Origin of the sequence: Paenarthrobacter sp. CC6, assembly GCF_040560085.1 — a bacterium.
GTDB classification, from domain to species: Bacteria; Actinomycetota; Actinomycetes; order Actinomycetales; family Micrococcaceae; genus Arthrobacter; species Arthrobacter nicotinovorans.
Window position 1 is genome coordinate 345,457 of record NZ_JARDAN010000006.1, and the last position, 56,957, is coordinate 402,413.

Here is a 56,957-nt window from a genome sequence, read left to right on the forward strand (position 1 = left end):
TCCTGCGACCAGCACAAGGAGGAGGATCCCCAGCCACATCCACTGGGCTTGGTATTGAAGTGGTGCGTAGAACGTGGTTTCAGCCGGCACCCTGACCCCTTTTCGGCCCGCCCCGGGAAGCGAGCGCTCCCTGGCGGTGCTTTTCCAGGAGGGCGAAGACCGTCGTTACGACGTCATCGCTGCCGGTGGTTTGTTGTTCGGCGATACCCAAGCGGCGGAAAAGGTCCCTGCGCTGGTCCGCACGCTGGGTCATCGCCCGCTTGTAAGCGGCCCGTACTGCCCGGTCTGCGGCAAGCGGGAGCGGTATGCCGGAGCCGGTACCGATGTCCATACTGTCCTCTTGACCCGGTGCGTCCGGCCCTGGTGCGAGGTCGGCGTCGCGGACCGTGAGCCAAAGAAGTTCATGCCGTGCCCGTAGCCTGCGCATCAGGTCCGCGGTACGGGCATCAGGCAGAACCTCGTCGGCAACAACCACCACCAGCATCCGTCCTTTGATGAACCGCAGGACGTAGTCCAACTGCTCTGCTATGTCACTGGGACGGGCGTCCGGACTGATGCTTGAGTCGATCTCCCGCAGCAGCCTCTCCAGATGTTCCTCGCCGCTTTTGGGAGGCCTGTACCGGGAGCCGCCCGCATTTCCGTGCACGAGGCCTACGTCGTCGCCGTGACGGCAGGCGAGGTACCCAATGACTCCCGCCGCATGAACAGCGATGTCCTTTTTGTTTTCCCCGGAAAGAGCTTCTGCTGCCATGTTCCTGCCGGTGTCCACCAGCAACAGCACTGAGTGGCGTCGAATGGCCACGTAGCGCTTGACGAGGGGCGAGCCATGCCGTGCTGTGGCTTTCCAGTCAATGTCCCTGACTTCGTCGCCGGGGACGTAGGTGCGCAGCTCATCGAAATCCAGGCTTCGGCCTTTGAAAACCGAACCGTACTCGCCGTCGAGCAGGGTGAGGGTCCTGCGGTGGGCGAAGATGAACATCTTCGACTTAACGCGTCTGAGGAGGCTGGGCACCTGCCGCCCCGTTACGGCGTCTGGACGGACGCCAGGACGGCATCGATGACGGTCTCCACGGCAACGCCCTCCACGACGGCATCGAAGCCGAGGATGATGCGGTGGCGCAGGACGCGGTGGGCCAGGTTCTTCACGTCCTCGGGGATGACGTGGTCGCGCCCGTTGAGCAGGGCCAAGGCCCGTGCCGCCTGGCTGAAGGCGATACTGGCCCGCGGGCTGGCCCCGAACTCCACGAGGTTGGCAAAGTGGGGTTCCAGGTACTGTGACGCGTTGCGGGTGACATAGGCCAGACCAACGATGTACCGGACGATGGCCGGGTCGATGTAGACCCGACGCACGAGTTCCTGGACCTGAACCACCGCATCGAGGGACGCGGCCGCCGGCGGTTTCTGCCCGGCACTGAACACGCCGGCGTCGATCCGGCGGATGACCTCGGCTTCTTCGGCAGGGCTGGGATAGTCCAGGACATCCTTGAGCATGAACCTGTCCATCTGCGCTTCGGGAAGGCGGTAGGTACCCTCCTGCTCAATCGGGTTTTGCGTAGCGAGCACCAGGAACGGCTGCGGCAGCGGATAGGATTCCCCGCCGATCGAGGTCTGCCGTTCCTGCATGGCCTCGAGCATGGCACTTTGGGTTTTCGCGCTGGATCGGTTGATCTCATCCAGCAGGACGATGTTGGCGTGGACCGGCCCCAGCTGCGTGACGAAGGTGCCCTTGGCGGCGTCGAAGATCTGGGTTCCCGCGATGTCGCTGGGAAGCAGGTCCGGGGTGCACTGGATCCGGCGGAAGTCGGCACTGACCGATTCCGCGATGGCCTGGGCTGCCGTGGTCTTGGCCAGTCCGGGAACGCTCTCCAACAGCACATGCCCTCCGGTGAGCAAGCCGATCACCAGGGTCTCCCGCAGCCGGGTTTGGCCCACTACCTTGTTTTCGAAGCTCCGGACTATGCTGCCCACTAGTTGCTGGGCGCGTGCCATGTCCGGTGCATCGATTCCGGCCGTGGCTGTGGTCTGGTGCACTGGGGTCCCCTCGCTGGCGTTATGAGTCGTGCCGCAAGCGGTGGGCTTTGTGTTTCCGCCTGCATCGGCCACTCTATCCAAACGGCCCCCGGTCAAGGCCGCAATGGGTACCCCTCCCCATGGGGGCGCCGGAGGTCTATTCTTTTGCCATGCATCAGCTACCAGCCGCCTATCAGAATTATCTGGCATCGCAGGACCAGCACGTCATCGATGCCGTACGTCCCGTTCTCCTCCAGTCAGCAGCCGACCAGCGGCACGGTGTCCGCATCACCTTCAACCGGGGACCTACTGGGCACCAGGCTCACGTGGACGAGTCAATTCCCTTCGGCGAGATCATCGAAGACATCGACTGAACCGTCGCAGTTACCCGCGGGTCAGCCCTTCATGGCCCCGGACATCGCAAACGAGTTCCCCATGCCCCGTGATACCACCGCGTAAAGAACCAACACCGGGACGGAATAGAGGATGGAGAACGCAGCCAGCTGGCCGTAGGCGATGGCGCCATGCTGGCCGAAGAAGCTGAAGATGGACACGGCCGCCGGTTGCTTTCCCGTGGACAGCAGCAGGATGAAGGGGACGAAGAAGTTCCCCCACGCCTGGATGAACACAAAGATGAACACCACTCCAAGCCCCTGTCCCATGAGCGGCAGAACGATGGTCCGTAACGTCGTCAGGTTCGATGCCCCGTCCATCCACGCCGCCTCTTCCAATTCCAGGGGAACCGAGTCCATGAAGTTCTTGGCCATCCAGATCGCCATGGGCAACGTGGTGGTGGCCATGAAGAAGATGGTCGCAGCCATGGAGTCCAGGAGCTGCAATTGAACGAACAAGCCGTAGACCGGGACCATGATGGCGGTCACTGGCAGTGAAGTGCCGAACAGCACCGTATACATGAAGGGCTTGTTGAACCGGGACTGGTATCTGGACAGCGGGTAGGCGGCCAGGACGGCTGCAAGTACGTTCACCAGGGCAGTACCGGCCGATAAGACGAAGCTGTTGAGCAGCGGACGGCCCAAGAGCTCCGGTGTCAGGACGGCGCTGAAGTTAATCATCGACGGCGCCGACGGCACCTTGGTCTGGTACCCCGCTTGAGGGTCGACGGCGGCCAGCACCAGCCACAGCAGCGGCGCCGCAAAGCACAGGCCGATCACCAGCAAAGCGACGTCGGCACCAAGCCTGGCCCTGGAGCCCTTCATGCGCGCCGCTCCCGCAGCAGCCACACGTACACCGCACCAAAGACCATTCCCAGCAGGATGAGGACCGATGCTACCGCTGTGCCATAACCGATGTCCCCGAACTTGAATGCTTCCTGGTAGGCGAGAACAGGCAAGGTTGTGCTGGCGTTGGCGGGTCCCCCCGCTGTCATTACCCAGATGAGGGTAAACACGGCCAGTGTCTGCAGGGTGATCAACATCAGATTGGTGGCGATGCTGTTCCTGATCAGCGGAAGGGTGATGAACGTGAGCCGCTGCCACCCCCGGGCACCATCCATGAGCGCGGCCTCGGAGACATCCCGGGGAACATTCCCCAGCGCTGCACGGTACACGAGCATGGAGAAGGCCGTACCGCGCCAGGTGTTGGCCAGGATGATGGCCACCAGCGGGAACGAATACAGCCAATCCAAGCCGTGGGTTCCCAGTGCAGCCAGTATCTGGTTCAAAGTGCCGTCGCGGTTGAAGTACGCGTATGCCGCGAACGCAGCCACGATTTCAGGGAGAACCCAGGCAGCCACCACGGCTGTGCCCACCCAGTCCGACACGGTTTTGCGTGAGCGTGTCATGAGCAGGGCGATCAGCAGGCCGAGGAGATTCTGGCCCAGCACGGCCGAAGCAGCAACGAAAACGACGGTGAGCCACGTAGCCATGGGAAAGGCGTCGTCGGTAAACATCCGGACGTAGTTCTCCGCGCCCACCCATTGCGGCTCCCTTGCCGCTTTTCCGGTCAGGGCCGCGTCCGTGAAGGAGGCGTAGAACGACCAGGCCACGGGAGCGAGCAGGAAAACCAGGAGGAGCAGAATGGCCGGGGCTACTGGCAGGAGCCGCGAGAGGCGGCGAATCTTCATCGCTGCAGGACCTTGTCCTCACCTACCAGTTTGCGGACAGTGGCATCGTACTCCGCGGCGGCCTCCTGGGGGCTCTGCCTGCCTGTGATGACCGATTCCGTGGCGACCTGGACAGCGGTGGAAATCCGCGGATAGTCAGCAGTTGCCGGCCTGTAGCGCGTCACGTCCACCAAGGCGGACACGTCCTTGACGAAAGGATTCGCTGCAAGATAACCCGCCTCAGCGGCCACGTCCGTTCGAACGGCGATCTGCGAGTTATTGATGTCGTACGCCAAGGCGTTTTTCTTGTTCAGCGCGGTGGCGAGGAACTGGAAGGAAAGATCGGGGCTCTTGGTCCCAGCACCCACAGCCAAGGTCCAACCTCCCGACATGCTGACGCTGCCTGGTTCCTGGCCCTTCTGGGTGGGGAAGGCGGCCACAGCCATGTCCTGTTCATAGCCGGCCCACTCGTATGCGCCGCCTTTTTTCCAGAACGACGGCGCGTAGGAACCTTCCACGGTGGCCGCCAGTTTGCCCTGCGGGAACCACTCTCCGAAGACTTTCTTCCAGACATTGGCATCCAGTGCTTCCGCAGGACTGACGGCGAGTTTCTCGTCATAGAGGGTCTTCAGGAACGCCAGGGAGTCAGTGAAACCCTGGGAACCGACCACCCACTTCCTTTGGTCCTCGTCGTAGAGGGTGCTGCCGGTCCCGTAGAGGAGCTCATAGAAGCTCTGCATCACTGTGCCTTCGCCCGTACCCTTGCCGGCGTACATGGTGAAGGGAATCACTGTGGAATCGGCGGCTTTGACCTTCCGGGCCATCGCCAGAATGTCGTCCCAGCTTTCCGGTTGCCACGGAACAGCAATCCCGGCCTTCTGCAGCACGGCTTTGTTGTACCAGATCGCACGCGTATCCGTGCCCAGCGGCACTGCGTAGATTCCCCCGTCGTCTGCACGGCCGGCCGCCTTCGCGGCTTCGCTGAATTTCGCCCAGTCTTCCCATTTCCCAAGGTAACTGTCCAACTTGAGCAAGTAGCCGGCGTCGACGTCGGAGCGTACTTTGAACGTGTCTTCGTAGAAGACATCCGGTGCTGTGTCCGGGGACCGCTGCGCCAAGGCGAGTTTCGTCCCGTAGTCGTCATCGTTGGCCTGGATGGGCTGGAGGTCAACCGTCACGCCGGAATTGGCCGCCTCGAATTCCTTCTTGGCATCCTGCATCACGGCATCGAGCGCTGTGAAGGCATCGGTTTTTTGGTACACGATCTTCAGGGTCGTTTTCCCGGCTGCGTCCGGCGTGGACGAACACGACGTCACCCCGGCAAGAATGGCAGCTACGGCAATTGCGGCCACTATCTTCATGGATCGCATGGTCTTCACTGGGCGCATGGTGCTCCAATCAGTCAAACGTGCGCTGCTGGGTCAGCCCTCCAGCAGAAGCCGTTGGGCGCGGGGGGCAAGCATGTGCTCCAGGACCAGGCAAGCAGCACCGATGGCACCAACGTCTTCGCCTACGCCGGTCCCCACGACTTCGAGCCCGTGGATCATGCGGGCGGCGTTGTTTTTGTCCAGGAGGCTGGGAACGCGATCCAGGAAATAAGGTGACATGCGGCCCCAGAACGGTCCCCCGAAGACCACACGCTCCACGTCCAGGGTGTTGGTCACCACGGAGACCGCCCGCGCCACGAGCGTTGCCGACTTATCCAAAATCGCTATGGCGCGTTCATCACCGGCGTCGGCCTTGTCGCACAACTCCGCGTAACGTTCCTGCACTTCAGGACCGTCCGCCCCGTGGCGGTTCCCGTCCAGGACGCCTGCCGCTTCGGCTTCGGCCACCAACACCTGCGGAATACAGGATGACTTGACGCAACCCTGAAGCCCGCAATCACATTGCGGCCCTCCCGGGTCAACCACGATGTGGCCTATTTCGCCGGCGTTGCCGGAGGTCCCGCGCACTACCTCATCGTTGAGGACGATGCCGCAACCGATGCCGGTTCCCATGTACATGAAAACGAAGCTTCCCGCGCCGCTCGCGCCGCCGGCCCAGGTCTCGGCCACCGCCGCACTGGTGACGTCCTTGTCCACCAGCGTTTCCAGGCCCGTGGCATCTGCCAGTGCCTCCCGGATCCGCACCCTGTTCCAACGCGTCAGCAGTGGCGGCTCCACCACGGAACCTTCGTCGAGGTCGATCGGACCCGGAACTGCAACACCCAGCCCGGCAATCTTTGACGCGTCGACACCCGACTCCTCGATGAGTGACTGGATCTGTTCGGCGATGCTGGTGATCACCCCTGCGGGGTCGCCACCGGGAGTGGCCATCCGGGAGTGCTTGACGACATCGCCCAGCAGGTCCAGTACGACGAAAGTGATGACTGCAGGGTCCAGGTGCACTCCCACGGCGTACATTCCCGCAGGGTTGAGGCGGAGGATAGTGCGCGGCTTTCCCGGACCGGACCCTTCTTTGCCTGCCTCGACGATGAGCTGCTGGTCAAGGAGTCGTCGGGAGATATTCGAAATCGTTTGCGGCGACAGCCCCACGATCTGCGCCAGTTCCACACGGCTGAGTCCGCCCGAAGACCGCCGGATCGCCTCCAGAATGACGGTCAGGTTGAAGTCCCCCATGCGGGGTAGGTTGGTTCCGCGCCTCGGTGTCGGCTGCCGGATCTCAGTCACTGATGCCCCTAGTCATTCGGAAAATCTTCGTCGAATTTGGTCTCTGTGTGCATCGTACGACACCACTGCTCCCACGGATACGAGCACACGCTGGCTCGGAAGTCAGGGGTTGGTAACGATGACACTGCATTGTATGCGAGCACAGTTCATTGACACGTCACGAACAGCCCTCAAGGCTTCCTGCTGCGCGTCACCGTGAACTTTGGATTACGGCCTTCTTCCACGGTGGGGCCGATCAGCCGTTCAAGCGTCGGCCGGTAGCGCAGGTGACTGTTGTACACCGTCCACAACTCCCCGCCCGGCGCCAGGACGCGGGCGGCTGCTTCAAACATCCGCATCGCGGCACCGGCATGCACGCTGGCGCCCAAGTGGAAGGGAGGATTCAGCAAGATGAGATCGGCGCTGGCCGGTGGGAGCGACGACATGGCGTCGTCGTGGAGTACGGTGATCCGCTCCCCCAGTCCGTTTGCCATAGCGGTGCCCCTTGCCGAGGCAGCGGCCGCGGCAGATTGGTCGGTGGCGATAACCCGTGCTTTCTTTTGCCGCGAGGCAACCATGGTGGCGAGGATACCCGTCCCGCACCCCAGGTCCACCACACACCGCGCCTGGGGCATGCGGTCAAGGAATGTCAGCAGATAGCGCGTCCCAATATCAAGGCGTGCCCCCGCAAAGACTGCACCTTGGGCACTGACGGTGATTCCCAGTTCGGGCAAGGGCTCAACCACAGGAAAGGGCGGGGCAGCATTGACCGGCCTGGCGTCCCGCGCCACCAGGACCCGGGACTTTTGGCGGGCCAACTGTGGCTGGACGGAGCCAAAATACTTTTCCAGCACACTGTTCATGCCGATTGTCATGTGCTTTACGCGACCACCGGCGAGCAAAACAGCACCCGGGGCAGCAAACCGTGCAACGGCGTCGGCGATCTCCTCCAACTCCGCCAGGGCTTTAGGCAACTGCAGCAGCACCAGCTCCGCATCCTCAAGCAGTTCCCTGCCGAGCTCCAGCGGGCTGAATTTCCCCTCGGCACCGGCCCCCTGCGCATTGCGCATTAAGGCCAGCCTCCCGGAGAAAAGGTCCTGGTGGACGCGGACATGTTCGACGCCGAGCCCCGCCAAAGCGCCGAGGGTCAACGCACCGTACCGGTCGCCGATGACGGCAATCCTGGTATCGGGAGAGCTGTATTCGACGGCGGTTTCCAAGAGCAGCTTGTCCGTGGCGTCGTAGGCCTGCAAGTTGTCGGCCTCTACGTCCGGCAACCTGCTCAATGAGTCAAAGAGCGCCCCAAGATCCAATACCGCCACTAGGAGGTTCCCGCTTTCTTTGCTTCAATAACCGGCCGCTGCCGGCGTCTCGACTTTATGGGTGCTTCGGAGGAAGCTTAAGCTGGCACTACGCAAACACCTGTCCTCCTCCGCGCGGTGAGAAGACCCCGAAGGTGGCCGGCATTCGTCACGGCGACCCCAGGAGCCAGGCGCCGGGACCACCCGTCACTGGGCTCCCCTTTCCCTTGCGAGAAGCCATGAGTGTCAATGTTGTCACGAACCTGGACGCAAAGTCCCACAACTCTCCCGACGAAACCCGGCGTGCGGACAAAACCGTAGTGGACCTGGTCACTGTGGGAGATTACACCATCGCCCGTATGACGTTTGAACCAGGCTGGACGTGGGCAGACTGCATCAAGCCTGCCGCCGGCACCGATTCGTGCCAGTTAAGCCACGTCGGGTTCTGCGTTTCCGGTTCCTTGGAAGTCGAAACAAACGACGGCGGCAAGATCAGCATTTCCCCGGGGTCCTCCTACTCCATCCCTCCTGGACACAACGCCCGGGTGGTAGGAGATCAGCCATTCCAGGGCATCGAGTTCGTCAGCGGAGCCGAATTTGCCGAAGCCCTCAAGTAGGCGTCCGGGCTGGAGCTGCGGTTCAGACCGAAAGCAAAAGACCCCGCTCGATTGAGCGGGGTCTTTCTACCGGAGTGGAGCTGAGGGGACTCGAACCCCTGACCCCCTGCATGCCATGCAGGTGCGCTACCAGCTGCGCCACAGCCCCGGATTTGCTGACTTCATCAGGAAGTATTTCTCTTCCCGTCGAAGCAACTCGTCAATACTAACCACAATCCCAGCGGAAGAGAAATCGCCGGAAGGTGAGGTGCATCACGCCGGGCGCCCGTCCTTCGGGAGACCCGCGCGACCGAGGTGCGTGGAACGAACCACTGCACCTCCCCCCAAAAACGGGCCGCGCGGAGTCTCCCAAAATGACGTGCTCCAAGGAGTCTAGGATCCCGGCGCCGGAAAACAAAACCGTCCAGTCGGTTTCCCTGCCTTTCCGCACTTGCGCGGTGATAGCGTTGTGAAATCCCGACGGCGGCTACTTCCGCCGCCAGCCCACCATGAGAGGTCCTCACAACGGATGCAGCAACGCGCGCAGGAAACCCGGCTGGCCGTCATTGAAGGGGCGGCATCGGTCTTCGCCGGGATCGGTTATGCGAAGGCGAGCCTGGCTGACATCATCGCGCACGCCGAGGTGACAAAGGGGGCACTGTACTTTCACTTCACGTCCAAGCGGGACCTGGCGCTTGCAGTGATCGAAGAACAACATTCCAAGGTCCTGGCTGCAGGTTCCGACATCCTGGGCACCAGCGCACCTGCGTTGGACAAGATCATCGCGCTCTGCAGGATGTTTGGCCGGCAACTCCTGGACGAACCGATCGTCCGGGCCGGTATACGCCTTACCTTTGAAGCTTCAGCGTTCGAGGCAGACGTGTCCGGGCCTTACGAGGACTGGATCGCCACGGTAGAGGGCCTTCTGGGGCAGGCCAAGGTTGAGGGCGCGGTCCGCGCGGACCTGGATGCCGCCGCCTTCGGCCGGTACCTGGTGGCCTCCTTCACCGGCGTCCAATTGGTTTCCGACGTACTGACCGGACGCGACGACGTGCTGCAGCGCATAGAGCAAATGTGGGAATTCATGCTGCCGGCCCTGTCTCCCGTCCGACCGGGCTCACCGGACTAGCCCGGCACCGGGCGGGTCTTTTAGCCCACCCCAGGGTCGGCAGCTTCGTGCCGGGAATCCGGACACGAAAAAGGCCCCGCCTCCCTCACCGGATGATCCAGGAAGAGAAGCGGAGCCTCATAGGGTGGAGCTGAGGGGACTCGAACCCCTGACCCCCTGCATGCCATGCAGGTGCGCTACCAGCTGCGCCACAGCCCCATATTCTTGCTGCTTCACGCTTGGCTTTGGAAGCCATCCGCGCCGAAGCAACTCAAATATCTTAGAACAGCATTTCCGATAATTCCAAATCGGGCATATTCGCTTGCCGCAGCGTCCTAGGCCTCGGAATCCTCCGAGGTTGCAGCCTTGGCGGAAGCGTCATCACCGAGTTCAAGATCTACCACGGGGCAGTCCTTCCAGAGGCGCTCCAATGCATAGAAGACGCGGTCTTCCGCGTGCTGGACGTGGATGACAATGTCGGCGTAATCCAGGAGGACCCAGCGGCCTTCGGAGCGGCCTTCGCGGCGCACGGGCCGAAGGTCCTGCTTCAGCAGTTCCTCTTCGATCCCGTCCACGATTGCGTTGACCTGGCGCTCAGTGGGAGCTGATGCGATCAGGAAGACGTCGGTCAGCGCCAAACGCTCGCTGACATCCAGCGCGACGATGTCTTCTGCGAGCTTGTCCGCCGCGGCACGGGCAGCGTGACGGGCGAGGGTGATGGATTGTTCATGTGCAGACAAAGGGAACTCCTAGTTATGGCGCGTGGCCGGGAAATGGCGTGAGCCGTTGGGGCGGAACTATCCGCTGGTAATCATGATGATGCCGACGATCAGGGCAACCAGGCCCAATGCCAGGACGCCGTATTGCAGCAAGCGGCTCCGTTGGGCCCTGGCCAGGCCGGCAGTACTGGCATCCAGCGGATCCAGTCCATAGGCGGTACTGGCGGGCACAGGAGGCCGCTGTGTTTCTTCGCTTGTTTCTGCCGTGGAGGTGGCTTTGTTCCTGGATGACCGGGCAACCGCCTCGGCGCGGGCAAGAACCCCCGCACGCCCACGCGGAGCACGTTCCTTCGCCGGTGCCTGTACCGGATCAAGCTTGGGGCCGGACGAGGTGACCAACGGGACAAAGGTAGTGCTGGGACGCTTCATCACCGGGCGTTCGACGCCGGGAACCTTGACGAACTCCAACGGAGTCACCATGGCGAGGTTGTTCGCCGTCGAAGGACCGGCCGATGTAGAAGGCTCCTTGCCCTGCCCGGGATGGTTCAGCCCGGGCTGGTTCTGGCCAGGCCCGCTCTGCCCGGGTTGGTTCCGTTCGGCCTGATTCTGCTCTGCCAGCTTTTGCTTGGCAGCGGCACGTTTGTTCAGCACGGCCGCGCGCTCGGCCAGGGCGATCTGCTGGGCCAGGACCTCGGGATCAACGGCAAGCGGATCCTGCTCGGCAATGTGTTCGAGCTTGGAAGTCTGGTTTTGGACCTGCGCGGCAATCAGTTCGCGAACAGCAAGGGCCTGTTCCACGGACATCTCTGATTCGGCCGCTGGTACACCGCCAGACCCGGCGGGTGCCGGTGTTTTCGACTGAGGGGACGCTTGTGGCTCATCCCGCGTCGGCGGATTTTCCCCGTCTTTGTCCGCAGCCTTCGGCTTGGCGCCGGGCATGGGAACAACCGGGTTCATGGACGTGGCAACTTCTGCCTGAAGCTGCTGAAGCCGAAGCTGGCGCCGGGTGGGCGGACCGCCACCTGAGAGTTGCTCTTCCTTATCGGCGAGCTCCTTGATGGTGCGCAGTGCGGCGCGGTCACGCGCCCGGATCTGGGACGAGCGTTCCTGGGCCGCAGCACCCACCGCATCCACAGGCGCATCCGCCGCGCGACGGTTGCGTCCGTTGGAGCGCTCTGCACCGTCAGCAGGCTCTGTCTCCTGCGGGGCCGTAGGCTCCGCCTGGACTTCCGGGTTCTGTTCCCGGGCACGGCGAAGCTCACGCCTGCTGCGGATGGGTCGCTGTTCCTGGCTGCTCATTTTACAAACTCATTCAGTACGTGCTTGGTCGTCTGATCCGGACAGTGCCGGCGACAGTTCTCCTGGTACAGCGTCAGGTGCATACAGTCCATACTTTGCGATGTACTGCACCACACCGTCAGGGACCAGGTACCACACCGGGTTGCCTGCACCCACGCGGATACGGCAATCCGTGGAGGATATGGCCATGGCCGGGACTTCGAGCAAGCTTACGTCGTCAGTCCGGCCGAGGTCGTTCAGCTCGTGTCCGGGGCGGGTAACCCCCACAAAGTGGGCCAAGGACCAGAGCTCGTCCACGTCTTTCCAGGACAGGATCTGGGCCAGGGCATCCGCGCCGGTGATGAAGAAGAGGTCGGCGTCGGGGCGCTGGGCCCGAAGATCCCGAAGGGTATCGATGGTGAAAGTCGGGCCGGGCCGGTCCACGTCAACGCGGCTGACAGTAAACCGTGGGTTTGATGCCGTCGCGATAACGGTCATCAGGTACCTGTGTTCGGGTTCACTGACCAGCTTGTGCGACTTCTGCCACGGTTGACCGGTGGGCACGAAAACAACTTCGTCGAGGTCGAACTTGGCTGCGACTTCGCTTGCAGCCACAAGGTGGCCGTGATGGATGGGGTCGAAGGTTCCACCCATCACGCCCAGCCGAAGCCTGCGCTCCGACTCCCCGCGAGGTGTTGCGGCAATAATGTTAGTGGCCCTGGCCGTGGGTGTGCTTGTTCGGGTGCTGGCGGTGCGGGTCAGCGTGCTCCTCCACTGCCTCGTGGCGGTTACCCAGGTTGGTGTAGGACAGGGTTACGAACATGAGAACCAGCAGCAGGGCAAACATCGAGACGCCGAAGACCCACGGCTCGGCCCACAGCGGGGCGAGTTCCTCGTGGCCGCCTTCTGTCTCGGCGGCAATGGACGTGGCGATCTGCTGAAACAGCATCTTCTCCCCTAGTTGGTTCTCAAAGGATTTCGACGGCGGGACTCCCCGCCGTTCCGGACTTCTGTTCTATGTTACCGCGTTGCTAGCTGCGGACTTGGCCTTCACCCTGCACGATCCACTTTGTAGTGGTCAGTTCGGTGAGGCCCATGGGACCTCGGGCGTGGAGCTTCTGGGTGGAGATACCAACCTCGGCACCAAGCCCAAGCTCACCGCCGTCGGTGAACCGTGTTGAAGCGTTGACAATCACAGCCGCAGAGTCTATCTCGGCGATGAACCTCTCCGCGTTGGCGAGGTTGTTCGTCAGGATGGCTTCTGTGTGCCCGGTGGTCCACTTGCGGATGTGCTTCACCGCGTCATCCAGGCTGTCCACCATGGCCACAGCCAGGTCGAGGTCCATGTACTCAGTGGCCCAGTCGTCGTCGTCCGCGGGAACAGTCTCGACTGCGCTGCCGAGGGCAGCCGCGATCCTGTCATCGACGTGAAGTGTCACGCCCGCCTTGCGCAGTGCGGCCGCTACTGCGGGCAGGGCCGTCGACCCTGAATGCACCAGGAGTGTCTCCACGGTGTTGCAGACACTCGGACGTTGGGTCTTGGCATTGAGGAGGATCTCCACGGCCATCTCTTCACCCGCCGACTCATCAATGAAGATGTGGACATTGCCCTCACCTGTTTCGATAACCGGCACCGAGGAGTTGGTCACGACAGTCTGGATAAGCTCGCGTCCGCCCCGGGGAATGAGCACGTCCACCCGCCCGCGGGCACGCATCAGGACATTGGCACCTTCGCGGCCATACTGGTCAACTGTCTGCACGGCATCAGCAGGAAGTCCCACCGAGTCCAAGGCGTCGCGCAGGATCCGGACCAAGGCCTCGTTGGTGTTCGCGGCAGCGGAACCGCCGCGGAGGATCACGGCGTTCCCACTCTTGAGGGCGAGGCCGGCAATATCCACAGTGACGTTGGGGCGGGCTTCGTAGATGGCGGCAACAACACCCATCGGCACATTGACCTGGCGCAGGCGCAGACCGTTAGGCAGTGTCTGCCCACGGACCACGTTGCCCACGGGGTCCGGCAAGCCGGCCAGATTCTCCAATGCCGCCACCAGGCCGTCGATGCGCTCCGGAGTAAGGGTGAGCCGGTCCAGGAGAGCTGCAGACGTGCCGTTGGCGCGTCCTACGGCAACATCCTTGGCATTGGCTTCAAGGACATGCTTCCGGTTCTCAAGCAAAGCTGCCCCGATTGCACGAAGCGCACGGTCTTTCCACGCACGGTTGGCCTGTCCCAGGCGGCGTGCTGCTTTCCGGGAACGATCGGCAATGGCGTGGACAGCAGCTTCGAGTTCCTCCGGAGTCAATGGAACGCGTCCTGCCGCAGGGTTCTCCGGCGCGGTGCCGGCAGTGCCGGTAGCGTCGGAAATCACAGGGGCGTCAGGGGTCAGCGCTTCAGTCATGCACCCAGTTTAGATGAGCGCGGCCCGCGCAGAAGCACCAGATCGTCAACATGAACAACTTCGCGGTCATAGCCCCGTCCCAGCGACTGACCAAGCTCCTGGGTAGTGCGGCCCAGCATGCGGGGAAGTTCCTCCGACGAGTAGTTCACCAAGCCACGGGCCACGATGCTTCCGTCCAATGCCACCATCTCCACCGGATCACCGGCTTCGAATTCGCCCCCGACCTCCGAGATGCCGGCGGGAAGCAATGAGCGGTGCCTGTCGCGCACAGCCTTGACGGCGCCGTCGTCGAGCACCAAACGTCCCTGCACCGTCGCCAGGTGCGCGAGCCACAAGAGGCGGACGGGTTTGCGGTTGCCGTTCACGGCGAACCAGGTTCCCACGTCCTCCCCCGCCAGTGCTGCTGCGGCATTGGCCGTGGAGGTTACCAAAGCATGGATCCCGGAACTTGCGGCAATCGACGCGGCCTCGACCTTGGTCATCATGCCGCCCGTTCCCACACCGGCCTTGCCGGCCTTGCCGATGGTGACGTCCTCCAGGTCCTGGGGTCCGCGCACCAGCGGGATGCGCCGGGCGCCTTGGGACGGCGGACCGTCATAAACGGCGTCGACGTCGGACAGCAGCACCAGCGCATCGGCGCGGACCAAGTGCGCCACCAAGGCAGCCAAGCGGTCGTTGTCGCCAAAACGGATTTCATGGGTTGCCACGGTGTCGTTCTCATTGACCACCGGCACCACGCCAAGATTCAGCAGCCGATCCAAGGCCCGGAAGGCATTGGTGTGCTGGGTCCGGCGCATGAGGTCATCGGCGGTCAGCAGGACCTGGCTCACAGTTACCCCGTGTGCGTTGAACGCCTGCGTGTAGCGGGCCATCAGGAGACCCTGGCCAACACTTGCTGCCGCCTGCTGGGTGGCAAGATCCTTGGGCCGCTTTGCCAGGCCCAACGGTGCCAGCCCGGCCGCAATGGCGCCCGAAGAAACGAGGATAATCTCGGTTCCGGCGTTTCGCTTTCCGGCGAGTGCGTTGACGAGTTGCGTCAAGGACTTCTCGGAGATGCCACCCTTGATGCTGGTCAAGGAGGATGAACCCACCTTGACCACGATCCGTTTGGCGGTGGCTATCCCCTGGCGCTCCAGCCCGGCAGCGTCCTCGGAAACGTCAATGGTCCTAGTCGTCATCACCGGAATCCAGGGTGCTTTCCCTCACCGTCTGGGCACGGCGCCCGCTGACGGACTCTGTCCAGATGCCCGCCTTGCGCTCGGCTTCGAGTTCGGCGCGCGCAGCAGCCTTGGCCTCGCGGCGCTCGATCTGCTCCTCGCGCTTCTGCGAACGCGTGGGACGGTCACCGATGTCAGCAACACGGATATCGGTGCCTCGCGGAGTTGCCAAAAGTTCGGCACCGGCCATCATGGTGGGCTCCCAGTCGAAGACGACGCCGTCATCCTCGCCAATGACGACGGTATCGCCGGGCTTGGCGCCAACCTTGAACAGCTCCGTCTCAACACCAAGCTTGGCGAGGCGGTCTGCAAGGTAGCCGATGGCTTCCTCGTTCGTGAAGTCGGTCTGCTTGACCCAGCGCACGGGCTTTTCGCCCAGTACGCGGAACAGCGGCTCGAGGTTCTTCTCTTCACGACGGATCTTGAAACCGGACTCGTTGACGGCGCGCGGGCGAAGGACCGGCGGAGCCACCTTGGGGGGTGCAGCCTGGACGGCGTCGCGTGCAGCCTTGACGATTTCTGCCATGGCAAAGCCGAGCTGGCGCAAGCCTTCGTGGCTGGTTGCCGACACTTCGAAGACACGGTAGCCCCGCGCCTCCAGGTCGGGACGCACGAACTCGGCCATATCCTTGCCGTCGGGGAGGTCGACCTTGTTCAGGACTACCAGCTTGGGTCGCTCGTTCAACGGGACAACTTCACCGTCAACGCCGGCGTAGCTCATATCGACGGCGTACTTCTCCAGTTCGGCCTCAATGATGGCGAGGTCGGAGAGCGGATCGCGGTCCGATTCCAGGGTTCCGCAGTCAAGCACGTGGACCAGGGCAGCACAGCGCTCCACGTGGCGGAGGAAGTTATGACCAAGGCCCTTGCCCTCGCTGGCGCCTTCGATGAGGCCCGGAACGTCGGCAATGGTGAAGCGGACGTCTCCGGCCTGGACCACACCCAGGTTGGGGATGAGGGTGGTGAACGGGTAGTCGGCGATCTTCGGCCGGGCAGCGGACATGGCAGCAATCAAGCTGGACTTGCCCGCGGAGGGGAAGCCGACCAAGGCAATATCGGCAATGGACTTCAGTTCCAGGACGATGTCACTGGATTCGCCTTCGATGCCGAGGAGCGCAAAGCCCGGGGCGCGTCGCTTTTGCGAAGAAAGGGAAGCGTTGCCGAGGCCGCCCTGGCCGCCGGCGGCCGCAATGTATTCAGTACCCTCGCCCACCAGGTCTGCCAGGACTTCGCCGTCCTTGGTCTTGACCACGGTGCCGTCAGGGACCGGAAGAATCAGGGTCTCGCCGTTCTTGCCTCCACGCCAGTCGCCCATGCCGGGGCCACCATTGGTGGCGTGCCTGTGGGGTGCGTGGTGGTAATCAAGCAAAGTGGTGGTCTGGGCTGACACGCGGAGGATGACGTCGCCGCCGTTGCCGCCGTTGCCGCCGTCGGGACCGCCGAGCGGCTTGAACTTTTCCCGCTTAACGGAGACACAGCCGTGGCCGCCGGTTCCGCCGGATACGTGCAGGACTACCCGGTCTACAAAGCTCGCCACGTGGATCTCCTCTATTGCTGTTGCCAGCGCTGTTGCAAAAACCAGCGCGCCTGAGGGCGCCCTAGTCGATTGTAATGCGGTTAAAAGAACGGTGGAGCGGGCCGCTTGGCCCGCTCCACCGGTTCAGAACTTGTTGTTACTCTGCAGCTGCAGCAGCAACGATGTTCACTACGCGACGGCCGCGGCGAGTACCAAACTCAACCGCACCGGCCTGCAGGGCGAACAGGGTGTCGTCGCCACCGCGACCGACGCCTGCACCCGGGTGGAAGTGGGTGCCGCGCTGGCGAACGATGATTTCGCCGGCGGAGACTACCTGACCACCGAAGCGCTTGACGCCCAGGTACTGTGCGTTGGAGTCACGACCGTTGCGAGTGGAACTCGCGCCTTTTTTGTGTGCCATGTGAAATGCCTGCCTCTAAATTTCTGGGGAAACTGAAAAACCTGAACAGCGGGTAACGAAAGTTACGCGATGCTGGTGATCTTGATCTTGGTCAGTTCCTGACGGTGACCCTGACGCTTCCGGTAGCCGGTCTTGTTCTTGAACTTCTGGATGACGATCTTCGGACCACGGAGGTCTTCGAGGATCTCAGCAGTAACCTTGACGTTGGCCAGTTCCGCTGCTGCGGAGGTGACCTTGTCGCCGTCAACCAGGAGCAAGGCGGGCAGCTCAAGCGTGCTACCGGCTCCACCGGGGACGCGGTTAAGCGTTACGTAGTCTCCAACGGAAACTTTTTCTTGGCGGCCGCCTGCGCGGACAATCGCGTACACCACTTGGGTACTCACTTCTCTCGACGTTTATAACTAAATTTGCGTGCGGAACCTGTCACCGGAATCAGGCTTGGTTCGCGCTGTGCCTCAACGCCGTGGACTTCTGTTCGAAGTCCGCGAGTCATCCCATGAACAATTCCAAGGGGCATAACCCAAGTGTTGGCGTAAGCACCGAAGATCAAGATTACGCTAGTTTGACCCTCAGCTGCAAATGAGGCCGGGACCGGAGGCTACCCCGTGACTTGCATCACGAGGTGTAACGGACTCTCCCGGCACCGTGCCCATACAGCCTACAGGGTTTGGCGGCGATTAACGTGATCACGCCCGCGACGCGCGGGACAAGCCATGCTTTTCATCCCGGTTCAGTCCCGATTCAACAGGCCGGGCCACCCTGGGTGTAGAGCCGCGGAGCATCAAAGAACGCCGTCTCGTAGCGGCAGGACTGCCTGAAAGCCTCAAGCATCTCCGCACGTTCACGCCCGGAAGCGGCAACGGCCGCCGCGTCTGTGAAGTTGATCGCCATCCTTGTGGCGGAGGCAAAGTCCTCGTCGGCGTACGTCCGCAGCCAGTCCGCATAGGGATGCCCGCCGGAGGCCCCGGCCTCGACGAACGCGGCGTGGAGCTTTTGACCCACTTCCGCATACAACCAGTAGCAGGGCAGGATCGCCGCGAGGACCACCGCATAGCTGCCTGACGCCGTCGTTGCCAGCAGATGGTCCACATAGGCTTTGGTGACCGGTCCGGTGACGCCCGAAGCCTCACGGGAGCTCAACCAGTTCCTGTGCAGTTCCGATTCAACTTCCAGGCACTGCCGTGAGCTCCTGGCCCAGAACAGCTGTTCTTCCTCGGTGGGCGCCAACGCACCTGCACGGGCAAGGACCCTGGAATAGCCATTGAGATAGATGGCGTCCTGCGCAAGGTAGTAGCTGAACGCCGGCTCCGGCAAATGCCCCGACTGCAGTTCCTGGATGAAGTTGAGGCCGTGGATTTTTTCAAGCTCCGGGATGGCTTCCTTCCACAAAGTGGCAGCAAATCCGCCAGGCTGGAGGACGCGCTGGTGGTGGAAGTGGTCCACAGGCCCGTTGCCCCGGCCCACTTCCAGCTCCCCTGCGCTCCTCAGGGCCTGGAGCAGCCACGGTTTCGCTTCGCGCAGTGAGGCCTCCCAGTCGCCCGTGCGCGCCTGGACGGTAGCCAAGGCGGACGACAACGAGCATCCAGTGCCATGGCTGTTCCGGGTCGCAATCCTTGGACCTGCCACTTCGATGACGTCCTGCCGCAACAGCCCGCTGGTGTTGATCAAGGCATCGGGGCATTCCGAGCCGGCCAGATGACCGCCCTTGACCAAGACCGTGTTTCCGCACTCAGCTGCCAGTCGCTTGCCCTGCTCCAATGCCGATGCCCAATCAGCAGCCTCGGTTTCCCCCAGCAAAATGGCAAGCTCGGGCAGGTTCGGCGTGATCAGGTCCGCCAATGGAAGCAGGGAACGAAGGGCCTCCCCTGCGGATTCGGTCAGCAGGCGGTCACCGCTGGTGGCCACCATCACGGGATCAAGAACCACGACGGCGGGGCGCACCGATTCGAGCCAACTGCGCACCTCGTCAATAACAGCCGCGTCGCCGAGCATCCCGATCTTCACGGCGTCGATGACGATATCGGTACTGACGGCGTCCAGTTGCTGGCGCAGGAACTCCACGGGTGGTACGTGCACACCGCTGACACCCAGGGTGTTCTGGGCCGTCAAAGCCGTAATGGCAGCCATGCCATATCCACCGTGGGCGGCGATGCTCTTCAAATCAGCCTGGATTCCGGCTCCTCCGGACGGGTCGGAGCCCGCGATGCTAAGTACCCGGGGGGTTCGTCTGCGGTCCTCCGCCAGCGGATAAACAGCGGAAGATGACAATGCGGCCATGAGGACATCCCTTCGCCGGTGCTAACCGGACAGGTTCAACGGGTTTGGATCTCAGCCTGGCCCATCGCCTGGCACCCCGTGTCAGTCCCCCAGCCTAGCGCACCGGCAGACAGCAAAAGGCCCCGCAATTCCCGCTGGTAGCGGAACTGCGGGGCCTTGGTGCGGTCACAAACGGTTAGAGTTCGGAGGCCGGTACGCCGACGCCCAGGATGATGGGTTCGTCCGGGGCCGCTTTCCTGACCGGCTCCGCAGGCGCCTTGGACTCGTGCGCCGATCCCTTCGCGGCCGTAGCGGTCACGTCGTGGTGCTCAACAGTGGTCTCGTTGGCCGCGCCTTGGGCCCTGCTTGCACTGCGGTTCCGGCGGCTACGACGACCCCGCGATGCTGAGGGGGCTTCGTCTGCGGCCGGAGCCGGAGCTTCAGTCGTCGGGGTGTCCGCAGCCTTCGGGGCTTCGACAGCTTCCTTGGCTTTCCGGTCCTCAGGCGACGGTGCCGCGCCAAGGTGCGAGAAAGCTTCGGCCAGACGGTCCAGGCTCATGGCCGGCTGGGCTGCCTGCGGCTCATCGTGGTGTTCAACGAAAGGCAAGGCAACCTCTTCGCCGCCAAAACGCAGCACTGGAGTAGCCCGGCCTTCGCGGACAGCGGCGTCGTGTGCCGCGGCTTCCTGAGCCGTCGGGGCAGCGGAGACCGAACCGGCGTCGGGACCATGCTCCCCGGCCGCCCGGGTTTGCTCCTCTGCCTTGTGGAGCTCGTCATCGTGAAGGTGGGCGGCATGCGCGGCCGCTGCAATCGTCGCCAGTGCAGCCCGGGTTGCTTCGGCTTTTGCCTGACGGGCAGGGTCCTGGGCTTCCGGGTGTGCTGCCGGTGCCGCAACAGGGGCGGACGGCGTCGAATGGACCTGGGCCGGCGCTTCGACCGTTCCCTGGGCGCCGCCCTTGCCGCGGCGACGCTTGCGCTCGGTGCGGGCTGTGGACTGCTGTGCTTCGGTGTGCGGACGGTGCTGCTCGGCTGCCACGGTGTTGGCGCGGCGGTGCTCCACGGGCTCGTCATGCGTCACGACACCGCGGCCTGCGCAGTGCTCGCACTGCTCACCGAAGACTTCAAGGAGACCGGTGCCCATGCGCTTGCGGGTCATCTGGACAAGGCCCAGTGACGTTACTTCAGCAACCTGGTGCTTGGTACGGTCGCGGCCCAGGCACTCCACCATGCGGCGGAGAACGAGGTCGCGGTTGGATTCCAGGACCATGTCGATGAAGTCGATGACGATGATGCCGCCGATGTCACGCAGGCGAAGCTGGCGAACGACTTCCTCGGCAGCTTCAAGGTTGTTCTTGGTAACTGTCTCTTCCAGATTTCCACCACTGCCGGTGAACTTCCCCGTGTTGACGTCCACCACCGTCATGGCTTCGGTGCGGTCAATGACCAGCGAGCCACCGGATGGCAGGAAGACCTTGCGTTCCAGGGCCTTGTGGATCTGCTCGTCGATGCGCCAGGCAGCGAAGATGTCTTGATCCTTGGTCCATTTTTCAAGGCGGCCCACGAGGTCGGGGGCAACATAGGTTACATAGGCCTCGATGGTGTCCCAGGCGTCGTCACCGGAGACGATCAGCTTGGAGAAGTCCTCATTGAAGACGTCACGGACAACCTTGATGGTGAGGTCCGGTTCGCCGTAAAGCAGTTCCGGTGCCAGCACCTTGGTGGAGGAAGCTTGCCCTTCGATACCTTCCCACTGCGCGCGCAGACGGTTGATGTCGTGGGTCAGTTCTTCTTCCGAGGCACCTTCAGCGGCCGTACGGACGATGACTCCGGCGTTTTCCGGCAGGCGGTCCTTCAGGATCCGCTTGAGGCGGTTGCGTTCGACGTCGGGCAGCTTGCGGGAGATGCCGGTCATGGATCCACCCGGCACGTACACGAGGTAGCGGCCCGGAAGTGAGATCTGGCTTGTGAGGCGGGCACCCTTGTGACCCACCGGATCCTTGGTCACCTGGACCAGGACGGAGTCGCCGGACTTCAGCGCATTCTCGATCCGGCGCGGCTGGCCCTCCAGGTTCACTGCATCCCAGTTGACTTCACCGGCGTACAGCACCGCATTGCGGCCGCGTCCGATATCAACGAATGCAGCTTCCATGGATGGCAGGACGTTCTGGACCTTGCCGAGGTAGACGTTGCCGATCAGGGAGTCCTGCTGGGTCTTGGACACGAAGTGCTCGGCCAGGACGCCATCTTCAAGGACTGCGATCTGGATTCTGTCGTCGCGCTGGCGGACGATCATTTGCCGGTCCACGGATTCGCGGCGTGCCAGGAACTCGGCTTCGGTAATCACCTGGCGGCGACGTCCGGTCTCGCGGGACTCGCGGCGACGCTGCTTCTTAGCCTCGAGCCGGGTGGAGCCCTTGACGCTTGCGACCCGGTTGGAAGGAGCCGTTTCCGTGATGGGCCGGGGGGCGCGAACGCGGGTTACCGTGTTGGGCGGGTCGTCATCCGAGCCGCCCGTCAGTTCAAGGTCCTGGTCTCCACGACGCCGACGACGACGGCGACGCGACGTGACGCCTTCCTCGAGGGCTTCAGCTGCGGGAGTTTCTTCGTCGCCGGAGTCATTGCTGTCTTCGGTGTCGTTCTCGTCGCGTTCAGTGCCACGGCGCCCGCGGCGGCCGCGGCTCCGGCGACGGCGACGACTGCCACCCTCGTCCAGCTCACCGTCTGCGGCTGCTTCAGCGTCGTCTTCCGGCTCGTCGTCCGTCTCTTCCACGGCCGCAACGCGCGGGACAGTGGTGAGGTCAGGGGCCTGGAAGATCATCGACGTGATGGAAACCGGCTCCATAAACAGCGAGGTGGCAGCGGCAGGAGCAGCTTCCTCGGCCGGAGCCTCTTCCTCAGCAGCAGGTTCTTCCGGCTGGGCGCCGGCTTCCGGCGTCGTGGTTTCTTCAACAACTTCAGCAACTGCGGGCGTCTCTTCTGCCTCCACCTTGGGCTTGGCAGCACGACGACGGCGGACCGGCTTTTCGGGGGCAGCTTCAGGGACGGCTTCGGGCTGGGTTTCGGCAGAAGGCTCCTGGCCTGCGGCGGTTTCATCGCCGAGGCCGGGCAAGGGCTCGGTTGGCTCAACCTTCTTGCGGGACCGGGTGCGGCGTACGGGCTTGGCGTCAGCCTCGGGAGTTTCCGCAACTGCGGGCGTCCCAGTGGCAGGGGCCTCAGTTGCCTCTACCTCAGCAACTGCCTTGGGCGCAGCCTTGCGCCGGGTCCGGGTGGTTTTCTTGGGCGCTTCCGCAGTGTCCGCGGGAGCTGCCTCATCATTAACGGCTACAACCTGGTCATTATCCATATGTGGCAACACTCCTGCCCCAGCGACACCGCCACATCCGGCGCCCAGAGGGGCAAATATTGTCAAAACCCGCAGGCGTTGACAGAAGTCGGTAGTATGCCTTCCGGTTCGCACCATCATTGGGGTGCGGCAGCCCTGGAAGGCCGGCGGCTTAGTTCTGAAACCCGTTGTTCTGCTGCCACAACCAGGTGCCGTCCATTGTTATGGCGGGCCTACCGAGGATCGACGTGATCCGGGCATGCCCAGCTCATACTGGCGGTCTTGGGAACAAGTCACCGGACCGGAATCCGAATGTGGGTCGGCTTCCAGCCATGTTCATTCTCTCACACCCGCGCGACATCGCCCGTTAGGACGCTGTGTCGTCCGGATCGGCACAAGCTGGGCGCAGCCCACAGCCAGCGGCGTTAGAATCCTCCCAAGAACCCTTCCCGGCCCGCCGGGGCACAACGTCGAAAAGGATCCGATCCGCGATGCCGAGCACCGCCAGGGAAAACCTGGCCATCAATACCTCCACCACTGCGGGAGAGTCGTCCGCACAACAGGAGAAGTTGCCGAGGACTGTCCGCGACAAGCCCTTCGCCTGGCTCCTCCTGGTCACCGGCGTCATCGGTTGGCTGGCGTCCGGGGCGTTGGTCCTGGAGAAACTGGAAGTCCTCAAGGACCCCAACCATGTAACGGTCTGCGATGTGAACCCGTGGATTTCGTGCGGAGCCGTGATGCAAACACCACAGAGCTCCGTGTTCGGATTCCCCAACATGTTCATCGGCATTGTGGCCTTTGCCGTCATCATCACCACGGCCATGGGCCTTCTCGCCGGCGCCAGGTTCTCGCGCGGCTACTGGCTTGGACTGCAGGCGGGCGTGACCCTCGGTTTCGTGTTCGTTGTCTGGCTGTGGTCGCAGGCCCTGTACGTCATCAATGTACTGTGCCCGTTCTGCATGGTGGTGTGGGCCGTCATGATCCCCCTCTTTGTCTGGGTGACCATCCGGAACATCTCCCACGGCGTCATCAAGGCACCGCCGGGCTTGACCAAGTTGCTGGGCGATTCCGGGTGGATCATTGTGGCCCTGCTGTATGTCGCGGTCATCGCCACGATCTTCTTCGCCTTCATCCACGTTTTCGCTGGGACGTCCGGCTACTAAACCCCTCCGCGGGGTGACAGCTAAGGCCAATGTTCGACTCGAACATTGGCCTTAACTGTCAGGTCGGTGCGGCGTGGTTAGCCGGCGAACCAGATCTTGATCTCGCGCTCGGCCGATTCAACGGAGTCGGAGCCGTGGACGAGGTTCTGCTGTACCGCCAGGCCCCAGTCGCGGCCGAAGTCGCCACGGATGGTGCCCGGAGCCGCCGTCGTCGGATCCGTCGTTCCGGCCAGTGAGCGGAAGCCTTCGATGACGCGGTGGCCCTCGAAGACGGCAGCGATGACCGGTCCGCTCAGCATGAACTCAACCAGCGGCTCGTAGAAGGGCTTGCCCACGTGTTCCTCGTAGTGCTGCTCCAGCAGCTCACGGGTGGCGTTGACCTTCTTCAGTTCGGCCAGGGTGTAGCCCTTGGCCTCGATGCGGGCGAGGATGCTCCCGCCCAGGTTGCGGGCGACGCCGTCGGGCTTGACCAGGACGAGGGTCCGTTCAATGCTCACAGTTGCTCCAATGTGATGTGTTCAGTGACTTACGTTCGGTGGTTTTCCCAGCCAGTTTACGGGGTTTGCGGGCCGGCTTCTTCACCGTGGGCAGCGTCCCATTCCGCCTGTTCACGGTCGCGCTGGGCCACCTCACGGTCGATCCTCATGCCGGCACGGATCCCGTACCACCAGCAGATGGCAAAGAGGATGCCGACAATGAACATCATGGGCTCGGCCAATCCCGTCAGGATCAGCACTACCTGCAGCACCCATCCCAGTCCGATGCCCCACGGCCTGGACAGCACGGCACAGGCAAGGACCAGCACCACGCTCAGGGCAATTCCGACGCCCAGGATGATGCCCGGATCGACTTCGCCGCGCTTCAGGCCGAAAACAGCCAAGGTGCCGAAGAAAGCCACGAAGGCTTCGAGCAGCAACACCGTGGACGCAAACATCACTTTGGTGGACCGGCGCTTCTTCGGCATGCCGGGACGCCATTCGCGCTGCGCTTTGGTCATTTTCGCCATGCTAGGCACTCGCCTTTCCCAGCAGGATCCGAGCCTCGGCCACCACCGTGATGGAACCCGTCACCAGGACACCGCCCGCCAGGTCATCGTTGGATTCGGCACGTTCGACAGCCCACTCAATGGCGTCGTCGAGCTTCTCGGCGATATGCACGTTGTCCTCGCCAAAGCCAAGATCGATGGCGAGTTCAGCCAGTTCCGCTGCCGGGACGGCGCGCGCCGAGTTGGACTGCGTGAAACAGAACTCCTCGGCGAGTCCGCCGAGGGATTCCTTGAGGGTCTTCAGGATTTCCTCCGCGTCCTTCTCGCGCAGGACCCCAACCACCACCACCAGTTTGCTGAAGGTGAATGCCTCCTGGATTGCTTCTGCCGTGACACGAATGCCGTCCGGGTTGTGGGCTGCGTCAACCACTACCGTGGGTGCGGTCCTCACGACTTCCAACCGGCCGGGAGATGTCACGGTGCCGAATGCTTCCTTCAGCACCTCGGCGTCCAGTTCCTTCTCTCCCCCGCCGAAGAATGCCTCAAGGGCGGCCACGGCAACAGCGGCGTTCTCGGCCTGGTGGGCACCGTGCAACGGCAGCAGAAGATCCTCGTAGCGCCCGGCGAGTCCCTGGATGGTCAGGACCTGGCCACCCACGGCCACACTGCGGGACTCGACGCCGAACTCGACGCCCTCGAAGCGGAAAGGCACGTCCACTTCACGGGCCTTTTCCAGCAGGACCTGGGCCGCGTCCACCGGCTGGGCCGCACTTACCAGGAAGCCGCCGGCTTTGATGATTCCGGCCTTCTCGTAGGCAATGTCCTCGGTAGTGTCGCCCAGGAGGTCCGTGTGGTCCAGCGAGATCGGCGTGATGACCGAGACCTGGCCGTCTCCGACGTTGGTGGCATCGGTGATGCCTCCCAGGCCGACTTCAATCACTGCGACATCCACCGGCTGGTCCGCGAACACCGCGAAGCCAAGAATGGTCAGGCATTCGAAGTACGTCAGGCGCGGCTGGTTCTCCGCAACGAGCTCGTTGTCAACGATTTCCAGGTACGGGCGGATCTCATCCCAGATGCGTACGAACGTCGCGTCCGGTACCGGCTCGCCATCAATACTGATGCGCTCAGTGACCTTTGACAGGTGCGGGCTGGTGTAGCGGCCCGTGCTGAGTCCGTGGGCGCGCAAACCGGCTTCGATCATGCGTGCAGTGGAAGTCTTGCCGTTGGTGCCCGTGATGTGGATGATCGGGAAAGCCTTGTTCGGCTCCCCCAGCACGTCCATGGCACGGAAAAGCGGCGCAAGGCGCGGTTCCATCTTGTTTTCCGGCGCCCTGCCAAGGAGTTCGGCGTAGACGCTCTCAACGGAAAATTCGTCAGTCATGGTTCAGGCCCCTGCCTTTGCAACGGTAACCTGCGGTTCATCGACGCTGGCCGGAAGAACCTCCAGTTCCAGGGTGAGTGTTTCGGTCTTCACCAATTCAGCGTTGGCTTCCAGCGCGTCCACGACATCCTGGGCAGCTGACACAGTGGTCCGGATGCGGTCACTGACGTTGAACCCGGCTTCCTTGCGGGCCTGCTGGATGGCGCGGACCATGTCGCGGGCCAGTCCTTCGGCGGCCAGCTCGGGAGTCACTTCGGTGTTCAGGACCACGAATCCGCCGCCCGGCAGCACCGCAACCGATGCTGAACCGCCGTCGGCCGACTCCGAAACCACGGTTTCCAGCGTGTATTCCTGCGGCTCAAGTTCCAAGCCACCGGCCACAACGACGCCGTCGTTGACCGACCAATCCCCCGACTTGGAGCCCTTGATGGCCTGCTGGACATTCTTGCCGAGCCGCGGGCCGGCGGCCCGGGCGTTGACCACGAGCTTCTGCTCGATGCCGAACTCCTCGGGCGAGGCCGTGGCGGCATCCAGCAGCCGCACCGACCGCAGGTTCAGTTCATCAGCGACGACGGCGGCAAATCCTTCCAGCGCGTCCGCGCCGGGTGCCACGACAGTCAGCTCCTGCAAGGGCAGGCGGACACGCAGGTTCGCTGCCTTGCGGAGGCTGGAACCGGTCGAGCAGATCTGCTGCACGCGGTCCATGGACTCGACCAGGCCGGGGTTGGACGGGAACAGCGAAGCCTCAGGCCAGTCGGCCAGGTGCACGGAACGGCCACCGGTCAGGCCGCGCCAGATCTCTTCGGTCACCAGCGGCAGCAACGATGCCGACACGCGGCACACGGCTTCGAGGGCGGTGTACAAGGCATCGAAGGCGTCGACGTTCTCGTCAAAGAAGCGCTGGCGGCTGCGCCTGACATACCAGTTGGTGAGCATGTCCAGGTAGCTGCGCAGCTCGTCGCAGGCACCGGAGATGTCGTAGCTGTCCAGGCTGGCGGTGACCTTGCGGACCAGGTCACCCGTGTTCGCCATCAGGTACTGGTCAAGGGTGTCGGCGTAACCGTCATAGCGCAGCTTGGCCTCGTATCCCTCCCCTCCGTTGGCGGCATTGGTGTACAGCGTGAAGAAGCTGTACACATTCCACAGCGGCAGGATGACCTGGCGGACGCCGTCGCGGATGCCCTGTTCGGTGACGATCAGGTTCCCGCCACGGAGGATGGGGCTGGACATGAGGAACCAGCGCATGGCGTCAGAACCGTCGCGGTCCAGGACTTCGGAGACGTCCGGGTAATTGCGCAGGCTCTTGGACATCTTCTGTCCGTCGGAGCCCAGGACGATGCCGTGGCTGATGACATTGCGGAACGCCGGGCGGTCGAACAGGGCCGTGGACAAGATGTGGAGCATGTAGAACCAGCCACGCGTCTGGCCGATGTACTCCACGATGAAGTCGGCGGGGTTGTGGGTGTCGAACCATTCCTGGTTTTGGAACGGATAGTGCACCTGCCCGTACGGCATGGAACCGGAGTCGAACCAGACATCCAACACGTCTTCGACGCGGCGCATGGTGGACTTGCCCGTGGGATCGTCCGGGTTGGGACGGGTCAGTTCATCGATGAAGGGCCTGTGCAGGTCCACCTGTCCTTCGTTGTTGACAGGCAGGCGGCCGAAATCGGCTTCGAGGTCGGCCAGCGAACCGTAAACGTCGGTGCGCGGGTACTCGGGGTCGTCCGACTGCCACACCGGGATGGGTGAGCCCCAGTAACGGTTGCGGCTGATGGACCAGTCGCGGGCGTTGTCCAGCCACTTACCGAACTGGCCGTCCTTGACGTTGCCCGGGATCCAGTTGATCTCCTGGTTCAGCTCGGACATGCGGTCCTTGAACTTGGTGACCTCGACGTACCAGGAGGAGACCGCGCGGTAGATCAGCGGGTTACGGCAGCGCCAGCAGTGCGGGTAGCTGTGTTCGTAACTGGCTTGGCGGACAAGGCGGCCGTCGGCGCGCAGAACCTGCGTGATGGGCTTGTTGGCATCGAAGACCTGCAGGCCGACGATGGATGCCAGCTCGCCATGGGCGAACAGCGGCAGGAACTTGGCCCCCTCGTCCACGGACAGGACCACCGGGATGCCGGCCTCTTCACAGACCTTCTGGTCATCTTCACCGTAGGCAGGAGCCTGGTGGACGATGCCCGTGCCGTCGGTGGTGGTCACGTAATCGGCCACCAGGAAACGCCAGGCGTTCTGCGTCCCATACTTCTCAGCATCGGCAAAGTCGTTCCACAGAGGCTGGTACTCGAGGCCTTCCAGCTCGGCACCGCTGTGGGTGGACACCACCGCGGCAGTCGCGGCAGCGGCGTCGTCGTATCCCAGGTCCTTGGCGTACGAACCCAGAAGGTCTGCTGCCAGCAGGAAGCTGCCCGTCACCGGAGCTTCCGCGGAAGCGGCCTTCACGCCGTTGGGTCCAGCTGGCAGGACGGCGTAGGAGATCTCCGGCCCTACGGCGAGCGCCAGGTTGGTGGGCAGCGTCCAGGGTGTGGTGGTCCAGGCGAGCGCCTGGACGCCTTCGAGCTCCTTGGAGAGTTCGGAGGCGCCGGCCTTGATGGGGAAGGTGACTGTGACGGTCTGGTCCTGGCGGTTCTTGTAGACGTCGTCGTCCATGCGGAGTTCGTGGTTGGACAGCGGCGTCTCGTCCTTCCAGCAGTACGGGAGCACGCGGTAGCCGTTGTAGGTCAGGCCTTTTTCATGCAGCTGCTTGAAGGCCCAGAGGACCGACTCCATGTACTCGACGTTGAGCGTCTTGTAGTCGTTCTCGAAGTCCACCCAGCGGGCCTGGCGGGTGACGTAGGCCTTCCACTCGTTGGCGTACTTCATGACGGAGGCACGGCAGGCGTCGTTGAACTTGTCGATGCCCATGGCTTCGATCTGGGTTTTGTCGGTCATGCCCAGTTGCTTCATGGCTTCGAGTTCAGCCGGCAGGCCGTGCGTGTCCCAACCGAAGCGGCGCTCCACGCGCTTGCCGCGCTGGGTCTGGTAGCGGCCGACGAGGTCCTTGGCGTAGCCGGTCAGCAGGTGGCCGTAGTGCGGCAGTCCGTTGGCGAAAGGAGGGCCGTCGTAGAAGACGAACTCGTTGCTGCCGTCCGTGCCCGCATCCCGTTGGTCGATGCTGGCTTGGAAGGTGCCGTCTTCATCCCAGTATTTGAGGATGCGCTCTTCGATTTCCGGGAACTTCACGGAAGCGGACACGCCATGCGTGCCGGACGAAGACGCTGAGGCCTTGGGGTAGTGGGTCATCTCATATCCTGTGATAGCTGGTTGACTGTCAGGATGCGAGGACGGCTTCTGTGCTGCCTGTCGGCTGCGCAGGTACCGCGGTACCACCTCACTTACCGGAACGTGATGTTCCGGCCTCTCATTACTGCTGTGACGGGCTTACCCGCCCGGTTCTACTGGGCACTGTTTGCCGTTGAGGGCATTCGGTGCTTTTCTTCCGGAAGCTCACCGGTGATGGCCGGGTCAATGCTGGTCCATACAGTCTAGCGGCAGCCGGGGCTCCTGCTCCACTCGCAGAGTCATCCCTGGGGAGGACGGTCCCGGGCGGGAGGGCTGCATAGACTCGGGTCCATGTCCAACCCCGCTCCTGCCGTCCCGGCTGCCAGCAAAGCACATCGTCGGCCTTCCCTTGCATGGACCGTATTCGCACTTCTCTTCGCGGTGCCAACGGCAGGCATCTCACTGTTCCGCGCGATTCCTGTCGAGTGGCCCCTGCCGGTGGTCCAGCTGTTGTCGTTCACTCCATGGCTTGTCATCCCGGCTGCCGTGGCGCTGCTCTTCGCTGTGGTGGGGCGGCGGATTTGGGTCATCATCACGACGACGGCCCTGCTGGCGGTCCAGCTGTTCTGGCTTTTTCCGCTGGACGCCGGGAAGCCCATGGAACTGCCCGCGGGAACGGTCACAGTTCCGGTGAAGGTCATGAGCCTGAACACCGAGTATGGCGAGGCCGATGCGTCGACCATTGTGCAGTTGGTCCGTGAGAACGGCATCCAGATCCTGGCGTTGCAGGAACATACCCAGGGTTTGGAGGACCGCCTCCGCGCGGAAGGCTTGGAGGCGATCCTTCAACACCGTGTCAGCGAGCCCAGCGACGACGCGTCGGGCGGCGCCGTCTACTCCGTGTTCCCGCTTGAACCGGATGGTCTCCTGCCGGATACCCCGTTCCGCATGGCCGTCACGAGGGTCCTCGTGTCGGACCAGGCCTCCGGTGCCAGGTTGGCTTTGAACCTCACTAATGTCCATGCGCTGCCCCCGGTGGACGAAAGGATCGAACAATGGCGGAGCGATCTTGGGAAGATCGGCCGTCAGGCCTCGACTCCGGGAAACCATCTGCTGATGGGCGACTTCAATTCCTCCTACGACCACCCGGAGTTCCGGGCGATGCTGGATTCCGGAAGGGACGGAGCGAAGCTGGTGGACGTGGGAACGGCAGCGGCGGGGCGGTTATCCCCCACCTGGCCCATGGAAGGGCCGCAGCTCCCGGGAACGGTGTTGGACCATGTGGTCACATCACCACGGATCGGCAGCAGCGGCTACCTGGTTCGCAAAGTTCCCGGTTCGGACCACGCAGCTGTGCTCGCCACGTTGGAGGTCCCTGCGGGCTAGTCCTGCTTGCGGACCAGTTTGTGGTTGGCTGCCTGGGCCACCGGACGAACCACGATTTGGTCCAGGTTGATGTGGTGCGGCAGTGAGACTGCGTATTTGACGACGTCCGCAACGTCGTCGGCTGTCAGGGGCTTCTCCACGCCGGCGTAGACCTTGGCTGCCGCCTCCTTGTCTCCAAGCCTGTTCAGTGCGAATTCCTCTGTGTACACCAGGCCGGGAGCCACTTCGATGACCCGGACGTTATTGCCCACCTCTTCAAGGCGGAGCGCATTGGTCATGGCGTGCTGGGCGAACTTCGCCGCGTTGTACCCTCCGCCGCCTTCATAGGCGGACAGCCCGGCCGTCGAGGTGAGATTGAGGACCGTCCCTTGGCCGTTTTCGCGCAGCATCGGCAGGAAGGCACGGGTGATTTTCATGGTGCCCAGGACGTTCACCTGGTACATCCACTCCCAGTCTTCGGTATCGGCATTCGCAATGGTGTCAGCGCCCCGCGCACCGCCGGCGATATTGATGAGCGTGTCAGCACCCCCGGCTTTCGTGACAGCCGCAAGCAAGGCGGCGACGTCGTCGTCGTCGGTGATGTCTGCCGGGAACGGCACGGCGCCGGTTTCGGCACCCAGGGCACCAAGCCTGTCAGCCCTGCGCGCTACGGCGAAGACCTTCCATCCCGTGGCGGCCAGGGCCCTCACGGTGGCCTCGCCGATGCCGGTGCTGGCTCCGGTTACCACGGCCGTCTTGTTCTGTCCTGCGGGGATATTGTGCGCTGCCAAAGTCATGGCACTACCCTATCGGGGGTGCAAGGTTCCGGGGCGGCGGGTTGTAACGCCAGGCCATGAAACAATTGGTCCATGGCTGAATCAACGCAGGGTACAGACACGCCCGCCACCGCCCCCATTAACGTTCCCGACAAGCCGGCCCTTGAAGGCCTTGAGGCTGCCTTGACGCAGCGCTGGCTTGAAGAGGGAACCTACAAGTTCAATCCGGACACCACCCGGGAGCAGGTCTACTCGATCGACACTCCCCCGCCGACGGCTTCAGGCTCGCTCCACGTGGGCCACATGTTCTCCTTCACCCAGACCGACGTCCAGGCCCGTTACATGCGGATGACGGGCAAGAACGTCTTCTACCCCATGGGCTGGGATGACAACGGGCTGCCGACCGAGCGCCGCGTCCAGAACTACTACGGTGTGCGCTGCGATCCCGCCATCCCTTACAAGGCGGACTACACTCCCCCGGCACAGCCGGCCAAGAACCAGCGCGATTTCGACGTCGTTTCGCGCCAGAACTTCATCGAACTGTGCGAGGAACTCGCCGTTGAGGACGAGAAGGTCTTCGAGAACCTGTTCCAGACCCTCGGCCTGTCCGTGGACTGGGACCTGACCTACCGCACCATTGACGACACCTCCCGTGCCGTGTCCCAGCGCGCCTTCCTGGCCAACCTGGCTGCGGGCGACGCCTACATGGCCGAGGCACCCACCCTGTGGGACGTGACCTTCCGTACCGCTGTGGCGCAGGCCGAGCTCGAGGACCGCGAAGTCGCCGGCGCCTACTACCGCTACCCGTTCTTCACCGAAGACGGCGAAAAGATCTTCATCGAGACCACCCGTCCGGAACTGCTGGCTGCCTGCGCCGCGTTGGTGGCCAACCCCGACGACGAGCGCTACCAGCCGCTCTTCGGCAAGACCGTGAAGTCCCCGGTCTTCGACGTGGAACTTGAGGTCAAGGCCCACCCGCTCGCCAAGGCGGAGAAGGGTTCCGGCATCGCCATGGTGTGTACGTTCGGTGACCTGACCGACGTCACCTGGTGGCGCGAACTCCAGCTGCCCACACGCGCCATCATGGGCCGCGACGGCCGCATCATCGCCGACACCCCGGAATGGATCACTACCGACGCCGGCAAGGAAGCGTATGCCGCGATCGCGGGCAAGACGGCCTTCTCCGCCAAGGAAGCCGTAGTAGAACTGCTCAAGGCAGCAGACCTGCTCGATGGCGAACCGAAGAAGATCACCCACCCGGTGAACTTCTTCGAAAAGGGCGACAAGCCACTCGAAGTTGTCACCTCCCGCCAGTGGTACATCCGCAACGGTGGCCGCGACGAGGAACGCCGTGAGCGCCTGATCGCACGCGGCCAGGAAATCAACTTCCACCCGTCCTTCATGCGCTCCCGCTACGAAAACTGGATCGCCGGCCTGAACGGCGACTGGCTCGTATCGCGCCAGCGCTTCTTCGGTGTGCCCATCCCCGTCTGGTACCCGTTGGACGCGCAAGGCAACCCGGACTACGACCACCCGATCCTGCCCTCGGACGACATGCTCCCCGTGGATCCGGCAGCCGACGCCGCACCCGGTTTCGACGAGTCGCAGCGCGACCAGGCCAACGGCTTTACCGGCGATGCGGACGTCCTGGACACCTGGGCAACGTCATCGCTGACACCGCAGATCGTGGGCGGCTGGAGCCGTGACGAGGAACTGTTCTCCAAGGTCTACCCCTTCGACCTGCGCCCCCAGGGCCACGACATCATCCGTACCTGGCTGTTCTCCTCGGCAGTGCGTGCTGACGCCCTGCAGAAGAGCGCACCGTGGAAGCACGCAGCGATCTCCGGCTGGATCCTGGATCCGGACCGGAAGAAGATGTCCAAGTCCAAGGGCAACGTCGTTGTCCCCACGGACGTGCTGAACGAGTACGGTTCGGATGCTGTGCGTTACTGGGCCGCTTCGGCAAAGCTCGGCGCCGACACGGCATACGAGATTGCCCAGATGAAGATTGGTCGCCGTCTGGCCATCAAGCTGCTGAACGCCTCCAAGTTTGTGCTGAACCTCGGGGCCACCGAGAACTCTGTGGTGACCACCGATCTCGCGGTGCTGACGAACCCCCTGGACCGTGCGCTGCTGGCGCAGCTGTCCGACGTCGTCGCGCAGTCCACCAAGGCGTTCGACAACTACGACTACGCCCGGGCGCTCCAGATCACGGAATCGTTCTTCTGGCAGTTCACGGACGACTACGTCGAACTGATCAAGGACCGCGCCTACGGGGCGGCCGGCGAGTCCGAGCAGGCTTCCGTACTGGCCGCGCTGGCAACGGCCCTGGACTCACTGCTTCGTCTCTTCGCCCCCTTCCTGCCCTTCGCCACCGAAGAAGTGTGGGGTTGGTGGCGGACAGGTTCGGTCCACCGCGCCGAATGGCCCGCCGCCCTGGAAATCACCGACGGCGACACCACCATGCTGGGCACGGTCGGGATCGCTTTGAGCGGCATCCGCAAGGCAAAGTCCGAGGCCAAGGTCAAGCAGCGCACCGAGGTTCTCTCAGCATCCATTACAGCTTCGGAGATTCTGGTCTCGCAGCTGAAGGCGGGTCTGGGCGACTTGAAGGCGGCCGCTAACGCGCAGGAAATCACGCTGCAGTCCGGCGAAGGTGAACTGACGGTCAGCGACGTTGTCCTGGCACCTGCCGAGGAGACTCCAGCCTCTTAAGGCCGAGGTGAGCCCGGCAGTATCCGGGCAAAGGGGAAGCCCCATCAGCGTTTTGCCGTTGGTGGGGCTTCGACTTTTCGGCTGTCTGTTGACGACTTGACAGTCTGGCGGAATCCTTGGAATTTCAGGTCTTCCTACCTCGTCACTGGTAGCTTGCTTCCAACTGTGCCAAAGGCTGCGTTGGTTGCATATCACTGAATCTTTGGTTTCCGTGTCCCTCTTCTTTCGAAGTGGGTAAGAACCATTGTTGTACCGCAAAAGACAACACGCAAGGGCTCCGGGATAACTACAATCCTGTAGTTATCCTGCCGATCCGGAACCACCTGTGGCAAAGTAATGTCCATGCCGGAACTGCCCGAAGTGCACGGCCTGTGCATGTACCTGGACACCCAACTCCACGGAGCCACGCTGACTGAGGTCCGCATCAACTCCTTCTCGGCACTCAAGACCGCCGACCCGCCCTACACCGCCCTCGAAGGCAGGACAGTCCAGGGGGTGCAACGGATCGGAAAGTTCGTTTACGTTGACCTGGGCGGACTCTTTTTCGTGTTCCACCTGGCCAAGGCGGGCTGGGTCCGCTACACGGAGCACCCGTCTTCGGCAGGGTTGCGGATGGGCAAGAGCAACATTTCGGCAAGGTTGCTGTTCCACCGCGCCAGCGACGACGCCCACATCGGAATGGACCTCACCGAAGCCGGGACGAAGAAAAGCCTGGCCATCTATGTGGTCAGGGACCCACAGGAAGTTCAAGGCATCGCAACACTCGGTCCCGAGCCGCTGAGCCCGGACTTCGATGAGGCTGCATTCGCCGCGATTCTGAAGTCCAGTCCACAGCAGATCAAAGGTCTGTTGCGCAGCCAAAGTGTCATAGCCGGAATCGGCAACGCCTACAGTGACGAGATCCTCCACGCCGCCAGGATCTCCCCTTTCGCCATAGCGAAGTCGCTGGACCAAGAGACCGTGGCGCGGCTGTATCAGTCACTGCAGGAGGTCCTGGTCGGCGCCGTCAACGCGGCAGCCGGGAAGCCATCCAGCGAACTCAAAGACACCAAGCGCAGCAACTTCCGCGTACACGCCCGGACGGGCCTGCCGTGTCCTGTGTGCGGAGAAACAGTAAGGGAGGTGTCCTTCGCGGACACCTCCCTCCAATACTGCCCCCACTGCCAGACCAACGGTAAGATCCTGGCCGACCGCCGGACCTCACGATTCCTCAAGTAGCCCGGCCGTGTCCTCTGGAGGGCAACAAGCGGTTAGTTGAATTCAGAGCTTTCGGTGCGGCTGCGCTTCAACTCGAAGAAGTGCGGGTAGCCGGCCAGGGTCACGGTTGCATCCCAGATCTTCCCGGCTTCCTCGCCACGCGGAATGCGGGTGAGTACGGGGCCGAAGAACGCAGTGCCGTTGACAGCGACCACGGGGGTTCCGACGTCCTGCCCTACCAACGAGATTCCGGACTCGTGGCTGGCCCGCAGCTTGGAATCGTATTCATCGGAAGTGGCAAAACGTGCCAGGTCCGCGGGAAGCCCGGTGTCGGCCAGGGCTTTCTGGATCACGGATGCGCGGTCCTTATTGCCCTCATGGTGGATCTGCTCCCCCATGGCGTCGTAGAGGGGCTTGACGTAGCTGCTGCCATGAAGCTCCTGCGCAGCAACGATCACGCGGACCGGTCCCCAGCTGTCGTCCATCATGGCCCTGTAGTCGGCAGGTAGATCGCGGCCTTCGTTCAGGACGGAAAGGCTCATTACGTGCCATTCGGTCTCGATACCGCGCACCTGTTCGACTTCCCCGATCCAACGCGACGTAATCCACGCGAACGGGCAGACCGGGTCGAACCAGAAATCTGCCTTGTTGACGGTGTTGTCGGACGCGGTCACTTCAGACACAAGCTGTTCGGACACAGGGGAACTCCTCGGAAGAGTGGAAACGTGGCTTTTTCAAGGCGGCTCGCAACCAAGCCGCTCCTTTTTGCCAACGGCAGTTTAGGCAGACTTATTCCGCCGCTTTGCCACCACGTCATGGGCGATCATGGTGGGCTGGGCTTTCTTGGATACTGCATCGGCTGTGATGACCACCGTCGCGATGTCGTCCCGGCTGGGCAGATCGAACATGACCGGGAGAAGCACTTCTTCCATGATGGCCCGCAAACCACGGGCGCCGGTGCCCCGTTCGAGCGCCTGGTCCGCTATGGCATCCAGGGCGTCCTGGTCGAACTGCAACTCCACGCCGTCCAGCTGGAACATCTTCTGGTATTGCTTCACGAGCGCGTTTTTGGGCGTGGAAAGGATCTGGATCAGCGCCGGACGATCAAGGCTCGACACGGTGGTGATGACAGGCAACCGGCCAATGAATTCCGGAATAAGTCCAAACTTCAGCAAGTCCTCGGGCATGACTTCCCCGTAGGTATCCACATTGTCCCTGGCTTCGTTCAGTGGTGCACCGAAGCCAATGCCCTTCCGGCCGGACCGGGAGCCGATAATGTCCTCCAGGCCGGCAAAGGCGCCCGCCACAATGAAGAGAACATTGGTTGTGTCGATCTGGATGAACTCCTGATGCGGGTGTTTTCGGCCGCCCTGGGGAGGTACAGAGGCCACAGTGCCTTCCAGGATTTTCAGGAGGGCCTGCTGCACACCCTCACCGGACACATCCCGGGTGATCGAAGGGTTCTCGCTCTTTCGCGAGATCTTGTCGATCTCGTCGATGTAAATAATGCCCTGCTCGGCCTTCTTGACGTCGTAGTCAGCGGCCTGGATGAGCTTGAGCAGGATGTTTTCAACGTCCTCTCCGACGTAGCCTGCTTCGGTCAAGGCCGTGGCGTCTGCGACAGCGAACGGGACATTCAGCCGGCGGGCCAGGGTTTGGGCCAAATAGGTCTTACCGCAGCCGGTGGGGCCGATCAGCAGAATGTTGGATTTGGCGATCTCCACATCCTCGTGATGGGGCCCTTCGCCCAAACTGCCGGTCTTGGGTGCATGCCCGGCCTGGATGCGCTTGTAGTGGTTGTATACCGCTACCGCGAGCGACCGTTTGGCGGGTTCCTGGCCGATGACATATTCCTGCAGGAAATCAAAGATTTCGCGGGGCTTGGGCAACTCGAAGCTTCCGAGATCGGAGACCTCGGCCAGTTCCTCTTCGATGATTTCGTTGCACAGCTCGATGCATTCGTCGCAGATGTACACACCGGGCCCGGCAATCAGCTTCCGCACCTGCTTCTGGCTCTTTCCGCAGAAAGAACACTTCAGCAGATCCGTGCTCTCACCAATCCGAGCCATGTGGGAATCCCTTCGTTGCATGCGGGTGATGCGGCTCCGCGCCGTACTCAAGTGTGCGGCCAAGCCGCGGTTGGCACCACCGTGACACCATCCACTCTAGGTCACAATGGGCTGCTTGCGTGGAAACAGAACGCCGGTGCGGTCCATATTTCGCGAACCGCACCGGCGTCGTATTCCGTGTGCTACCGGGCGATTGCCTGCGGCTTGATCTTCCTGGAGTCAAGAACCTGGTCGATCAGGCCGTAGTTCATGGCTTCGGCCGCCGTCAGGATCTTGTCACGCTCGATGTCGTTATTGACCTGCTCGGAGGTGCGGCCCGAGTGGTGGGCCAGCGTGTCTTCAAGCCAGGTCCTCATGCGCATGACCTCCGCAGCCTGGATCTCGAGGTCCGAGGCCTGGCCGCCCTGGCCGCCGGAGAGGGCAGGCTGGTGGATCAGGACCCGGGCGTTCGGCAGTGCAAGACGCTTGCCGGGAGTTCCGGCCGCGAGCAGGACCGCGGCGGCGCTGGCTGCCTGGCCCAGGCAGACCGTCTGGATCTCCGGACGGATGTACTGCATGGTGTCGTAGATGGCCGTCATGGCCGTGAAGGAGCCGCCCGGCGAGTTGATGTACAAGGTGATATCGCGGTCCGGATCCGTCGACTCAAGGACCAGCAGCTGGGCCATGATGTCGTCGGCAGATGCGTCGTCAACCTGCACGCCGAGGAAGATGATGCGGTCCTCGAACAGCTTGGTGTACGGATCCTGGCGCTTGAAGCCGTAGGGCGTGCGCTCTTCGAACTGGGGCAGGACGTAGCGGCTGGACGGGAGGTTACCGGCAGACCATCCGAAGTTGTAGTTCATGTTCTTACTCCTGGGGTTTCAGTGGTTCTTTGGTGCCGGATTAGTTTTCGGAGTTCGACTGGTTGGCCGTACCGCCGCCACCGGCCACAGAACCGGCGTGCGCCGAGATCTTGTCGAAGAAGCCGTATTCCAATGCCTCTGCGGCCGTAAACCACTTGTCGCGGTCGTTGTCCTTGAGGATGGTCTCCACGGTCTGTCCGGTCTGCTCGGCCGTAAGCTCCGCCATGACCTTCTTCATGTGCAGGATCAGTTCCGCCTGGATCTTGATGTCCGAGGCCGTTCCGCCGATGCCGCCGGAAGGCTGGTGCATCAGGATGCGGGCGTTGGGGGTTGCGTAACGCTTGCCCTTGGTTCCGGAGGAAAGGAGGAACTGGCCCATGGAAGCTGCCAGGCCGGTGGCCACGGTGACAACATCGTTAGGAATGAACTGCATGGTGTCGTAGATGGCCATACCGGCCGTCACGGAACCACCCGGCGAGTTGATGTACAGGTAGATGTCCTTCTCCGGGTCTTCGGCCGAGAGAAGGAGGAGCTGGGAGCAAATGGCGTTGGCGTTCTCGTCACGCACTTCAGAGCCGAGCCAGATAATGCGCTCTTTCAGCAGGCGGTTGTAGATGTAGTTGTCCTGGGCTGCGGGATCGACAGTTGCCATCCGGGGAGCCTCTGATTGCTGTGACATAAGTACTTACCTCTCGCTGGTGCCAGTGACCTCACTGAACTTCACTACTTGGACACTAACCGTTTTCCGGGGTGATTTGTTCGCCGGAATCGCGCTGTTCGCTGACGGCGCACGTTTGCCTTCAGCGCCACTGTTCGGCCTTAAAGAAAACCGACCCCGGATCAACTGATCCGGGGTCGGCCTGCGTCGCGAATTAGAACTTCACTGCTGCGGGGTCGTCGCTGGCAGGAGCGTCTGCTTCTTCCGAAGCTTCAACAGCTGCAGCTTCTTCGGCTGCGGCTTCTCCGGCGGGGCGGACGAAGTCCGTCAGGTCAACCTTGTTGCCCTCGGTGTCGACTACCTCGGCCTGGCCCAGTACAACGGCCAGGGCCTTGCGGCGGCGAACCTCGGAAACCATCATGGGAACCTGGCCGCTCTGATCAATGATCTGGGCGAACTGGTTGGGGTCCATGCCGTACTGGCTTGCCGTGGTGACGATGTAGTCGATCAGCTCGTTCTGGCTGACTTCTACTTCTTCCTTGTCGGCAATGGCGTCAAGGATGATTTCGTTCTGGAAGGCGCGCTCGGTGTTGGCCTTGACCTCGGCGCGGTGCTCCTCGGTGTCGTGGTCACCTTCGCCGTGGGCGTTCTCCGGGTTGAAGTGGGCCTCGATCTGCTCTTCGACGACAGAGTCCGGAACCGGAACCTCAACGAGCTCAACGAGCTTGTCCAGGACCTTGTCGCGGGCCTCGACGCCCTGCTCCACAACCTTGGAGTCGGCCGCCTGCTTGGCGAGGTCCTCGCGGAGCTCTGCAAGGGTGTCGAACTCGGAAGCGAGCTGGGCAAAGTCGTCGTCGGCCTCGGGAAGCTCGCGCTCCTTGACGGCCTTGACAACGACCTTCACCTGGGCAGCTTCGCCGGCGTGGTCGCCGCCAACAAGCGTGGTGTCGAAGATGGCTTCTTCGTCGGCGGACAGACCGGTAACGGCTTCGTCCAGGCCTTCGAGCATGGTGCCTGCGCCTACCTGGTAGGACAGGCCGGCAGCGGAATCGATCTCTTCGCCGTCAATGGTGGCGGTGATGTCGATGGTGAGGAAGTCATCGTTCTTGGCAGGGCGCTCAACGGTCTTCAGCGTGCCGAAGCGGCCGCGCAGTTCGTCGAGGGACTTGTCAACGTCGGCGTCGGAGGACTCAGCAGCAGCAACCTCAACCTTGATGCCGGCGTAGTCCGGCAGTTCGATCTCGGGGCGGACATCGATCTCCACCTGGAACTTGAGCTCGCCGTCGGTTGCGGACGGATCCGGAACCTCGGTGATTTCAACCTCAGGACGGCTCAGCGGGCGGACGCCGGTTTCCTGGACTGCAGCCTGGTACCAGCCGTTGAGGCCATCGTTGATGGCCGTCTCCAGGACGTAGCCTCGGCCGACACGCTGGTCGATGAGCTTGGAGGGAACTTTGCCCTTGCGGAATCCGGGAACCTGGATCTGCGAAGCAACGGTCTTGTACGCGGCATCGATGCTCGGCTTCAGTTCCTCAAAGGGAACCTCAACGTTGAGCTTGACCCGCGTTGCGGTGAGGTTCTCGACAGCGCTCTTCACAGTCTAAGTACTCCTGATTTTGTGGGTATGGGGTTCTGTCGTGTCCCGGAATCGGACACAAAACACAGAGTCGGGGTGACAGGATTTGAACCTGCGACTTCCTGCTCCCAAAGCAGGCGCTCTAGCCAAGCTGAGCTACACCCCGAACGCACAGGACAGTCTACGGGCAAGCGGGCCGGGAATGCACATTTGACACCGCCGCCGGAATTAGGTTTAGTTGTACCCGGCTTCAACAGCCACCGGGAAGTTGTCCTCAAGCAGGATATTCCTCCTGGGGACGTAGCTTAATGGTAAAGCCTCAGTCTTCCAAACTGATTACGCGGGTTCGATTCCCGTCGTCCCCTCCAGGCAAAGCGCCCCCGATCCACGGATCGGGGGCGCTTTTTTCTGTTGAGAGTCGGTGCTGTTCCGGATCGTTTCTGTTCCGGATCCTTTCTGTGCAGCTTTGTTTCTGTTCAGATCCGGCAGAAACCTAGACCTGGCAGCCGGGGCACCAATAGAGTTTGCGGGCACCGATTTCCGTCACACCCACCAGCGTCCCGCAAGCGCGGCAGGGCATTCCCTCGCGCTTATAGACAAAGTGGGCATCGGCGTCGGGCGCCAAGACGCCGCCGCCGGTCCAGAGTGACGGAGGTGTCGTAACAATCCGGCCATCGCGGACGCCATCGGACATGGTTGCCACTGTGTCGTCCCACAGCCGGCCTGCGGTCTCGACATCAATACCTGTTCCGGGCGTCCACGGGTCCACCGCCTGCCGGAACAGCACTTCGGCGCGGTAGATGTTTCCCACCCCGGCCAACACGGACTGGTCCATCAGCAGCAGTGCTACAGCGGTCTTGCGCCGGCGCAGGCGGGCGATGAACTCCTCGCGGTCCCCGGGCCGGTTTTGGAGGGGGTCGGGCCCCAGGCGGTCCAGCACGGATTCCGCCTCGGCAGCAGTGATCGCCGCGCATGTGGTGGCACCACGGAGATCAGCCCAGCCGTGTTTTGAGACAAGCCTGACTCGGACGGCACCCACGGGCTCCGGCGGACCGGCGTAGTCACCACCGTCCGCGCCTGAACCGCTCTCCCGCTCCCCGATGCGGCGCGGAGCTCCAATGCTTGAGGAACCAGTGAATGTGCTGTCTCCGCCAAAACTCCAGGCTCCGTACAGGCCCAGGTGCACGTGGAGGAACAGGCCGTGGTCGAAGCGGAGGAAGAACTGCTTCCCGTGGGCCGTAGCTTCCTCCAAGGTGTGTCCCGTCAACAGGCTTGCGCCGGCCACGAAACGTCCTTGGGGACTGGAGACTTCCAGGCGCTGCCCGCCAAAAACATCCTGGAATTGGCGGGCCAGCCGATGGACCGAATGTCCTTCCGGCACTACTGGACGATTTCGCCGGTGGTTTCGTACACAGCGATCTTGCCGATGCGGCGGACATGGCGCTCGTCGTTGCTGAACGGTTCCTGCAGGAAGGCTTCAATCAGCTCCGTGGCCTCTTCCACAGTGTGCTGGCGGCCGCCGACGGCTACGACGTTGGCGTCGTTGTGTTCCCGGGCCAGTTTTGCGGTGGAGAGGTTCCAGGCCAAGGCTGCGCGGACACCCTTCACTTTGTTGGCGGCAATCTGCTCACCATTTCCCGAACCACCCAGGACAATGCCAAGCGCGTGAACCCCGGCCTCCTGGTCAGCGACGACCGCAAGGGCGGCGTTGATGCAGAACGACGGGTAGTCATCCAGTGCGTCGTATTCCTTGGGCCCGTGATCCACTACTTCGTAGCCCTTCGCAGTGAGGTGGTTGACCAAGTGGGCGCTCAGTTCCATTCCAGCGTGGTCCGTAGCGATGTGGACGCGGGGTGTTGTCACGGGAAGTCCATTCTTATCTGGCGCGCCGGTTCGGCACTGGGCAGCGGCACAGCACATGCCGGGGCGCGGCGTTGAGGGATGCGCTACCTAGGTTACCGCTACCGCGGTTGTTGGGCCTGCCCGTCATCGTGGGCCCGACGGGCAGCCCTGTTGAGAATTCCGGCAAGTTTGTCGGCTGAGGCACGCGTACCTGCGCTTAAAGCGACGCGGCCACCGTTAAGTTTCTTTACCACCACGGCCGGGCCGCTTCCCACCAGCATGGCGGTGGCGTCGTCATGGTGCCGCCAGCCCCAGCCGCCATAGTCGGCGGCTTTGACCTCCGCGGCAGCAGCCGCAGCGATCTCGACGGCGGGAACGGTCAGGACCCGTACGATGCCTCCTGCGAAGACCTGCAGGCCTCCCCTGTCCGCCCGCACCCTGGCAAACAGAAAACAGGCACCAACCAGCGCCGCCGCGGCCACGAGGGCGCCGAGCCATGGCACTGCGACCGCAATCAAAGCAGCAGGGAACACTGCCGAAACGATGATCATGACGAACACCGAACTTCGGGCGTGGACCCACATCCTGAGGCTGTCGTGGGCCAGCTCCGGATCCGCCAGGAGGCGCAGCTCTTTCTGGAGGGCCACGTCATCTTCCCGCGTCCACCGGGGGTCCGGTTTGAACGCGAACATCATGACGACTCCAAGGGCCAACGCGGCTCCACTGCCCATAGCCAGCACGATCGGGTCGACATGGGACTCGCGGGCGTCGGCAGCCCCGCTTTGGCCCACCAGGCCGGCCGCCAGGACCGTGGTGATGAACAGGCTGACCATCAGGCCGATACCCATCATGACGCGCCGCATGATCACGGGCCGGGAAATCGGGACAGCCTGCAGGAACACTGCCCAACCGCACAAGGTGATGAGCGCCGCGCCGACTGCCACATAGGCGCCGAACGGCGCGAAGGACGTGCCGCCGTCGGCACTCCACATGACCGCCACGGGGTTGGGGAGATCATTGCGGAGCATTTGGGCGCACACCACGAAGCCGATGGCAAGCAGCAGAGGAAAGGCCACCGCGAACCTTAAGGCGCGGACGTCGAGGTTTTCCCGGATCGATCCCATATTCCAACGCTACTCCGTGGGAGCGACACTGTGGTGTCCACTCCTTGCCTTCCGTCGTGGGAGTGAAAGAATAACTTCATACCAGCGGCCGGCGGACCGGCCGGTCATCCCGATCTCCGGAGGCACTACTTTGCCAGGCCTGAACCTCACGCGCGATGAAGCCGCGAACCGCGCCGAACTGCTCACTGTCGACTCCTACGACGTCACCTTGGACCTGACCCGCGGCCCGGAGGTTTTCGGCTCCACCACCGTGGTCAGGTTTTCTGCCGAGGCGGGATCCTCGACGTTCATCGATGCCATCACGCACACCGTCCACAGCGTGACGTTGAACGGCACTGACCTGGACCCAGCGGAGGTCTCCGACGGCGTCCGCATCCAGCTGCCGGGGCTTGCTGCTGAGAATGAACTGACGATCGTGGCAGATGCGCCCTACATGAACACCGGCGAGGGCCTCCACCGCTTCGTGGACCCCGTGGATGGGGAAGCGTACCTCTACACGCAGTTCGAGGTTCCGGATTCCCGGCGCATGTTCGCCGTCTTTGAGCAGCCCGATCTGAAAGCGGCTTTCACGTTCACGGTCACGGCGCCGTCGCACTGGGACGTTGTTTCCAACTCCCCCACTCCTGTTCCCGTTGAGGCTCCTGCCGCGGAAGATGGCAGCGCGCGCTCCGTATGGAAATTCGCGCCGACCCCCCGGCTCTCCTCCTACGTCACTGCCTTGATCGCAGGGCCTTACCAGTCGGTCCGTTCAGAGGTCACCAGCTCCGACGGCCGGGTCATTCCCCTGGGAGTGTTCGCCCGCAAATCCCTGATGCAGTACCTCGACGCTGACAACATCTTTGAACTGACCCGCCAGGGTTTCGAGTTCTTCGAGGCCCAGTTCGGCTGCCCCTACCCGTTCGAGAAGTACGATCAGTTGTTTGTGCCGGAATTCAACGCCGGCGCCATGGAAAACGCCGGCGCCGTCACCATCCTCGAAGGCTACGTCTTCCGCGGGAAGGTCACCGGCGCGCAGATCGAACGGCGCGCCATCACTGTCCTGCACGAACTGGCCCACATGTGGTTCGGTGACCTGGTGACCATGCGCTGGTGGAACGACCTCTGGCTCAACGAGTCCTTCGCCGAATACATGTCACACCTTGCGGCCGTGGAGAACACCGAATTCGACCGGGCCTGGACCACGTTCGCTTCGGTGGAGAAGTCCTGGGCCTACAAGCAGGACCAGCTGCCCACCACGCACCCGATCTTCGCCGAGATCAACAACCTCGAAGACGTCGAGGTCAACTTTGACGGCATCACCTACGCCAAGGGCGCATCTGTACTTCGCCAGCTGGTGGCCTGGGTAGGCCCGGAACAGTTCATGGTCGGTGTCCGAACCTACTTCGCCAAGCACGCCTGGAAAAACACCGAACTCGCAGACCTCATGGTGGAACTGGAAGCCGCTTCGGGCCGTGACCTCGACCAATGGGGCAAGCTCTGGCTCGAAACGGCAGGCGTGAACACCCTCTCACCCGAGGTAACCGTCGATGCTGAAGGCACCATCACTGCTTTCTCAATCCAGCAGACCGCCATCGATGAGCAACCCACCCTGCGTCCGCACCGCCTCGCCGTCGGCTTCTACACGCTCTCCGGCGAAGGCAAGCTGGAACGCACCCATCGCGAAGAACTCGACGTCGACGGTCCCCGGACCGATGTGCCCGCACTGGTGGGCAAAGCTCGCCCGGATCTGATCCTGCTCAACGACGACGATCTCGCCTATGCAAAGGTGCGCCTGGACCAGCACTCCCTCGCCACAGCCAAGGAACACCTGAGGGACTTCGCAGCCAGCCTGCCCCGCACCCTGGTGTGGGGCTCAGCCTGGGATGCAGCCCGCGACGGTGAGACCCCGGCCCGCGGCTATGTGGACCTGATCCTGGCCAATATTGCCCACGAGACCGACTCTTCGGTCATCCTGGTCCAGCTCCGCCAGCTCGCCACCACCCTGACCTACTACGTCGCCGCGGAACATAAAGCCGCGACCACCATCGCAGCAGCGGACAGGCTCTGGGAACTTGCTTCGAGCGTGGAAGCCGGCTCCGACGCCCAGCTGCAATTCGCCAAGTCCTACGCCCAGTTGGCACGCAGCGAGGCACAACTGGACCGTCTCCAAGCCCTCCTGGACGGGATCGAAACCTTGGAAGGGCTCACCGTCGACCAGGACATGCGCTGGGAGCTCCTGACCGCGCTGGTGGCTGGCGGACGCCAAGGCCAGGAACGCATCGACGAAGAACTCGCCCGCGACAACACCTCCAACGGCCAGAACGCTGCCGCGCAGGCCAAGGCGGCCATTCCCACCCCGGAAGCCAAGGCAGCGGCCTGGGAGTCGATCGTGGTCAAGGGAGAACTTTCCAACGCACTTCAGTCGTCAGCGGTGGCAGGCTTCATGCGCGTCCCGGACACTTCCCTGCTGGAACCCTACGCGGAGAAGTACTTCCAGGCCGTGCCCGGGATCGTCAAGGAACGCACCCACGCACTGGCCCAGCAGATCGTGGTGGGGCTTTACCCGGCCCAGCTCACCACGCAGGCTACGGTAGACCGCACCGACGCGTTCCTGGCCGGACTTCCCGAAGAAAACGCAGCCCTGCGCCGCATGATGCTGGAAAACCGTGACGGAGTGGCCCGCGCCCTTCGCGCCAGGGCGGCCGACGTCTAGGACCAGCCCGCGGGGTCCATGCGGACAGTCCGTTGTGCCTGACTAGACTGTCCGCATGGGCCTGAACGAACACCACTACGCGCTGACTGTCCGCTGGACCGGGAACCTCGGAGAGGGCACAGCGGGCTACCGCTCATATTCACGGGACCACGACGTCGAGATCCGCGGACTTCCCACACTCAAGGGGTCGGCCGATCCCACGTTTCATGGCGACCGGACGCGCTACAACCCGGAGCAACTGCTGCTTGCTGCGCTCTCGCAGTGCCACATGCTGTCCTTCCTGCACGTAGCCGTCAAGCACGGAGTGGTGGTTACCGGCTATGAGGACAACGCCGAAGGGCTCATGAAACTCAACCGTGACGGCAGCGGGCAATTCGAGAATGTGACGCTCCGGCCCCATGTCACCATCGTGGATGCCGCGCACGCTGCTTTGATGCCGCAGCTTCACCATGAGGCCAACCAGGTCTGCTTCATTGCGCGAAGCGTCAACTTCCCGGTCCTCCATGAACCGATCACGACGGCGGCCGCGGCCTAACGCTGCAGCTCCCGCCAGAGCGCCACGAGCCTTTGTTCGGTCCCGCGGCCAAGGCCTGCTTTTCGCTCCCTGTCCAGTCCCCGCATCCGCTCGTCGTCAAGCGTGGCGGCCAGGGTTTCCTGCCATGGGCGCAAGGTCATTCCCGCATCCCGTGCCGCACGGTTGGAGCGGGCTTGGAAGCCATCGTGCCCCGGGGGAAGCCACAAGGGCAGTGAGTCCGGTCCTGCCCAGTAGTCCACGCCCTGCTCAACGAGCCAGTGCTCGGAGGGACGGATAACATCACTCTCTTCGGCCCCGGCAATCCGTTGGGATTCGGTGATGTAGTCACCGAAGCGAACAACATCGCCCAAGGCGTTGTACGTTCCCGTCAGCCCGCCTTCGGCCGAGCGCAGGATCCAGGTTGCGAGATCCCGGACGTCAATGATCTGGGTTGCGGCGGTGGGAATGTCCGGAACCAACACCGTGTCACTGTCCGCAGCGAATCTGGCCGGCCAGTAGCCATATCTGTCCGTACCGTCCCCTGGGCCGCCGATGAGTCCGGACCGGACGATGTGCGCCTTCTCCCCCACCAGGCCCAGTGTCAGGTGCTCGATGGCTGATTTGGACTCGCCATAACTTTCCGGGCCAGCCGTATGCCCCTCTGGCAGCGGCTGCAGCAGGGCCGCGCTTTCATCCGCGCCAGGTACTGAGTGGTCCGCATACACCGAACAGCTGGAGACGAACGTCCAGTGCTCCGCGACAGGTCCCAGCACCTCCAAGGCCTCGCGTGCCTGGACCGGATCCCTGGAAACGTCCACCACCGCGTCCCAGCTGTCTGCCACCTCCGCATAGGCCGCGGCACCCAAGGTGCGATCCCCCCGCACCCACGTGGCGCCGTCGGGCGGGTTCGATGAAGTACCCCGGGCAAAACAGGTGACGTCATGACCGGCGGCAACTGCCTGCCGGGCGATTTCTGCTGACAGGAAGGCGGTGCCGCCCAGGACCAGGATGCGCATACCGTCACGCTACGGCGCTAGGGTTAAACGTGGACAGAGTGTTCCGCGCCCGGCGAACACGGGCCGACCACAAGGAGTTATTCCACTTTGACCTTTATCCCCCTTGCGGAAGCCATCAACATCGAACCCGAAAAGATCGACCTCGTTTCGATCCTCATTACCGTAGGCATCGGCCTGCTGGTGTGGATCGTGGCGCGCTTCATCATCCTGCGCATCACGCGGCGCGTATCTGCCGGCAGTTCCTTCTTCAAGAAGCCGCATTTCAAATGGGTCCAGCCCGCCATCCGCGCCCTGGACCATGAGCGGCGTTCCCAGCGCGCCGAAACCATCGGCTCGCTGCTCACCAGCCTGGTAAGCGTCGTGGTGGTGGTGATCGTCATCATCTACGTCCTCAAGTTCATGAATGTGGACGTCGCGCCCCTGCTGACCAGCGTGGGGATCCTGGGTGTCGCCATCGGCTTCGGCGCCCAACAGCTCATCCGCGACTTCCTCGCCGGCATCTTCATCACCATCGAGGACCAGTACGGGATCGGCGACGTGATCGTCACCAGCGAAGTGGTTGGTACCGTTGAGTCGGTTGGACTGAGGATCACCCGCGTCCGCGCGGAAGACGGAGCCATCTGGTACCTGCGGAACGGTGAGATCCTGAGGGTCGGAAACCGTTCCCAAGGGGACTACGTGCCGCTGGAGTCACCCGACAACAGCGACGAACCAGGCGCCTCAGCAGCGCCCGTCACAGCTGGCGCATCGCGCGTCACCAAAGCCGAGGAGAAGTCCAATGAGTAACACTGCAGGCGGGGAGCCCCAGCCGGCGCAGGCGGGTCCCCGACGCCAGCTGATGCAAAACGACCCTTTCAGCCAGCCTGCGTACACGGACAGTTTCTATGCCGCCGTCGGCGGGCATGAAACGTTCGTGAAGCTCATCGACGTGTTCTACGACGGTGTGGCCACTGATCCGCTCCTGCGCCCCATGTACCCGGAAGAGGACCTTGGGCCGGCGAAGCGCCGCTTCCTGATGTTTCTCGAACAGTACTGGGGTGGGCCCACCACCTACGGCGAGGAGCGCGGCCACCCGCGTCTTCGCATGCGCCACATGCCCTTCCAAGTGACGCCCGAAGCCAAGGACCGTTGGCTGTTCCACATGCGGACGGCCGTGGACGCTCTGGACCTGTCGCCCCTTCATGAGGGAACCCTGTGGGACTACATGGAACGGGCCGCACTGACCATGGTCAACAGCCCTTCGGCAGCTCCCCGGAACTAGCCCGGAAAACCGAGGCCGAGCCCCGCGCCTGTGCGTACCAGCACATGGCCGCGGGGTCCGCTGAGCCGGTACCACCGACCATTCCTGAAGACCTGCTGCGCACCATCGCCCAGGAATCCAAGGGCGAAGGCCGCAAACGCGGACCCGGCAGGCAGGCCCCCGCCGTCGGGAAGCTCACGGCCCCAGACAGCAGCCCTTGCAGTGTTGACCACCGCAGCACCTGCCGCGGTCGGAATGACGCCGGCCACCTCCGCGATGCCTGCTTCCGCGGCTGACTTGAGGTCGGCGTCGGACAATGTCCCCAGCGCCTCCCAGCCGCTGCGTGGCGCACCAACTCCGGCCCATGACTCCGAAACGGTCGACGGTGGGATGGGAAGTTCCACATCATCGGCACCGGAGCGGGCCAAACGGTCCATGACGGACGCGAGCGTTACGGTGACATCCGCGTGAGCCGGTTCAGCCAGCGCCATTGTCCTCAAGCCAAGGATCGTCGGCGTGGATTCACCCAGGATGCGCGGCCGCAAGACGCATACATAGGCAGCGAGGACGTTGCCTGCCGCCTGGAGGCGGATGGCGCCGTCGTCGATGCTTTTTGCCCGGGTGGCGAAGGTCCGCAAATCGGCGAGGTCACGGGGATCGGCGAAGCGGAAGGACTGGGTCAAGACGTCTGTCACATGATCGACTCTACCGGCATGTCCCCGGTTGAGAGGGGTCGGGGTGGCGTCTAAAGTCGAACCATGACTGAGACGAACACTGGCCTCCAGGTGGAAGCACCCGCAGAAGACCCCATGGAAGTGCTTATCGGCCTGCTGGACCTCGGTGACTTCGACGGAGCCCGGACCAACGAGGACATCTTCCTTGGTCCGTCCCAAAAGCAGCCCCGGCACCGTGTTTTTGGGGGCCAGGTGCTGGCGCAGTCGATGATGGCCGGCATGCGCACCGTGGAGCCGGACAGGGTGGCGCACTCCATGCACGGCTACTTCCTGCGCCCCGGGGATGCCAACAAGCCCATCACCTTCGGCGTTGAACGGCTGCGTGATGGCCGTTCCTTCTCCGCCCGCCGCGTGCACGCCTACCAGGACGGCGTCCCGATCCTTTCGATGATCGCCTCGTTCCAGGTGGAGGACAACGGCCTGGACCATCAGGCAACCATGCCCGAAGGCATCCCGGATCCGGAAACCCTCCCAAGCACAGCCGAGCTCTTGTCCCACTTCGACCACCCGCTGGCCCGGCACATGTCCTCCGAGCGGCCCTTCGACGTCCGCCACATCGACCCCGCGCTTTACGTATCCCCGCCAAGCGAGCATGTGGCCACCAATGCGGTGTGGATGAAGACCATGGGTCCGCTCCCTGACGACCCCAAACTGCACATCGCAGCCCTGGCCTACGCCAGCGACTACACACTGTTGGAGCCCATCCTCCGCAAACACGGTCTGTCCTGGATGACGCCGGGCATGAGCGTAGCCAGCCTGGACCACGCCATGTGGTGGCACCGGCCGGTCAAGGTGGACGAATGGATGCTTTACGTGCAGGAGTCCCCCAGCGCCCAGGGTGCCCGGGGTTTGGCCACGGGCAGGATCTTCAACCGCGACGGCGTGCATGTTGCCACCGTGGCGCAGGAGGGTATGGTGCGGATTCCATAGCGTTCGGACGCTCACGCAGTTCGGAATCACACGCAGGAAGGCCGGTCCCGTGGGACCGGCCTTCCTGTGTTCTGTACTGCCAGCTGTTCTGTACTGCCAGCGGCGGTGGTTAGTCGCGGGTCAGGCGGCGGTGCGTCACCCGGTGCGGCTTGGCGGCATCCGGGCCCAGGCGCTCCACCTTGTTCTCCTCGTAAGAGTCGAAGTTGCCCTCGAACCAGTACCACTTGGACGGGTTCTCATCATCACCTTCGTAGGCGAGGATGTGCGTTGCCACCCTGTCCAGGAACCAGCGGTCGTGCGAGACCACGACGGCGCAGCCCGGGAATTCGAGAAGCGCGTTTTCCAGGCTGCTGAGGGTTTCGACGTCGAGGTCGTTAGTGGGTTCGTCAAGGAGCAGGAGGTTGCCACCCTGCTTGAGCGTCAGTGCAAGATTGAGGCGGTTGCGCTCACCACCGGAGAGGACACCGGCCTTCTTCTGCTGGTCCGGGCCCTTGAAACCAAACGCCGAAACGTAGGCGCGTGAGGGCATTTCCACCTGGCCGACCTGGATGAAGTCGTGGCCTTCGGAGACTACTTCCCACAGTGACTTGTTGGGATCGATGCCGCCACGGGACTGGTCAACGTAGGAGATCTTCACGGACTCGCCGATCTTGAGCTCACCGCCGTCCAGGGGTTCCATGCCGACGATCGTCTTGAAGAGCGTGGACTTGCCCACACCGTTGGGACCGATCACGCCGACGATGCCGTTGCGCGGAAGGGAGAAGGAGAGGTCTTCGATCAGGACACGGTCGTCGAAGCCCTTCTTCAGGTCCTTGGCCTCGATGACCAAAGAGCCCAGGCGCGGTCCCGGCGGAATCTGGATCTCTTCGAAGTCCAGCTTGCGGGTCCGCTCGGCTTCTGCGGCCATTTCCTCGTAACGTGCAAGACGGGCCTTGGACTTGGTCTGGCGGCCCTTGGCGTTGGAGCGCACCCACTCAAGTTCTTCGCTAAGACGCTTGGAGAGCTTCGCGTCCTTCTTGCCCTGGACCTCGAGGCGGGCCTTTTTCTTCTCCAGGTAGGTGGAGTAGTTGCCCTCGTAGGGGTAAAGGTGGCCACGGTCCACTTCCGCGATCCATTCAGCCACGTGGTCCAGGAAGTACCGGTCGTGGGTGACGGCAAGTACTGCGCCGGGGTACTGGGAAAGGTGCTGCTCCAACCACAGCACACTCTCGGCGTCCAGGTGGTTGGTGGGCTCGTCAAGGAGCAGGAGGTCCGGCTTCTGCAACAGGAGCTTGCACAGTGCTACGCGGCGGCGCTCACCACCGGAAAGGACGGTGACGTCGGCGTCTGCAGGCGGGCAACGCAAGGCGTCCATGGCCTGCTCAAGCTGGGAATCGATATCCCAGGCGTCAGCAGCGTCAATGGCTTCCTGGAGCTTGCCCATTTCATCAAGCAGCGTGTCGTAGTCCGCGTCCGGGTTGGCCATCTCTTCCGAGATTTCGTTGAAGCGCTGGATCTTGCCGTAGATCTCGCCAACGCCTTCCTGGACGTTGCCCAGGACGGTCTTCTCCTCGTTCAGCGGCGGTTCCTGCAGGAGGATGCCCACGGTGTAACCGGGGCTCAGGCGGGCCTCGCCGTTGGAAGGGGTGTCCAAACCGGCCATGATCTTCAGGATGGTGGACTTGCCAGCACCGTTCGGGCCCACGACGCCGATCTTCGCGCCAGGGTAGAACGACATGCTGACGTCGTCCAGAATAAGTTTGTCGCCAACGGCCTTGCGAGCCTTGGTCATCGTGTAAATGAATTCCGCCATGCCCTTAAATCTAATGGGTAGGCGTACATAACTCACATTCGCTGCCTGAGGCCGGGCTAGCGGGCGTCTCCTACGAAGCATTTTCCGGTTGAGAGCACGGGCAACACCGTGACCACAACGCCGCCATCGCGTATCTGCCCCATAACGCAGGATTTCCCGGCCAGGGTGGCCGCTTCCATGGCGTCAACGTCAAGGCCGGTGGGTGTGCGGCTGACTGATACCTCGATATTCTCCTGGGGAATTCCTGCAGATACCAATGCGGCACGCAGCGCCTCCCTGTCCGGTTTGGGATTCCCGGCCACAAGGTTCTTAAGCGTGGACTCGACGGTTGATGTCGTTGCAGCCACAGCTGGATCTGCAGTGTTGGAAGGGGCCTCCGCGGCGCTGGCGGACGCGCTGGCTCCAGGGCTGACGGGCGAGCTTGCGCCACTGCTGGCGCCCGGAGCGGTGGACCCCACCGGGGTGGTTGGAGGCCCGGGTGTGGCCGTGCAGCCTGTAACCAGGACAAGAGCGGCGACCAGCATTGACCACCCCGCCAGACGGACCTTGGTGGTGGACGCCGGCGCCGGCCCGCGATACTTCGAAGTGCTTCCCCTGCTTATCACCTAGTCATTGTGCCATTCACAGGCGACCTCGACGGGCGTACCGTGTGCACCGGAAGGGTTCCCGACGGCGGGACGCGGAAATGGAGTGCACATTATGAGCGGACAAGCTTCAGAGGCCGTTGCGTCTGCCACGATCGACGCGCCGCTTGAAAAGGTCTGGGACGCCCTGACTGATCCGGCCCTCATCAGGCAGTACTTCCTGGGGACCAACGTCACTACGTCCTGGCGCGTGGGCGAGCCGATTACCTACGAAGGCGAGTACAACGGCAAGACCTACGAAGACAAAGGAACCATCCTGGTCTTCGACCCTCCTGTCAGGCTCAAGACTACGCACTTCAGTCCCGCCTCCGGACTTGCCGATATACCGGAAAACCACCACACCGTTGAGTACCTCCTGGCGGGAACACCGGATGGAACCACCGTGACCATCACCCAGGGGAACAACTCAAGCGAAGAAGAAGTGGCGTCTTCCACCGCCACCTGGCAACTGGTGCTGGGAAACCTCAAGGAGTTCCTGGAGTCCACCCCCTGAAAAGGAGTCCACCCCCTGAAAAAACACCCTCCCTGGAAGTATCCAAGGAGGGTGAATGGTGCCCCAGGAGGGAATCGAACCCCCGACCGGCGGATTAGAAGGCCGCTGCTCTATCCCCTGAGCTACTGGGGCGCACTGGCTCGATGACCACCCGGGCCGCTCGCGCCACAAAGAGTTTACATGCGATCGCTGGGTCACCCGCCATCTCCACGCTGGCTGCCTCCATTCCTCAACAACGGGCCTGGGCCCTAAGTTATTCACATAGCGCAGGACCGCACTCCCATCCGGAACGTCGCTGGACAAGGCTATAGATGCCGGACAGGCACTTCCCTACATCGTGAAGGACCACCAATGAATGACATGATCACCGTCAGGGGCTTTGTGGCCTCGGACGTGAAAAGTTCCACGACTACCCGTGGTACCGCTACTGCGTCGTTCCGCCTCGGAACCACTGAGCGCCGATACGACCGCGCGAGCAACACCTGGGTGGACGGCAACACCAACTGGTACACAGTGCAGTCGTTCCGTTACCTTGCCGGCCACGTGGGCTGCAGCATCAAGAAAGGCCAGCGGGTCTTGGTCGTCGGCAAGCTGCGGCTACGGCAATGGGAGCACGAGGGCCGCGTCTACCATGTGGCCGAGATCGATGCCGAATCTGTTGGCCACGACCTCATGTGGGGCTCTGCCAACTTCACCCGGATGAACGGAGCCTCGGCACCTGTAGATTCGGGCCCCTCCGTGGATGACTCCGGCAATCCCGCGAATCGCAGCGACTGGGAGGGCGAAGACGAGGAGCAGTCTCCCCCGGAGGAAGAAACTGTACCCGCAGGGCTTCACAGTACAGGTGGCGACAGTTCCCTGTTGGTCAACACAACAACCGGCGAACTGGTGGGTGCCGGCGCTTGAAATGTCCGCCCGGCATCCGGCCGTCCAGGCGGATGCCGGCCAAGTGCTCCGGACAAGGGCGGCCCCCGACTGTGCCGGTACCGGTCGTGGTGGTACTGGTTGTACTGGACCTGCGGGGTTGGTACCAAAGGTTCGCCCTTGCCGCCGCCAACGACCCTAAAGTTGGGGCATGTCCACTACTGAACTCGTTGAGTCCATTCGCTTAAAGCTGCGTTCCGAGGCCGACCCGGAGCGCGCACGTGGCGCACAGGCGTACATGAAGTCAGAAATGCCCTCATACGGCGTCACAGTGCCTGGGGTGCGCAGAATCGTAAAAGCGGCTGCCAAGGCATTCCCACCGACGTCACCGGAAGAATTGCGCAGTGCTGCCCTGACACTGTGGCGGGAGGCAGAGGCACGTGAGGAGCGCTACGCGGCCATTGACCTCACCGGTTTGCGGATGGTCAAGGAAGATCTGCTCATGCTGCCCGTGTACGAAGAAATCATCCGGACGGGTGCCTGGTGGGACCTCGTTGATGGCGTATCGCACCGGATCTGCGCCCTGCTGTTGGCCCATCGGGACACCATGACCCCGGTGCTGCTTCGGTGGGCCGAAGACGGAGACATGTGGATCCGCAGAGCAGCCATCACTTCCCAGCTCGGTGCGAAATCCGCTACTGACCGGGTCCTGCTGGCACAAGCCATCACGGCAAACCTGGCGGACAAAGAATTCTTCGTTCGCAAGGCCATCGGCTGGGCACTACGGGAGTTCAGCAAGACCGATGCGGACTGGGTCCGTGGATTCGTGCAGGAGAACGCGCAAGCCCTGAGCCCCTTGTCCGCCAGGGAGGCCACTAGGCTGCTCAAATGATGGGGCGCAGCCCCGGCTCGTCGCGCTTGCGGAACAGGCTCTTGGTCTTCGGGTCAACAAAGATCAGGTAGACGGCAAAGAGGAGCGCAATAATGGCCGCCGCATTCCTGGCCAGCGTGAGCGCCAGGCCCAGGTCTTCGCTTTGCAGGTAGGGGAAGACGTCCAATTGGTCGGAGATGGCGTAGACCATGAAGAACGACACGATAAAGTAGACGGCCTTGACCTGCCAGTCGTTGCGGATACCCGTAACGGCAAAGAGCGGTATCAACCACACCACGTACCAGGACTGGATCATGGGTGCCAGGATAACGATGGCTGCAAACGCCAGCGTGAGGCGACGCATCAAGCGGTCGTAGTCGCCGCGGAAGATCTGCCAGGCGACGGCTCCAACCATCAGGACCTTGCCGGCGTCGTAAACCCATTTCGCCATGCCCCAACCGTCCAGGCCGAAGACATTGAAAATCGAGGCCACAACCAAGCCGATCAGCCCCACTGGGGCGTACCAGATCCAGATGCTGCCAGGAGCGGAAAGACCGTTGATCCAGCCGAATCCGAAACCGTTGACCAGGCTCAGGGCGTACAGCAGCCCGAAGCTGATGCCCGCCGTCAGGAACCAGTACAGGAATTTCCGCGGCCAGGAGGCGCCCTTGCCGGCCCACAAGAGTCCAATAAACGGCAGGAAAACAATGGTTATCGGTTTGACCGAAATCGAGAGCGTGACCAGCACGATGCCAAGAATCACACGACGCGTAGCGCAGTAGTAGAGACCTGCCAGCGCGAGACCGATCATCAGGGCATCGTTGTGGACGCTGGCAATGAAGTTGGTCAGGAAGAGCGGATTCGCCGCTGTCAGCCACAGTGCCCGATGCGGATTTACACCGTGGAGTTCAGCCAGCTTGGGTACGTAGATGATGCAGAGCACGATGCCCACCAAAGCCACCATCCGGAAAAGCATGATGCTGGCTTCGGGCTGGACATTGGTCACCCACACCACGAACTGTTCGATCCACAAGAACAGCTGCCCATAAGGGACCGGCGCTTCCGTCCACATCTTGTCGGCACCCAGTTGGAAATAATTAGGGAGGGCCGAGATCCCGTTCTTGTACGGATTCATGCCTTCCACCATCAGACGCCCCTGGCCGATGTAGGCGTACACGTCCCTGCTGAAAAGCGGAACCGTGAACATCATGGGCAGTCCCCATGCCACAACGGCCTGGAGCGTGGCCTTGCGCGCTTCCAGCCCCCACACCCGGACCCGTTGGCCCAGACGCAGCCAGGCCCGGACCAGCAGCATTCCACCAATGGCGAGCAGAACGATGGAGAGAGCGAC

General features: G+C 62.8%; 53 protein-coding genes, 5 tRNA genes and 1 riboswitch (2 of these 59 only partly in view). Of the genes, 17 read left to right on the forward strand and 41 right to left on the reverse strand.

Going from position 1 to position 56,957, the window contains the following annotated elements; translation table 11 throughout:
* The 3 genes in view from PV760_RS06385 to PV760_RS06395 are tightly spaced (at most 11 nt apart) and all read right to left on the reverse strand, a layout consistent with a single transcriptional unit that may run on beyond the window.
* A protein-coding gene (locus PV760_RS06385) for a hypothetical protein (RefSeq protein WP_018777800.1) crosses the window boundary here: on the reverse strand, positions 1-90 show its 5' portion. The gene continues 372 nt to the left of window position 1, outside the view; the window shows 90 of its 462 coding nt (coding positions 1-90); it begins with the start codon at positions 88-90; its stop codon lies off the left edge, out of view.
* On the reverse strand, positions 80-1,012 hold the full coding sequence (locus PV760_RS06390) for a DUF58 domain-containing protein (protein WP_110504715.1): 933 nt from the start codon (positions 1,010-1,012) through the stop codon (positions 80-82). Before PV760_RS06390 ends, PV760_RS06385 begins: the two co-directional genes overlap by 11 nt.
* A gap of 11 nt (positions 1,013-1,023) precedes the next feature.
* Positions 1,024-2,031, reverse strand: a complete 1,008-nt coding sequence (locus PV760_RS06395; RefSeq protein ID WP_354627368.1) for an AAA family ATPase — start codon at positions 2,029-2,031, stop codon at positions 1,024-1,026.
* 149 nt (positions 2,032-2,180) lie between these two features.
* Here PV760_RS06395 and PV760_RS06400 point away from each other — a divergent pair, with 149 nt between their 5' ends.
* Complete coding sequence (locus PV760_RS06400) at positions 2,181-2,384, forward strand: hypothetical protein (RefSeq protein ID WP_227453649.1); 204 nt, start codon at positions 2,181-2,183, stop codon at positions 2,382-2,384.
* A 21-nt stretch (positions 2,385-2,405) separates the two neighbouring features.
* On the opposite strand, the gene PV760_RS06405 is transcribed toward PV760_RS06400, so the two are convergent.
* The 5 genes from PV760_RS06405 to PV760_RS06425 all read right to left on the reverse strand — a co-directional run bounded on the left by PV760_RS06405 (position 2,406) and on the right by PV760_RS06425 (position 8,045).
* A complete protein-coding gene (locus PV760_RS06405) occupies positions 2,406-3,227 on the reverse strand; it encodes a carbohydrate ABC transporter permease (RefSeq protein ID WP_055976036.1) in 822 nt (273 codons plus the stop codon).
* On the reverse strand, positions 3,224-4,093 hold the full coding sequence (locus tag PV760_RS06410; RefSeq protein ID WP_079582184.1) for a carbohydrate ABC transporter permease: 870 nt from the start codon (positions 4,091-4,093) through the stop codon (positions 3,224-3,226). The genes PV760_RS06405 and PV760_RS06410 overlap by 4 nt, the downstream gene beginning before the upstream one ends.
* Positions 4,090-5,460, reverse strand: a complete 1,371-nt coding sequence (locus tag PV760_RS06415; protein ID WP_354627370.1) for an extracellular solute-binding protein — start codon at positions 5,458-5,460, stop codon at positions 4,090-4,092. Before PV760_RS06415 ends, PV760_RS06410 begins: the two co-directional genes overlap by 4 nt.
* 33 nt (positions 5,461-5,493) lie before the next feature.
* Positions 5,494-6,693 carry an ROK family transcriptional regulator gene (locus PV760_RS06420; RefSeq protein ID WP_018777807.1) on the reverse strand — a complete coding sequence of 400 codons (1,200 nt, stop codon included), beginning with the start codon at positions 6,691-6,693 and terminating at the stop codon, positions 5,494-5,496.
* A gap of 221 nt (positions 6,694-6,914) precedes the next feature.
* The gene (locus tag PV760_RS06425; protein WP_354627371.1) at positions 6,915-8,045 is read right to left on the reverse strand and encodes a class I SAM-dependent methyltransferase; all 1,131 of its coding nucleotides are present in this window, start codon (positions 8,043-8,045) and stop codon (positions 6,915-6,917) included.
* 218 nt (positions 8,046-8,263) lie between these two features.
* Here PV760_RS06425 and PV760_RS06430 point away from each other — a divergent pair, with 218 nt between their 5' ends.
* Entirely contained in the window at positions 8,264-8,641 is a 378-nt protein-coding gene (locus PV760_RS06430) for a cupin domain-containing protein (RefSeq protein ID WP_018777809.1), read from the forward strand.
* A 75-nt stretch (positions 8,642-8,716) separates the two neighbouring features.
* Here PV760_RS06430 and PV760_RS06435 read toward each other — a convergent pair.
* Positions 8,717-8,789: transfer RNA gene (locus PV760_RS06435), tRNA-Ala, on the reverse strand.
* A 360-nt stretch (positions 8,790-9,149) separates the two neighbouring features.
* Between PV760_RS06435 and PV760_RS06440 the strand changes: the two genes are divergently transcribed.
* Positions 9,150-9,749 (forward strand): ScbR family autoregulator-binding transcription factor, encoded by a 600-nt coding sequence (locus tag PV760_RS06440; RefSeq protein ID WP_018777810.1) that lies wholly within the window; start codon positions 9,150-9,152, stop codon positions 9,747-9,749.
* A 125-nt stretch (positions 9,750-9,874) separates the two neighbouring features.
* Here PV760_RS06440 and PV760_RS06445 read toward each other — a convergent pair.
* The 12 genes from PV760_RS06445 to PV760_RS06500 all read right to left on the reverse strand — a co-directional run bounded on the left by PV760_RS06445 (position 9,875) and on the right by PV760_RS06500 (position 22,874).
* Positions 9,875-9,947, reverse strand: a tRNA-Ala gene (locus PV760_RS06445).
* A 116-nt stretch (positions 9,948-10,063) separates the two neighbouring features.
* Complete coding sequence (gene rsfS, locus PV760_RS06450) at positions 10,064-10,468, reverse strand: ribosome silencing factor (RefSeq protein ID WP_018777811.1); 405 nt, start codon at positions 10,466-10,468, stop codon at positions 10,064-10,066.
* Between the two features lie 57 nt (positions 10,469-10,525).
* Entirely contained in the window at positions 10,526-11,746 is a 1,221-nt protein-coding gene (locus tag PV760_RS06455; RefSeq protein WP_354627372.1) for a hypothetical protein, read from the reverse strand.
* Positions 11,747-11,755: 9 nt separating this feature from the next.
* Positions 11,756-12,433: a nicotinate-nucleotide adenylyltransferase gene (nadD, locus tag PV760_RS06460; RefSeq protein ID WP_079582179.1), complete on the reverse strand. Its 678-nt coding sequence runs from the start codon at positions 12,431-12,433 to the stop codon at positions 11,756-11,758.
* 1 nt (position 12,434) lies between these two features.
* Positions 12,435-12,674 (reverse strand): hypothetical protein, encoded by a 240-nt coding sequence (locus tag PV760_RS06465; protein WP_018777814.1) that lies wholly within the window; start codon positions 12,672-12,674, stop codon positions 12,435-12,437.
* A gap of 82 nt (positions 12,675-12,756) precedes the next feature.
* Complete coding sequence (locus PV760_RS06470) at positions 12,757-14,121, reverse strand: glutamate-5-semialdehyde dehydrogenase (RefSeq protein WP_055976052.1); 1,365 nt, start codon at positions 14,119-14,121, stop codon at positions 12,757-12,759.
* On the reverse strand, positions 14,118-15,299 hold the full coding sequence (proB, locus tag PV760_RS06475) for a glutamate 5-kinase (RefSeq protein ID WP_018777816.1): 1,182 nt from the start codon (positions 15,297-15,299) through the stop codon (positions 14,118-14,120). Before proB ends, PV760_RS06470 begins: the two co-directional genes overlap by 4 nt.
* Positions 15,289-16,875 (reverse strand): GTPase ObgE, encoded by a 1,587-nt coding sequence (gene obgE / locus PV760_RS06480; protein ID WP_018777817.1) that lies wholly within the window; start codon positions 16,873-16,875, stop codon positions 15,289-15,291. The genes proB and obgE overlap by 11 nt, the downstream gene beginning before the upstream one ends.
* 136 nt (positions 16,876-17,011) lie before the next feature.
* Entirely contained in the window at positions 17,012-17,275 is a 264-nt protein-coding gene (gene rpmA / locus PV760_RS06485; RefSeq protein ID WP_003803426.1) for a 50S ribosomal protein L27, read from the reverse strand.
* A gap of 62 nt (positions 17,276-17,337) precedes the next feature.
* Positions 17,338-17,646, reverse strand: a complete 309-nt coding sequence (gene rplU / locus PV760_RS06490) for a 50S ribosomal protein L21 (protein ID WP_018777818.1) — start codon at positions 17,644-17,646, stop codon at positions 17,338-17,340.
* A 370-nt stretch (positions 17,647-18,016) separates the two neighbouring features.
* Complete coding sequence (gene thiD / locus PV760_RS06495) at positions 18,017-19,552, reverse strand: bifunctional hydroxymethylpyrimidine kinase/phosphomethylpyrimidine kinase (RefSeq protein ID WP_354627373.1); 1,536 nt, start codon at positions 19,550-19,552, stop codon at positions 18,017-18,019.
* Positions 19,543-19,641: riboswitch (TPP riboswitch) on the reverse strand. Its footprint overlaps the gene before it by 10 nt.
* An 86-nt stretch (positions 19,642-19,727) precedes the next feature.
* Positions 19,728-22,874 carry an Rne/Rng family ribonuclease gene (locus PV760_RS06500; RefSeq protein WP_354627375.1) on the reverse strand — a complete coding sequence of 1,049 codons (3,147 nt, stop codon included), beginning with the start codon at positions 22,872-22,874 and terminating at the stop codon, positions 19,728-19,730.
* A gap of 470 nt (positions 22,875-23,344) precedes the next feature.
* On the opposite strand from PV760_RS06500, the gene PV760_RS06505 reads away from it, so the two are divergent.
* The gene (locus tag PV760_RS06505) at positions 23,345-24,016 is read left to right on the forward strand and encodes a vitamin K epoxide reductase family protein (RefSeq protein WP_018777821.1); all 672 of its coding nucleotides are present in this window, start codon (positions 23,345-23,347) and stop codon (positions 24,014-24,016) included.
* Positions 24,017-24,093: 77 nt separating this feature from the next.
* Here PV760_RS06505 and ndk read toward each other — a convergent pair whose 3' ends face one another.
* The 4 genes from ndk to ileS are packed head-to-tail and all read right to left on the reverse strand — an operon-like array spanning position 24,094 to position 29,673.
* Positions 24,094-24,513, reverse strand: a complete 420-nt coding sequence (gene ndk, locus PV760_RS06510; RefSeq protein ID WP_018777822.1) for a nucleoside-diphosphate kinase — start codon at positions 24,511-24,513, stop codon at positions 24,094-24,096.
* 56 nt (positions 24,514-24,569) lie between these two features.
* A complete protein-coding gene (locus tag PV760_RS06515; protein ID WP_039241765.1) occupies positions 24,570-25,022 on the reverse strand; it encodes a DUF4233 domain-containing protein in 453 nt (150 codons plus the stop codon).
* 1 nt (position 25,023) lies between these two features.
* On the reverse strand, positions 25,024-26,385 hold the full coding sequence (locus PV760_RS06520) for a bifunctional folylpolyglutamate synthase/dihydrofolate synthase (protein WP_064722241.1): 1,362 nt from the start codon (positions 26,383-26,385) through the stop codon (positions 25,024-25,026).
* 3 nt (positions 26,386-26,388) lie between these two features.
* Positions 26,389-29,673, reverse strand: a complete 3,285-nt coding sequence (gene ileS / locus PV760_RS06525) for an isoleucine--tRNA ligase (protein ID WP_354627376.1) — start codon at positions 29,671-29,673, stop codon at positions 26,389-26,391.
* Positions 29,674-30,003: 330 nt separating this feature from the next.
* On the opposite strand from ileS, the gene PV760_RS06530 reads away from it, so the two are divergent.
* A complete protein-coding gene (locus PV760_RS06530; RefSeq protein WP_354627377.1) occupies positions 30,004-31,038 on the forward strand; it encodes an endonuclease/exonuclease/phosphatase family protein in 1,035 nt (344 codons plus the stop codon).
* Here PV760_RS06530 and PV760_RS06535 read toward each other — a convergent pair.
* Positions 31,035-31,814, reverse strand: a complete 780-nt coding sequence (locus tag PV760_RS06535) for an SDR family oxidoreductase (protein WP_354627378.1) — start codon at positions 31,812-31,814, stop codon at positions 31,035-31,037. The two genes, PV760_RS06530 and PV760_RS06535, sit on opposite strands and share 4 nt — an antisense overlap.
* 72 nt (positions 31,815-31,886) lie before the next feature.
* On the opposite strand from PV760_RS06535, the gene valS reads away from it, so the two are divergent.
* Complete coding sequence (gene valS, locus PV760_RS06540) at positions 31,887-34,508, forward strand: valine--tRNA ligase (protein ID WP_354627379.1); 2,622 nt, start codon at positions 31,887-31,889, stop codon at positions 34,506-34,508.
* Positions 34,509-34,850: 342 nt separating this feature from the next.
* Positions 34,851-35,726 carry an Fpg/Nei family DNA glycosylase gene (locus PV760_RS06545; RefSeq protein WP_354627380.1) on the forward strand — a complete coding sequence of 292 codons (876 nt, stop codon included), beginning with the start codon at positions 34,851-34,853 and terminating at the stop codon, positions 35,724-35,726.
* A 32-nt stretch (positions 35,727-35,758) separates the two neighbouring features.
* On the opposite strand, the gene PV760_RS06550 is transcribed toward PV760_RS06545, so the two are convergent.
* The 6 genes from PV760_RS06550 to PV760_RS06575 all read right to left on the reverse strand — a co-directional run bounded on the left by PV760_RS06550 (position 35,759) and on the right by PV760_RS06575 (position 41,016).
* Complete coding sequence (locus PV760_RS06550) at positions 35,759-36,403, reverse strand: mycothiol-dependent nitroreductase Rv2466c family protein (protein WP_354627381.1); 645 nt, start codon at positions 36,401-36,403, stop codon at positions 35,759-35,761.
* Positions 36,404-36,484: 81 nt separating this feature from the next.
* Positions 36,485-37,774, reverse strand: coding sequence for an ATP-dependent Clp protease ATP-binding subunit ClpX (clpX, locus tag PV760_RS06555; RefSeq protein WP_018777831.1), 1,290 nt, complete (start codon positions 37,772-37,774; stop codon positions 36,485-36,487).
* A gap of 182 nt (positions 37,775-37,956) precedes the next feature.
* On the reverse strand, positions 37,957-38,616 hold the full coding sequence (locus tag PV760_RS06560) for an ATP-dependent Clp protease proteolytic subunit (protein WP_018777832.1): 660 nt from the start codon (positions 38,614-38,616) through the stop codon (positions 37,957-37,959).
* A gap of 40 nt (positions 38,617-38,656) precedes the next feature.
* Positions 38,657-39,268, reverse strand: coding sequence for an ATP-dependent Clp protease proteolytic subunit (locus tag PV760_RS06565; protein ID WP_018777833.1), 612 nt, complete (start codon positions 39,266-39,268; stop codon positions 38,657-38,659).
* 220 nt (positions 39,269-39,488) lie between these two features.
* Positions 39,489-40,871, reverse strand: a complete 1,383-nt coding sequence (gene tig, locus PV760_RS06570; RefSeq protein WP_018777834.1) for a trigger factor — start codon at positions 40,869-40,871, stop codon at positions 39,489-39,491.
* Between the two features lie 70 nt (positions 40,872-40,941).
* A tRNA-Pro gene (locus tag PV760_RS06575) sits at positions 40,942-41,016 on the reverse strand.
* 128 nt (positions 41,017-41,144) lie between these two features.
* On the opposite strand from PV760_RS06575, the gene PV760_RS06580 reads away from it, so the two are divergent.
* Positions 41,145-41,218 (forward strand) — tRNA-Gly (locus PV760_RS06580).
* A gap of 125 nt (positions 41,219-41,343) precedes the next feature.
* Here PV760_RS06580 and PV760_RS06585 read toward each other — a convergent pair.
* The 3 genes from PV760_RS06585 to PV760_RS06595 form a co-directional block, all read right to left on the reverse strand.
* Entirely contained in the window at positions 41,344-42,231 is an 888-nt protein-coding gene (locus PV760_RS06585; protein WP_079582170.1) for an Fpg/Nei family DNA glycosylase, read from the reverse strand.
* The gene (locus tag PV760_RS06590) at positions 42,231-42,713 is read right to left on the reverse strand and encodes a ribose-5-phosphate isomerase (RefSeq protein WP_026267179.1); all 483 of its coding nucleotides are present in this window, start codon (positions 42,711-42,713) and stop codon (positions 42,231-42,233) included. The genes PV760_RS06585 and PV760_RS06590 overlap by 1 nt, the downstream gene beginning before the upstream one ends.
* 98 nt (positions 42,714-42,811) lie before the next feature.
* Entirely contained in the window at positions 42,812-43,816 is a 1,005-nt protein-coding gene (locus PV760_RS06595; protein WP_039241778.1) for a hypothetical protein, read from the reverse strand.
* A gap of 130 nt (positions 43,817-43,946) precedes the next feature.
* On the opposite strand from PV760_RS06595, the gene pepN reads away from it, so the two are divergent.
* Entirely contained in the window at positions 43,947-46,508 is a 2,562-nt protein-coding gene (gene pepN, locus PV760_RS06600; protein ID WP_354627382.1) for an aminopeptidase N, read from the forward strand.
* Between the two features lie 55 nt (positions 46,509-46,563).
* Positions 46,564-47,043, forward strand: coding sequence for an OsmC family protein (locus PV760_RS06605; protein ID WP_018777839.1), 480 nt, complete (start codon positions 46,564-46,566; stop codon positions 47,041-47,043).
* Here the strand turns inward: PV760_RS06605 and PV760_RS06610 are convergent.
* A complete protein-coding gene (locus PV760_RS06610; RefSeq protein ID WP_018777840.1) occupies positions 47,040-48,038 on the reverse strand; it encodes an NAD-dependent epimerase/dehydratase family protein in 999 nt (332 codons plus the stop codon). The genes PV760_RS06605 and PV760_RS06610 overlap by 4 nt on opposite strands.
* Before the next feature lie 87 nt (positions 48,039-48,125).
* Here PV760_RS06610 and PV760_RS06615 point away from each other — a divergent pair, with 87 nt between their 5' ends.
* The gene (locus PV760_RS06615) at positions 48,126-48,824 is read left to right on the forward strand and encodes a mechanosensitive ion channel family protein (RefSeq protein WP_018777841.1); all 699 of its coding nucleotides are present in this window, start codon (positions 48,126-48,128) and stop codon (positions 48,822-48,824) included.
* Positions 48,817-49,299 (forward strand): globin, encoded by a 483-nt coding sequence (locus tag PV760_RS06620; protein ID WP_018777842.1) that lies wholly within the window; start codon positions 48,817-48,819, stop codon positions 49,297-49,299. Before PV760_RS06615 ends, PV760_RS06620 begins: the two co-directional genes overlap by 8 nt.
* On the opposite strand, the gene PV760_RS06625 is transcribed toward PV760_RS06620, so the two are convergent.
* Entirely contained in the window at positions 49,296-49,973 is a 678-nt protein-coding gene (locus tag PV760_RS06625) for a DUF8185 domain-containing protein (protein WP_018777843.1), read from the reverse strand. The genes PV760_RS06620 and PV760_RS06625 overlap by 4 nt on opposite strands.
* A 63-nt stretch (positions 49,974-50,036) precedes the next feature.
* On the opposite strand from PV760_RS06625, the gene PV760_RS06630 reads away from it, so the two are divergent.
* A complete protein-coding gene (locus PV760_RS06630) occupies positions 50,037-50,942 on the forward strand; it encodes an acyl-CoA thioesterase (protein ID WP_055972341.1) in 906 nt (301 codons plus the stop codon).
* A 109-nt stretch (positions 50,943-51,051) separates the two neighbouring features.
* Here PV760_RS06630 and ettA read toward each other — a convergent pair whose 3' ends face one another.
* Together ettA and PV760_RS06640 are read right to left on the reverse strand one after the other, a co-directional pair.
* The gene (gene ettA / locus PV760_RS06635; protein ID WP_018777845.1) at positions 51,052-52,734 is read right to left on the reverse strand and encodes an energy-dependent translational throttle protein EttA; all 1,683 of its coding nucleotides are present in this window, start codon (positions 52,732-52,734) and stop codon (positions 51,052-51,054) included.
* A gap of 56 nt (positions 52,735-52,790) precedes the next feature.
* Positions 52,791-53,081, reverse strand: coding sequence for a DUF6993 domain-containing protein (locus tag PV760_RS06640; RefSeq protein WP_227453651.1), 291 nt, complete (start codon positions 53,079-53,081; stop codon positions 52,791-52,793).
* 13 nt (positions 53,082-53,094) lie between these two features.
* On the opposite strand from PV760_RS06640, the gene PV760_RS06645 reads away from it, so the two are divergent.
* Together PV760_RS06645 and PV760_RS06650 are read left to right on the forward strand one after the other, a co-directional pair.
* Positions 53,095-53,343, forward strand: a complete 249-nt coding sequence (locus tag PV760_RS06645; protein WP_079582167.1) for a hypothetical protein — start codon at positions 53,095-53,097, stop codon at positions 53,341-53,343.
* Positions 53,344-53,433: 90 nt separating this feature from the next.
* Entirely contained in the window at positions 53,434-53,871 is a 438-nt protein-coding gene (locus PV760_RS06650; RefSeq protein WP_079582166.1) for an SRPBCC family protein, read from the forward strand.
* Positions 53,872-53,927: 56 nt separating this feature from the next.
* Here the strand turns inward: PV760_RS06650 and PV760_RS06655 are convergent.
* Positions 53,928-54,003 (reverse strand) — tRNA-Arg (locus PV760_RS06655).
* A gap of 219 nt (positions 54,004-54,222) precedes the next feature.
* Here PV760_RS06655 and PV760_RS06660 point away from each other — a divergent pair.
* Both PV760_RS06660 and PV760_RS06665 read left to right on the forward strand, forming a co-directional pair.
* The gene (locus tag PV760_RS06660; RefSeq protein WP_079582150.1) at positions 54,223-54,777 is read left to right on the forward strand and encodes a single-stranded DNA-binding protein; all 555 of its coding nucleotides are present in this window, start codon (positions 54,223-54,225) and stop codon (positions 54,775-54,777) included.
* 169 nt (positions 54,778-54,946) lie between these two features.
* Positions 54,947-55,627, forward strand: coding sequence for a DNA alkylation repair protein (locus PV760_RS06665; protein ID WP_039241789.1), 681 nt, complete (start codon positions 54,947-54,949; stop codon positions 55,625-55,627).
* On the opposite strand, the gene mptB is transcribed toward PV760_RS06665, so the two are convergent.
* Positions 55,620-56,957, reverse strand: the 3' portion of a protein-coding gene (gene mptB / locus PV760_RS06670; protein WP_018777851.1) for a polyprenol phosphomannose-dependent alpha 1,6 mannosyltransferase MptB. Its footprint extends 219 nt past the window's final position; the window shows 1,338 of its 1,557 coding nt (coding positions 220-1,557); its start codon lies beyond the right edge, outside the window; its stop codon occupies positions 55,620-55,622. The genes PV760_RS06665 and mptB overlap by 8 nt on opposite strands.

Bases quoted from the DNA above. Each gene is read 5' to 3' on its own strand.
- PV760_RS06400 (WP_227453649.1), top strand. From the start codon at position 2,181: ATGCATCAGCTACCAGCCGCCTATCAGAATTATCTGGCATCGCAGGAC.
- PV760_RS06405 (WP_055976036.1), bottom strand. From the start codon at position 3,227: ATGAAGGGCTCCAGGGCCAGGCTTGGTGCCGACGTCGCTTTGCTGGTG.
- PV760_RS06410 (WP_079582184.1), bottom strand. From the start codon at position 4,093: ATGAAGATTCGCCGCCTCTCGCGGCTCCTGCCAGTAGCCCCGGCCATT.
- PV760_RS06415 (WP_354627370.1), bottom strand. From the start codon at position 5,460: ATGCGCCCAGTGAAGACCATGCGATCCATGAAGATAGTGGCCGCAATT.
- PV760_RS06420 (WP_018777807.1), bottom strand. From the start codon at position 6,693: ATGGGGGACTTCAACCTGACCGTCATTCTGGAGGCGATCCGGCGGTCT.
- PV760_RS06430 (WP_018777809.1), top strand. From the start codon at position 8,264: ATGAGTGTCAATGTTGTCACGAACCTGGACGCAAAGTCCCACAACTCT.
- PV760_RS06440 (WP_018777810.1), top strand. From the start codon at position 9,150: ATGCAGCAACGCGCGCAGGAAACCCGGCTGGCCGTCATTGAAGGGGCG.
- PV760_RS06455 (WP_354627372.1), bottom strand. From the start codon at position 11,746: ATGAGCAGCCAGGAACAGCGACCCATCCGCAGCAGGCGTGAGCTTCGC.
- PV760_RS06465 (WP_018777814.1), bottom strand. From the start codon at position 12,674: ATGCTGTTTCAGCAGATCGCCACGTCCATTGCCGCCGAGACAGAAGGC.
- PV760_RS06470 (WP_055976052.1), bottom strand. From the start codon at position 14,121: ATGACTGAAGCGCTGACCCCTGACGCCCCTGTGATTTCCGACGCTACC.
- proB (WP_018777816.1), bottom strand. From the start codon at position 15,299: ATGACGACTAGGACCATTGACGTTTCCGAGGACGCTGCCGGGCTGGAG.
- rpmA (WP_003803426.1), bottom strand. From the start codon at position 17,275: ATGGCACACAAAAAAGGCGCGAGTTCCACTCGCAACGGTCGTGACTCC.
- thiD (WP_354627373.1), bottom strand. From the start codon at position 19,552: ATGGCCGCATTGTCATCTTCCGCTGTTTATCCGCTGGCGGAGGACCGC.
- PV760_RS06500 (WP_354627375.1), bottom strand. From the start codon at position 22,874: ATGGATAATGACCAGGTTGTAGCCGTTAATGATGAGGCAGCTCCCGCG.
- PV760_RS06505 (WP_018777821.1), top strand. From the start codon at position 23,345: ATGCCGAGCACCGCCAGGGAAAACCTGGCCATCAATACCTCCACCACT.
- PV760_RS06515 (WP_039241765.1), bottom strand. From the start codon at position 25,022: ATGGCGAAAATGACCAAAGCGCAGCGCGAATGGCGTCCCGGCATGCCG.
- PV760_RS06520 (WP_064722241.1), bottom strand. From the start codon at position 26,385: ATGACTGACGAATTTTCCGTTGAGAGCGTCTACGCCGAACTCCTTGGC.
- ileS (WP_354627376.1), bottom strand. From the start codon at position 29,673: ATGACCCACTACCCCAAGGCCTCAGCGTCTTCGTCCGGCACGCATGGC.
- PV760_RS06530 (WP_354627377.1), top strand. From the start codon at position 30,004: ATGTCCAACCCCGCTCCTGCCGTCCCGGCTGCCAGCAAAGCACATCGT.
- PV760_RS06535 (WP_354627378.1), bottom strand. From the start codon at position 31,814: ATGACTTTGGCAGCGCACAATATCCCCGCAGGACAGAACAAGACGGCC.
- valS (WP_354627379.1), top strand. From the start codon at position 31,887: ATGGCTGAATCAACGCAGGGTACAGACACGCCCGCCACCGCCCCCATT.
- PV760_RS06545 (WP_354627380.1), top strand. From the start codon at position 34,851: ATGCCGGAACTGCCCGAAGTGCACGGCCTGTGCATGTACCTGGACACC.
- clpX (WP_018777831.1), bottom strand. From the start codon at position 37,774: ATGGCTCGGATTGGTGAGAGCACGGATCTGCTGAAGTGTTCTTTCTGC.
- PV760_RS06560 (WP_018777832.1), bottom strand. From the start codon at position 38,616: ATGAACTACAACTTCGGATGGTCTGCCGGTAACCTCCCGTCCAGCCGC.
- PV760_RS06565 (WP_018777833.1), bottom strand. From the start codon at position 39,268: ATGGCAACTGTCGATCCCGCAGCCCAGGACAACTACATCTACAACCGC.
- PV760_RS06595 (WP_039241778.1), bottom strand. From the start codon at position 43,816: ATGGGATCGATCCGGGAAAACCTCGACGTCCGCGCCTTAAGGTTCGCG.
- PV760_RS06605 (WP_018777839.1), top strand. From the start codon at position 46,564: ATGGGCCTGAACGAACACCACTACGCGCTGACTGTCCGCTGGACCGGG.
- PV760_RS06610 (WP_018777840.1), bottom strand. From the start codon at position 48,038: ATGCGCATCCTGGTCCTGGGCGGCACCGCCTTCCTGTCAGCAGAAATC.
- PV760_RS06620 (WP_018777842.1), top strand. From the start codon at position 48,817: ATGAGTAACACTGCAGGCGGGGAGCCCCAGCCGGCGCAGGCGGGTCCC.
- PV760_RS06630 (WP_055972341.1), top strand. From the start codon at position 50,037: ATGACTGAGACGAACACTGGCCTCCAGGTGGAAGCACCCGCAGAAGAC.
- ettA (WP_018777845.1), bottom strand. From the start codon at position 52,734: ATGGCGGAATTCATTTACACGATGACCAAGGCTCGCAAGGCCGTTGGC.
- PV760_RS06650 (WP_079582166.1), top strand. From the start codon at position 53,434: ATGAGCGGACAAGCTTCAGAGGCCGTTGCGTCTGCCACGATCGACGCG.
- PV760_RS06660 (WP_079582150.1), top strand. From the start codon at position 54,223: ATGAATGACATGATCACCGTCAGGGGCTTTGTGGCCTCGGACGTGAAA.
- PV760_RS06665 (WP_039241789.1), top strand. From the start codon at position 54,947: ATGTCCACTACTGAACTCGTTGAGTCCATTCGCTTAAAGCTGCGTTCC.